This window comes from Vibrio kyushuensis, from assembly GCF_050337325.1.
Classification (GTDB): domain Bacteria; phylum Pseudomonadota; class Gammaproteobacteria; order Enterobacterales; family Vibrionaceae; genus Vibrio; species Vibrio kyushuensis.
The window spans coordinates 115,343-173,013 of sequence record NZ_JAKJSV010000003.1; the positions used below are offsets into that span (position 1 = coordinate 115,343).

At 42.5% G+C, this 57,671-nt stretch carries 53 protein-coding genes and 2 tRNA genes (1 of these 55 cut by a window edge); 19 read left to right on the forward strand and 36 right to left on the reverse strand.

Going from position 1 to position 57,671, the window contains the following annotated elements:
• Positions 1-256: 256 nt before the first annotated feature.
• Positions 257-1,084, reverse strand: coding sequence for a protein-glutamate O-methyltransferase (locus tag L4D20_RS07045; RefSeq protein WP_428800876.1), 828 nt, complete (start codon positions 1,082-1,084; stop codon positions 257-259).
• An 11-nt stretch (positions 1,085-1,095) separates the two neighbouring features.
• The gene (locus L4D20_RS07050; protein WP_428800877.1) at positions 1,096-2,022 is read right to left on the reverse strand and encodes a chemotaxis protein CheV; all 927 of its coding nucleotides are present in this window, start codon (positions 2,020-2,022) and stop codon (positions 1,096-1,098) included.
• A gap of 76 nt (positions 2,023-2,098) precedes the next feature.
• Here L4D20_RS07050 and flgA point away from each other — a divergent pair, with 76 nt between their 5' ends.
• The 3 genes from flgA (at position 2,099) to L4D20_RS07065 (ending at position 3,774) form a co-directional block, all read left to right on the forward strand.
• Positions 2,099-2,845: a flagellar basal body P-ring formation chaperone FlgA gene (gene flgA, locus L4D20_RS07055; protein ID WP_428800878.1), complete on the forward strand. Its 747-nt coding sequence runs from the start codon at positions 2,099-2,101 to the stop codon at positions 2,843-2,845.
• A gap of 105 nt (positions 2,846-2,950) precedes the next feature.
• Positions 2,951-3,268: a flagellar biosynthesis anti-sigma factor FlgM gene (gene flgM / locus L4D20_RS07060; protein WP_428800879.1), complete on the forward strand. Its 318-nt coding sequence runs from the start codon at positions 2,951-2,953 to the stop codon at positions 3,266-3,268.
• A gap of 80 nt (positions 3,269-3,348) precedes the next feature.
• Positions 3,349-3,774 (forward strand): flagella synthesis protein FlgN, encoded by a 426-nt coding sequence (locus L4D20_RS07065; protein ID WP_428800880.1) that lies wholly within the window; start codon positions 3,349-3,351, stop codon positions 3,772-3,774.
• Positions 3,775-3,998: 224 nt separating this feature from the next.
• Here L4D20_RS07065 and flgP read toward each other — a convergent pair whose 3' ends face one another.
• The gene (gene flgP / locus L4D20_RS07070; protein WP_428800881.1) at positions 3,999-4,430 is read right to left on the reverse strand and encodes a flagellar assembly lipoprotein FlgP; all 432 of its coding nucleotides are present in this window, start codon (positions 4,428-4,430) and stop codon (positions 3,999-4,001) included.
• A 9-nt stretch (positions 4,431-4,439) separates the two neighbouring features.
• Positions 4,440-5,075 (reverse strand): FlgO family outer membrane protein, encoded by a 636-nt coding sequence (locus L4D20_RS07075; RefSeq protein ID WP_428800882.1) that lies wholly within the window; start codon positions 5,073-5,075, stop codon positions 4,440-4,442.
• Between the two features lie 197 nt (positions 5,076-5,272).
• Between L4D20_RS07075 and L4D20_RS07080 the strand changes: the two genes are divergently transcribed.
• The 3 genes from L4D20_RS07080 (at position 5,273) to L4D20_RS07090 (ending at position 7,193) form a co-directional block, all read left to right on the forward strand.
• A complete protein-coding gene (locus L4D20_RS07080) occupies positions 5,273-6,406 on the forward strand; it encodes a flagellar assembly protein FlgT (RefSeq protein WP_428800883.1) in 1,134 nt (377 codons plus the stop codon).
• Positions 6,407-6,444: 38 nt separating this feature from the next.
• Positions 6,445-6,521: transfer RNA gene (locus tag L4D20_RS07085), tRNA-Arg, on the forward strand.
• A gap of 165 nt (positions 6,522-6,686) precedes the next feature.
• Positions 6,687-7,193, forward strand: a complete 507-nt coding sequence (locus tag L4D20_RS07090) for a Fe3+-citrate ABC transporter substrate-binding protein (protein WP_428800884.1) — start codon at positions 6,687-6,689, stop codon at positions 7,191-7,193.
• 75 nt (positions 7,194-7,268) lie between these two features.
• On the opposite strand, the gene gltX is transcribed toward L4D20_RS07090, so the two are convergent.
• From gltX to L4D20_RS07105, 3 genes are all read right to left on the reverse strand, one after another.
• Positions 7,269-8,699 carry a glutamate--tRNA ligase gene (gene gltX / locus L4D20_RS07095; protein ID WP_428800885.1) on the reverse strand — a complete coding sequence of 477 codons (1,431 nt, stop codon included), beginning with the start codon at positions 8,697-8,699 and terminating at the stop codon, positions 7,269-7,271.
• Between the two features lie 104 nt (positions 8,700-8,803).
• Positions 8,804-9,169 carry a DUF2799 domain-containing protein gene (locus L4D20_RS07100; protein WP_428800886.1) on the reverse strand — a complete coding sequence of 122 codons (366 nt, stop codon included), beginning with the start codon at positions 9,167-9,169 and terminating at the stop codon, positions 8,804-8,806.
• A 56-nt stretch (positions 9,170-9,225) separates the two neighbouring features.
• Positions 9,226-10,638, reverse strand: a complete 1,413-nt coding sequence (locus L4D20_RS07105; RefSeq protein WP_428800887.1) for a multidrug transporter — start codon at positions 10,636-10,638, stop codon at positions 9,226-9,228.
• Positions 10,639-11,165: 527 nt separating this feature from the next.
• On the opposite strand from L4D20_RS07105, the gene L4D20_RS07110 reads away from it, so the two are divergent.
• Complete coding sequence (locus L4D20_RS07110; RefSeq protein ID WP_428800888.1) at positions 11,166-13,913, forward strand: heavy metal translocating P-type ATPase; 2,748 nt, start codon at positions 11,166-11,168, stop codon at positions 13,911-13,913.
• 8 nt (positions 13,914-13,921) lie between these two features.
• Positions 13,922-14,362: a DUF411 domain-containing protein gene (locus L4D20_RS07115; protein WP_428800889.1), complete on the forward strand. Its 441-nt coding sequence runs from the start codon at positions 13,922-13,924 to the stop codon at positions 14,360-14,362.
• A gap of 101 nt (positions 14,363-14,463) precedes the next feature.
• Here the strand turns inward: L4D20_RS07115 and L4D20_RS07120 are convergent, their stop codons facing one another.
• Positions 14,464-15,195, reverse strand: a complete 732-nt coding sequence (locus L4D20_RS07120) for an oligogalacturonate-specific porin KdgM family protein (RefSeq protein WP_428800890.1) — start codon at positions 15,193-15,195, stop codon at positions 14,464-14,466.
• Positions 15,196-15,698: 503 nt separating this feature from the next.
• Here L4D20_RS07120 and L4D20_RS07125 point away from each other — a divergent pair.
• A complete protein-coding gene (locus tag L4D20_RS07125; RefSeq protein WP_428800891.1) occupies positions 15,699-16,565 on the forward strand; it encodes a TraB/GumN family protein in 867 nt (288 codons plus the stop codon).
• 86 nt (positions 16,566-16,651) lie between these two features.
• Here L4D20_RS07125 and L4D20_RS07130 read toward each other — a convergent pair whose 3' ends face one another.
• Positions 16,652-19,303 (reverse strand): beta-N-acetylhexosaminidase, encoded by a 2,652-nt coding sequence (locus tag L4D20_RS07130; protein ID WP_428800892.1) that lies wholly within the window; start codon positions 19,301-19,303, stop codon positions 16,652-16,654.
• A gap of 731 nt (positions 19,304-20,034) precedes the next feature.
• Positions 20,035-20,111 (reverse strand) — tRNA-Pro (locus tag L4D20_RS07135).
• Between the two features lie 273 nt (positions 20,112-20,384).
• Between L4D20_RS07135 and L4D20_RS07140 the strand changes: the two genes are divergently transcribed.
• From L4D20_RS07140 to rluF, 3 genes are all read left to right on the forward strand, one after another.
• Complete coding sequence (locus L4D20_RS07140; RefSeq protein ID WP_428800893.1) at positions 20,385-20,525, forward strand: DUF3149 domain-containing protein; 141 nt, start codon at positions 20,385-20,387, stop codon at positions 20,523-20,525.
• A 180-nt stretch (positions 20,526-20,705) separates the two neighbouring features.
• Complete coding sequence (gene smrA, locus L4D20_RS07145) at positions 20,706-21,287, forward strand: DNA endonuclease SmrA (RefSeq protein ID WP_428800894.1); 582 nt, start codon at positions 20,706-20,708, stop codon at positions 21,285-21,287.
• 192 nt (positions 21,288-21,479) lie between these two features.
• Positions 21,480-22,466, forward strand: a complete 987-nt coding sequence (gene rluF, locus L4D20_RS07150; protein WP_428801271.1) for a 23S rRNA pseudouridine(2604) synthase RluF — start codon at positions 21,480-21,482, stop codon at positions 22,464-22,466.
• Between the two features lie 91 nt (positions 22,467-22,557).
• On the opposite strand, the gene upp is transcribed toward rluF, so the two are convergent.
• The gene (gene upp, locus L4D20_RS07155; RefSeq protein WP_428800895.1) at positions 22,558-23,184 is read right to left on the reverse strand and encodes a uracil phosphoribosyltransferase; all 627 of its coding nucleotides are present in this window, start codon (positions 23,182-23,184) and stop codon (positions 22,558-22,560) included.
• A gap of 177 nt (positions 23,185-23,361) precedes the next feature.
• Here upp and purM point away from each other — a divergent pair, with 177 nt between their 5' ends.
• On the forward strand, positions 23,362-24,402 hold the full coding sequence (gene purM, locus L4D20_RS07160; RefSeq protein WP_428800896.1) for a phosphoribosylformylglycinamidine cyclo-ligase: 1,041 nt from the start codon (positions 23,362-23,364) through the stop codon (positions 24,400-24,402).
• A 2-nt stretch (positions 24,403-24,404) separates the two neighbouring features.
• The gene (gene purN / locus L4D20_RS07165) at positions 24,405-25,043 is read left to right on the forward strand and encodes a phosphoribosylglycinamide formyltransferase (RefSeq protein WP_428800897.1); all 639 of its coding nucleotides are present in this window, start codon (positions 24,405-24,407) and stop codon (positions 25,041-25,043) included.
• A gap of 100 nt (positions 25,044-25,143) precedes the next feature.
• On the opposite strand, the gene L4D20_RS07170 is transcribed toward purN, so the two are convergent.
• Entirely contained in the window at positions 25,144-25,986 is an 843-nt protein-coding gene (locus L4D20_RS07170) for a class II glutamine amidotransferase (protein WP_428800898.1), read from the reverse strand.
• Between the two features lie 37 nt (positions 25,987-26,023).
• Complete coding sequence (gene lpcA, locus L4D20_RS07175) at positions 26,024-26,599, reverse strand: D-sedoheptulose 7-phosphate isomerase (RefSeq protein ID WP_428800899.1); 576 nt, start codon at positions 26,597-26,599, stop codon at positions 26,024-26,026.
• Positions 26,600-26,897: 298 nt separating this feature from the next.
• On the opposite strand from lpcA, the gene fadE reads away from it, so the two are divergent.
• The gene (gene fadE / locus L4D20_RS07180; RefSeq protein ID WP_428800900.1) at positions 26,898-29,345 is read left to right on the forward strand and encodes an acyl-CoA dehydrogenase FadE; all 2,448 of its coding nucleotides are present in this window, start codon (positions 26,898-26,900) and stop codon (positions 29,343-29,345) included.
• A gap of 105 nt (positions 29,346-29,450) precedes the next feature.
• Here the strand turns inward: fadE and L4D20_RS07185 are convergent, their stop codons facing one another.
• Both L4D20_RS07185 and dnaQ read right to left on the reverse strand, forming a co-directional pair.
• Positions 29,451-30,704 carry a TIGR03503 family protein gene (locus L4D20_RS07185; protein WP_428800901.1) on the reverse strand — a complete coding sequence of 418 codons (1,254 nt, stop codon included), beginning with the start codon at positions 30,702-30,704 and terminating at the stop codon, positions 29,451-29,453.
• 79 nt (positions 30,705-30,783) lie between these two features.
• A complete protein-coding gene (gene dnaQ / locus L4D20_RS07190; protein WP_428800902.1) occupies positions 30,784-31,521 on the reverse strand; it encodes a DNA polymerase III subunit epsilon in 738 nt (245 codons plus the stop codon).
• Positions 31,522-31,577: 56 nt separating this feature from the next.
• Here dnaQ and rnhA point away from each other — a divergent pair, with 56 nt between their 5' ends.
• Positions 31,578-32,042 carry a ribonuclease HI gene (rnhA, locus tag L4D20_RS07195; protein WP_428800903.1) on the forward strand — a complete coding sequence of 155 codons (465 nt, stop codon included), beginning with the start codon at positions 31,578-31,580 and terminating at the stop codon, positions 32,040-32,042.
• A gap of 67 nt (positions 32,043-32,109) precedes the next feature.
• Here the strand turns inward: rnhA and L4D20_RS07200 are convergent, their stop codons facing one another.
• Positions 32,110-32,874, reverse strand: a complete 765-nt coding sequence (locus L4D20_RS07200) for a class I SAM-dependent methyltransferase (protein ID WP_428800904.1) — start codon at positions 32,872-32,874, stop codon at positions 32,110-32,112.
• A gap of 39 nt (positions 32,875-32,913) precedes the next feature.
• Between L4D20_RS07200 and gloB the strand changes: the two genes are divergently transcribed.
• The 3 genes from gloB (at position 32,914) to L4D20_RS07215 (ending at position 36,018) form a co-directional block, all read left to right on the forward strand.
• Positions 32,914-33,672, forward strand: coding sequence for a hydroxyacylglutathione hydrolase (gene gloB, locus L4D20_RS07205; protein WP_428800905.1), 759 nt, complete (start codon positions 32,914-32,916; stop codon positions 33,670-33,672).
• A gap of 70 nt (positions 33,673-33,742) precedes the next feature.
• Positions 33,743-35,335: a LysM peptidoglycan-binding domain-containing protein gene (locus L4D20_RS07210; protein ID WP_428800906.1), complete on the forward strand. Its 1,593-nt coding sequence runs from the start codon at positions 33,743-33,745 to the stop codon at positions 35,333-35,335.
• On the forward strand, positions 35,332-36,018 hold the full coding sequence (locus L4D20_RS07215) for a YIP1 family protein (RefSeq protein ID WP_428800907.1): 687 nt from the start codon (positions 35,332-35,334) through the stop codon (positions 36,016-36,018). Before L4D20_RS07210 ends, L4D20_RS07215 begins: the two co-directional genes overlap by 4 nt.
• A gap of 42 nt (positions 36,019-36,060) precedes the next feature.
• Here L4D20_RS07215 and L4D20_RS07220 read toward each other — a convergent pair whose 3' ends face one another.
• From L4D20_RS07220 to tsf, 20 genes are all read right to left on the reverse strand, one after another.
• Complete coding sequence (locus tag L4D20_RS07220) at positions 36,061-36,921, reverse strand: endonuclease/exonuclease/phosphatase family protein (RefSeq protein ID WP_428800908.1); 861 nt, start codon at positions 36,919-36,921, stop codon at positions 36,061-36,063.
• Positions 36,922-36,989: 68 nt separating this feature from the next.
• Entirely contained in the window at positions 36,990-37,328 is a 339-nt protein-coding gene (glnB, locus tag L4D20_RS07225; protein ID WP_428800909.1) for a nitrogen regulatory protein P-II, read from the reverse strand.
• Positions 37,329-37,451: 123 nt separating this feature from the next.
• Positions 37,452-37,763 (reverse strand): c-type cytochrome, encoded by a 312-nt coding sequence (locus tag L4D20_RS07230; protein ID WP_428800910.1) that lies wholly within the window; start codon positions 37,761-37,763, stop codon positions 37,452-37,454.
• A gap of 59 nt (positions 37,764-37,822) precedes the next feature.
• Positions 37,823-39,178: a tRNA lysidine(34) synthetase TilS gene (gene tilS, locus L4D20_RS07235; protein ID WP_428800911.1), complete on the reverse strand. Its 1,356-nt coding sequence runs from the start codon at positions 39,176-39,178 to the stop codon at positions 37,823-37,825.
• A gap of 131 nt (positions 39,179-39,309) precedes the next feature.
• A complete protein-coding gene (gene accA, locus L4D20_RS07240) occupies positions 39,310-40,272 on the reverse strand; it encodes an acetyl-CoA carboxylase carboxyl transferase subunit alpha (RefSeq protein WP_428800912.1) in 963 nt (320 codons plus the stop codon).
• 44 nt (positions 40,273-40,316) lie between these two features.
• Positions 40,317-43,796 carry a DNA polymerase III subunit alpha gene (gene dnaE, locus L4D20_RS07245; protein ID WP_428800913.1) on the reverse strand — a complete coding sequence of 1,160 codons (3,480 nt, stop codon included), beginning with the start codon at positions 43,794-43,796 and terminating at the stop codon, positions 40,317-40,319.
• A gap of 171 nt (positions 43,797-43,967) precedes the next feature.
• Positions 43,968-44,588: a ribonuclease HII gene (gene rnhB / locus L4D20_RS07250; protein ID WP_428800914.1), complete on the reverse strand. Its 621-nt coding sequence runs from the start codon at positions 44,586-44,588 to the stop codon at positions 43,968-43,970.
• A gap of 1 nt (position 44,589) precedes the next feature.
• A complete protein-coding gene (gene lpxB, locus L4D20_RS07255) occupies positions 44,590-45,738 on the reverse strand; it encodes a lipid-A-disaccharide synthase (RefSeq protein WP_428800915.1) in 1,149 nt (382 codons plus the stop codon).
• Positions 45,739-45,849: 111 nt separating this feature from the next.
• Complete coding sequence (gene lpxA, locus L4D20_RS07260; RefSeq protein WP_428800916.1) at positions 45,850-46,638, reverse strand: acyl-ACP--UDP-N-acetylglucosamine O-acyltransferase; 789 nt, start codon at positions 46,636-46,638, stop codon at positions 45,850-45,852.
• 1 nt (position 46,639) lies between these two features.
• Positions 46,640-47,092 carry a 3-hydroxyacyl-ACP dehydratase FabZ gene (gene fabZ, locus L4D20_RS07265; protein ID WP_428801272.1) on the reverse strand — a complete coding sequence of 151 codons (453 nt, stop codon included), beginning with the start codon at positions 47,090-47,092 and terminating at the stop codon, positions 46,640-46,642.
• 127 nt (positions 47,093-47,219) lie between these two features.
• Positions 47,220-48,251 carry a UDP-3-O-(3-hydroxymyristoyl)glucosamine N-acyltransferase gene (gene lpxD, locus L4D20_RS07270; protein WP_428800917.1) on the reverse strand — a complete coding sequence of 344 codons (1,032 nt, stop codon included), beginning with the start codon at positions 48,249-48,251 and terminating at the stop codon, positions 47,220-47,222.
• Positions 48,252-48,256: 5 nt separating this feature from the next.
• Positions 48,257-48,757 (reverse strand): OmpH/Skp family outer membrane protein, encoded by a 501-nt coding sequence (locus L4D20_RS07275; protein WP_428801273.1) that lies wholly within the window; start codon positions 48,755-48,757, stop codon positions 48,257-48,259.
• A 23-nt stretch (positions 48,758-48,780) separates the two neighbouring features.
• Entirely contained in the window at positions 48,781-51,195 is a 2,415-nt protein-coding gene (bamA, locus tag L4D20_RS07280) for an outer membrane protein assembly factor BamA (RefSeq protein WP_428800918.1), read from the reverse strand.
• A 45-nt stretch (positions 51,196-51,240) separates the two neighbouring features.
• Positions 51,241-52,599, reverse strand: a complete 1,359-nt coding sequence (gene rseP, locus L4D20_RS07285; protein WP_428800919.1) for a sigma E protease regulator RseP — start codon at positions 52,597-52,599, stop codon at positions 51,241-51,243.
• Positions 52,596-53,816, reverse strand: a complete 1,221-nt coding sequence (gene ispC / locus L4D20_RS07290; RefSeq protein ID WP_428800920.1) for a 1-deoxy-D-xylulose-5-phosphate reductoisomerase — start codon at positions 53,814-53,816, stop codon at positions 52,596-52,598. Before ispC ends, rseP begins: the two co-directional genes overlap by 4 nt.
• Before the next feature lie 135 nt (positions 53,817-53,951).
• Positions 53,952-54,794: a phosphatidate cytidylyltransferase gene (locus L4D20_RS07295; RefSeq protein ID WP_428800921.1), complete on the reverse strand. Its 843-nt coding sequence runs from the start codon at positions 54,792-54,794 to the stop codon at positions 53,952-53,954.
• Positions 54,795-54,807: 13 nt separating this feature from the next.
• A complete protein-coding gene (gene uppS / locus L4D20_RS07300; RefSeq protein WP_428800922.1) occupies positions 54,808-55,563 on the reverse strand; it encodes an undecaprenyl pyrophosphate synthase in 756 nt (251 codons plus the stop codon).
• Positions 55,564-55,652: 89 nt separating this feature from the next.
• Positions 55,653-56,210: a ribosome recycling factor gene (gene frr / locus L4D20_RS07305; RefSeq protein ID WP_428800923.1), complete on the reverse strand. Its 558-nt coding sequence runs from the start codon at positions 56,208-56,210 to the stop codon at positions 55,653-55,655.
• Between the two features lie 112 nt (positions 56,211-56,322).
• Positions 56,323-57,054 (reverse strand): UMP kinase, encoded by a 732-nt coding sequence (pyrH, locus tag L4D20_RS07310; RefSeq protein WP_428800924.1) that lies wholly within the window; start codon positions 57,052-57,054, stop codon positions 56,323-56,325.
• A 164-nt stretch (positions 57,055-57,218) separates the two neighbouring features.
• On the reverse strand, positions 57,219-57,671 hold the 3' portion of the coding sequence (gene tsf, locus L4D20_RS07315) for a translation elongation factor Ts (RefSeq protein ID WP_428800925.1). It continues 393 nt past the right edge of the window; the window shows 453 of its 846 coding nt (coding positions 394-846); its start codon lies off the right edge, out of view; the stop codon is at positions 57,219-57,221.

Sequence of the window (57,671 nt, forward strand, 5' to 3'; positions counted from 1 at the left end):
ACCTTTGGTGCAAAAACCGTTTGTAAGAAAGGCTTTGCAATTAACAGACCGCATAATGTGTATCAGCATTAGTTGGTCCGAATAAGATTTGGAATGTCTCACTTAAAATATAACACATCAGGAAAATAGGAAGTAGAAACGAAGTGGAGAGAAGATAAACAAAAGAGGTAAAGTAAAGTTCAAAGTTAGATAAAAGATAAGGCTCGATATAAGAAAGCCCAGTTAAAAAACTGGGCTTCGTAGTAAATAGTCAACACTACTTCAACTTATAAATGATGCCCGGATTACAACGCACCATTTCAAAACGGTCAGTTAAGCCAGTCAGTGACTCAGAGGCACCTAACAACAAGTAGCCTCCTGGGTTTAAGCTATTCGCCATCTGATTAAGTACTTGTGATTTCATATCCGGTGAAAAGTAAATTAATACATTTCGGCAAAATATGATGTCAAACTTACCAATGAGCGCGTAGCTTTCCATTAAGTTTTGCGGGCGAAAATTTACCAATCGCTTTACGTTATCTTTTACTTTCATGCGACCATCACCAGCGTCTTCAAAGAAAGTACGGCGACGCTCTGGTGATAGGCCTCGACCAAGTGCCAAGTTGTCGTAGACACCAGCACGACACATATCGAGCATAGTCGCTGAAATATCCGTTGCGGTAATGGCAACATTTGGCAGCATGCCAGGCTTACGTTGCTGAGTTTCCAAAATGGTCATTGCCATAGAATAAGGTTCTTGCCCAGATGAACTAGCCGCTGACCAAATTTTAATCGGCCTCTTATTAGCGGCAACTTCCGGCAACAATTTTTCAGACAACACAGCGAACGGATAAGTATCACGAAACCATAGGGTTTCGTTTGTCGTCATCGCATCAACAGCGGCAACACGCAAATCTCGATTTCGCCCAGTAACGACATCACGTAATAGGTCAGACAGTGAGCCAACACTAAACTTAGTCACTAAAGGGCTAAGACGGCTTCTCACTAGGTATTGCTTGCTATCGCCTAAAACGATACCACACTGAGATTCCAAAAAGCGGCTGAAATCACGATACTCTTGATCGCTTATTGTTATCGCTGTCATTAATATCTCTTTTATTTTGTTAGTGCAGTTTTAACCGCATTACCCAATTCATCTGGGTTAAACTTAGCGATAAATGCATTAGCACCCACCCGCTCAACCATCGCTTGGTTAAAGACACCACTTAACGATGAGTGTAAAATCACATACAGATCTTTAAGGTCAGGGTTACGGCGAACTTCGGCCGTTAGGGTGTAACCATCCATCTCTGGCATTTCGATATCTGAAATAACCAAGGAAATTTGATCATAAATACTTCCCTCAGCGGCCATTTCTACAAGCTTATCATACGCTTCTTTACCATCTTTAACAGATACAGCTTCAAAACCTATTGAAACAATAGCCCTTTCAACCTGCTTACGTGCAACAGTTGAATCATCGGCAATGAGAATTCTACGTACAATCTCTTTTTCTGCTTCAGCTTCGGCAATATCTTGACCAATGGATTCATCCATTTGCTCATCAACTGGCGCGATTTCTGCAAGAATTTTCTCAACATCAAGGATCTCAACAAGTTCATTGTCGATATTGGTAACGGCAGTTAAGTAGTTTGCCTTACCCGCACCATCTGGTGGCGGTAAAATCGACTCCCAGTGCATATTAATAATGCGCTCGACTGAGCTAACAAGGAAGCCTTGAATAGTACGATTAAATTCAGAAATAACAACGAAGCACTTATCGATATCCGTCGTTGGTCTTCCACCAATAGCGAGACTTAAGTCGATAACAGAAATGGTTTGACCACGGATATGAGCAACCCCCTTAACCAGAGGGTGTAAATTTGGCATTGAAGTAAGTTTCGGACACTGAAGGACCTCTTTTACTTTGAATACGTTAATACCATAACGTTGACGTCCCATTAGTCTGAACGTCAGTAGTTCCAATCGGTTTTGACCGACAAGTTGTGTACGCTGATTCACTGAATCAAGAATACCGGTCATAAGCTCATCTCCATATCAAACTTTTATCCCAAAAAGTGTTAGTCTACTGCAGGCTATGTAAAACCAGAGAAACAGAATGATATATTCTAAATCACATTGGTATTTAGTTACCATAACTAAGTGTAGAGCTTTCTATACATTTTATTGCAAGTCTATCTGCTTTTTATTGGTTTTATTTAGTTTTTTTGCTCAATCAGCGACAAATGAACAAATTGGGGCCATACAACAAAGTGCCGAAAATTATATACTTAATCATATAGAACGACCTGCTGGAGGCGAATTACAAGTATCTGCAGCAAATATTGACTCTCGAGTTTTTGCCACTGATTGCCCTACCCCTTTGCAGACTTCCTCTTCTACACTCAACAGCCAATCTAGCAACATCACCGTTTTAGTCGAGTGCCAAGAAGATAACTGGAGGCTCTACGTTCCCGTCAGGCTGACGACACTTGGCCCACAAGTCACGCTAGCTTCGCCACTAAACCGAGGCCAAATTATCACCGCTAATGATGTAACTATTAGTATGGTAGACCTACACCGTTTTCGTCGGCAAGGTTTTTCCTCTGTAAATATGGTCGTTGGGGCAAAAGTAAAAAGAAACCTTAATGTTGGCAGTGTTATTCAAGATCGGGATATTTGTGTCGTTTGTAGAAATGAAACAGTCATGATAAAGGCAAATAAAGGCGGGATGACGATCACAACCAGAGGTACCGCTCTATCAGATGGCGCAGCTGGGGAGCAGATTAGGGTGAAAAATACCAAATCCAACCGTATAATTGAAGGAAGAGTAACCGGAATCGGTGAGGTTACGGTTCAATTCTAGTCACGTTTAAATGTTTTTCCCTTTTAAAGGTGTAAAAGTACTAAAGTAATTGTGATGATAGTCGATAGTGACTGTACAGGTTCTTATTTAAAAAAAGGCTAACATATGGCAGGTATAGATAACATACGAAGCGGGCATACGATGACATCGTCAACGCGCAACGCTAATCGTACTGAATCTAATGCATCGAGCAGGACAGAATCTACCGATAAATCGAGTGGTTCTAAACAAGACGCAGTTTCTCTTAGTAAGCAAGGTAAAGAGATCGGTGAGATGCACAATCAAATGGCAACACAGCCCAGTTTTGACTCAGCAAAAGTAGCTGCAATTAAAGAAGCGATTGCGAATGGCTCATATACCGTTGATTCAGAAAAACTGGCAGACAATATGATCAAGTTTGAAAAAGAGCTTGGCGGTTTTTAATGAATAGTATTTTATAAACCCTGTTCAAACTAATCGTTTAAAATTTGGTTTATAGAGTTATTGGCAAGAGACACTAGAATATGGCAGCACTCGCGAGTTTGGTCGAATTCCAACTAAAAAATGCAAATGACCTGTCAGCGCTACTTTCACTAGAAAAAGTGGCTATTACTCAACGCGTCTCAACCGATATAGAACAATTAGCAAAAGAGAAAGTCACCTTAATAAATCAATTGCAGCAAACGGATCAACGTATAAGTACTCATCCAGATGTTTCTAGCCTTACAGAAGATGAGCACTTAAAACAGATCGTTAGTCAAATTCGCTCCATTATTCATGACTGTCAAGAAGCTAACCTAGTTAATGGCGAGGCACTGCAACGTGCTCAACTAAGCTATAACAAACTTAATAACATGATGCAGCAAAGTCACGGTAAAATAGGCATGACCTATAATGCAGGCGGCCAAACCCACACCCTTTCAACATTAGGCACGAATATTAAGGCTTAATAGCTATTTGCCCACTAAGTAGCTATCTGCTCACTAAGTGGCTATTTGCTCACCTAGTTGCCTATTTCGTTGATTAGCGACTTAGCTTGCCTCTAAACGTCAGACACAAAAAAACGGCAATTAACATTGCCGTTTTTTAATGCCATCAATAGACTCATATTTGATCAAAGCTATAGCGCTTCATGTCTGGAGAACAATCTAACAATAAATAGTACTTTAATACTTTAGAAAAGAGTCTGCTGTCTTTTTTCTGGCACTTGCTGGACATCACCGTAGCTTCTAAGCTGATCCATTTTTTCAATATCAAGCCTTAACTCAGTCACGTAACTATCACCGACTTTATAGCTTCTCACGACTTCCGCACCACGGATAACACCATCTACAGCACCAGATGTGCGCTCTGTGCCTAAACGCTGATCTTTAAGATCGGCTCGTCCACTAACTCGCATACCATAGACCTGTTCAGCTAGCTCTCTATAAGCATCAATTTTCGATGCTCGCATGGCACGGACTTGCTTCTCTTCGGCATTCGTCCCTTTTTGCTCACCAATACTGGCATAACCGACTGCTGTTAACCAATGGTCATCGCGCATGCTCTGTAGGGGCTGACAACCAACCATCATCAATGCCGTAAGCATTATTATCCATTTACTCATGATCAGCTCCTAAGGGCGTAATATCACAGTATGTGATGACGTCATCGTTGGGTCAGAACGAATCAGCACACCGTCTTCTGTTCGCATTGAATTCAACGTATCAAGATCTCGACCAATACGATCCGCAGGTAAGAAGCCTTGCGCAGTGGCAACAACCACTCGTGACTGCATACCAACGACTCTGGCATTGACTAGAACTCCGCCCTCTTGTCTCAACATAGTGCCAGTGAGGATGTATTGAATCTCCTGCTCTTGAGCGAGATCTTTCCAATCTCGACTAAATGCAAAGTCACCTTGCTGTGTCACTTGGATTGATCCTGTTGTTTTGAAATCAACAACTTTAAACCCGCGACGTTGGAACTGATGAATAAATCCTTCGGAAACCGAATTACCTAACCAGTTCGTTGTGTCCATATTCTGTAAATCGACAAACGATGTCACCGCAATAGGGGTTCGTGCCGATACACTAGTATTTGATATAACGAGGTCATCAGTCATACTCTCAACGAAAAAGTCCATCGTATGACGTGGGCTTTCCATCAACATAAACTGAGAACCAGAATAGGGTTCTTTACCATTATAAATTGGGCCGTAGGCACAGGCGGTCAAAAATACCACAGGTGCTAGCAATAACCATTTTTTCATTATCTTAATCTCCAGATATACTAAGGCCTTGAAATGTTCGCTATTCAGAACTCAATGAACTTCTTCATTAATACATTCTGCAATTCATAAAAAGTGGAACATTCCTTGCTTTTCTAACTCTGCTACGAAAAAGAAAGGCAACACCTAAATCAGCTAGTAAATAAAGTGCAATATTTATACCCAAACGGCGAATTACAATGAAAAAAAACATTATTCTTATATTTTCAATGCTTTACTCGTTGATGCTTCCAGCAACAGTACATGCAGCATGGTATGAAGTGACCGGGGTATCTACCGTTGTCTCATCGGAAGAGGTGGCGAGAGTTCATGCGCTAGAAGACGCCATTTTTAAGGCGGTAAGCTTTTCAGGGGCAGATATAGGCAGTATTAGTAATCTAAGGCCCTTTTTAGAAAGCAGTAAGAAAGAGTATCAATTCACAAACCATGAAGTACGTTACGTTTTAGTTGAAGAGCAACGAGTTAGAAAAAATGTCATGTTTGTTCGTGCCCGGATTGATATATACCCATCGGCAACAGGTTGCCATGTTAGCCAATATAAGAAGACATTTTTAGTCGGCAACATTGATCTTGCCGCTCCCCAACAAGCGGTCATGGGGCAAATATATCGTGTTGGTGATGATTTTGCCCATGTCATTAATCGTCAGCTTGATCAAGAGTCTTCAAGCTTCGTTTCTGTTGGTACAACCGACTATGAGATCAGCAAACGCTTCCCAGAACGTTTGAAAATGATCGCTCAAGACACCGGTGCTCAATACATTCTTGGTGGTGTAATCACAGATCTAACAGCAACGGTTGAGAAAAACTTAATACGGGACGATGTAATAAACCGTCAGTTTGCACTAGAAATGCAAATATTCGATGGAAAAACAGGTCATGAAGTTTATAACCGAAATTATCGAGAAGTGGCTAAGTGGCCTTTCGCGAAAACAAGTCAAATAGATACCAAGAGTGCTCGTTTTTGGGCCTCTACCTATGGTGAGATGATGCTTCGTGTAAGCCGTAATATCATGCTGGATTTAGAGTCTGAAGTGTCATGCAAAATCAGTTTACCTGAAGTTGTTGCTCGCTTTGGTAATTTAGTCACCATCGATTTGGGCCGTTTACATGGTGTGCAAGAGGGAGATCAATTGCAACTTTGGCACACTGGGTCCTTCATTGACCAAAATGGCTTACCTAGAAATAAGGTCTCACAAAGCGATATTACTTTGACGGTATCACGAGTCTATGAGCACGAAGCTGAGCTGAAAATTGATCAACAAGAGTTAGCTGGCAGTATTCAAATTGGTGATGTTATGCACAAAATATTATAAGACTGTGTTGTCTACACCATAAACCAACCCTAGAACATGCTCTCTTGGCACAGCCGGATAGCGCAGCCCCCTCCTAAGGGGCAGGTCGTAGGTTCAAATCCTACAGAGAGCGCCAAATAAAACAATGCCTTAGTAGCTTATGTTACTGAGGCATTTTTATTCCTTATAAAATCCTCACACTGCTCTGATTTTAGCAACTATGATTGAAGTAGACTGTTTAACAATTCGCTAAGGTATTTACTGTACAGCAGCCACCAACATTACAACTAATCATAAGATAATGAAGAAAAGCAATCTAATTACGAATACTGGCCACCGCTTTATCTCAAAAGCCAAGACAGCGTATAAAATTCATATCCACGCCCCCGACGATTCTGTTCTACATCGCTCTGTTGGGTATGTTCGCATTGGTGAGAAGAAAGGCCTGAAGAAAGCGATTAAGCTTCGCAATGAACTCGGCAGTGAGATGTGGGGGAAGTTTTGGCGTCGCTTGCTTAAAGACCCCTACTTAATGACTCGCTTACCACACTCCGTAGAGCCTAAGATTATTTTCAAGCCTCGCCCGACACGAGATGAACCAAATAAAAAAGATGAGTGTTATATTGCCGCTTGGCGCACTTATGACAGTGATGGGAAGTTAGTTTATCGAAGTGTTGTCTGCTCTATCAGTAAGCATGGCCGCTTAGGCGCTTACAGCAAGACCAAAAAAGCTCTGCTCGAGGCTAATAAAGGTAATCTTGAGATATTGGAGTTTATGGGACGCTTAAACAGTATCGACTTAAAGTAATCAGTGTTGTTTTCTTCCATAAACAAAAAACCGCAATCTTTTCAGACTGCGGTTCTATTATTCAATAAGACAGACTTATTGAGCGTTAGCTTCACGCTCGGCAATGAACGCTAGCGCCATCTTGATGCGAGCAATTACACGCTCTTTACCGATAAGCTCGATAACAGCATCAACCGATGGAGATTGTCCACCGCCAGTTACTGCGACACGAAGTGGCATGCCGATTTTACCCATGCCGATCTCTAGCTCTTCACATACCGCAGCAATCACACCTTCTTTGATGTTCACTGTTGTAAACTCTTCAAGTGCTTCAACTTTAGCTAGTGCTAACTCTAGTGGACCTTTAGCAACACCACGTAGATGCTTCTTCGCTGCGCCAGCTTCAAACTGAGAGAAGTCTTCGTAGAAATAACGTGATTGTTCTGCAAGTTCTATAAGCGTATTACAACGCTCACCAACTAGCTTGATAACTTCTGTAATAGCAGGACCATTTGAGATGTCAATTTTCTGCTCATCTAAATGCCACTGCAGATATTCTGCAACGTATTCAGGCTCAGAAGTCTTAATGTAGTGATTGTTCAACCAAAGAAGCTTTTCAGTGTTGAATGCTGATGCCGACTTGCTGATTGCATCTAGCGTAAACAAGTTAATCATCTCTTCTTGAGAGAAAATCTCTTGGTCACCGTGAGACCAACCTAAGCGAACTAGGTAGTTATTAAGTGCATTTGGAAGGTAACCTTCATCACGGTATTGCATTACCGAAACAGCGCCGTGACGCTTAGAAAGCTTCGCGCCATCGTCACCAAGGATCATTGCACAGTGAGCAAACGTTGGAACAGGTGCGCCTAGTGCTTCGTAGATGTTAATTTGACGAGGAGTGTTGTTAATGTGGTCTTCACCACGAACAACGTGTGTGATACCCATATCCCAGTCATCAACAACAACAACGAAGTTATAAGTCGGTGCACCATCGGTACGACGAATGATCAAATCATCCAGTTGGCTGTTAGCGATTTCAATACGGCCACGAATTTGATCTTCAAATACGACACTGCCTTCTTTCGGGTTACGGAAGCGGATAACACAAGCATCGTCTTCGCTTGCTGCTTCATTCGCCGCAATCACTTTCGGGTGACTAGCATCGTAGCGAGCCATCTCTTTATTCGCTTCTTGCTCAGCACGGATTTCATCTAACAACTCTTTCGATGCGTAACACTTGTACGCTTTGTCATTAGCAAGAAGTGTATCAACCATTTCGTTGTAACGGTCAAAGCGCTTTGATTGGTAGTAAGGGCCTTCATTCCACTCTAAACCCATCCACGTCATGCCTTCCAAGATCGCATCAACTGCTTCTTGAGAGTTACGCTCTAAGTCAGTGTCTTCAATACGCAGTACGAATTCACCGCCCTGGTTTTTAGCGAAAAGCCAAGAGTAAAGTGCAGTACGAGCACCACCAACATGAAGATAGCCTGTAGGGCTAGGAGCAAAACGCGTTTTAACCGTCATTTAAAATACCTTTATTAAAGACTCAAGCTGAATCATTCAGCGTGAGCTAAATTTTGTGCGTATTCTATCACTCCAATATCAGTAACTACAATGATGCTTATACATCAATGTCGGCTTTTATCCTCAGGGCTAATGAAGCGATTGAAACCACGCTCAACTTCATAGCGGAATTGTGGTTCAGTCTGATACCCCGAACACTGTTCTTGGTATCGGTTTCCTTTTAAGCCCCATTGAAAGGCATTATTTACATCACAGAAGCTATCCTTTCCAACCTTATACCCTATTTTATATTCAGCATACTGTTGCTCAGTTAAACCCTTATTGCCTTCAAACTCAGTTAACTCATCAAATGTAAGCTGAAGCTCTCCTCTATTTGCTGTTCTTTCACCAATATTTGTATAACTCAATGAACCAGTCGACGAACAACCACTAAGAACAGAAACCAATACTAATATTTTTAGTAACTTCATTTTATCTCCAAAAAGAAGAAAAGCCCCAGATTAGTGGGGCTTTGCATTACGGTAAATTATTTAATTGATAGAGGAATAACCAGAGTAACTTTCAGGTCATTCTCATCTTGGAATGCATTTGAGTAGCCAGTCCAGTTTGGAGCATCTGAATCATTCACGTACTTAGTGAAGTACATGCCTAGGTTAGCACCCTGAAGCGCACCACTTTGAATAGCGTAGTTCGCAAAGACACTTCCTGAGTATTCTACTAGCTCGTCATAACCAGCTGCTTTTGCACCAAATGCATAAACTCCGTTGAAACCAGCGCTGAAGCCTTGAGCACCAATATCAGAGAAGTCGCGGCTTAACTGACCAAAGAAGCCGATTTCACCATCGTGGTTAAAGTCAGAACGGTTATTCCACCAAATATCGTACGCACCGTTTGAACCACCGTATGCTTCAGTCAAGCGGTAAGCAAAGTTTCCAGTGTGCCCGCGAGTATCAGATGAATCAGCAGAGGTATACGTACCTTCCATACGGAAGTTATATTGGCCTACAGATTTAGAAGATAGGAACGCGAACTGATATGCAGTGCTATCATACTGGTCTTCATCATCCATAATGTAAACTTGTGGAGATAGATACCAACCGCCGGCTGTATTATGCTTTAATTTAACGTGAGCATTTTTACGGTCACCATCAGTAAGTCCTGCATAAGCAACATCTAACATGGTACCGTTGGCAATAGTGTAGTGCGCACCAATAGAGTATGCATCACCCGCATCTTTATTCTGTCCATCACGGAACTCGTAGCTATCTTTGAACCATGGCGCACGGTATTCATTCGCATAAACAACACCTAGAGCAAGATCACCGAACGTCGCTCCAATTTCACCACCCGTGTAAGTACCAGCAGCAAATGACCAGTTCACACCCATAGCAGTAGGAACGCTAGGTTGGAAGTAACCAGCTTTCGCAGTTACAGAATCACCAAACTTAAACTTTAAAGCTGCTGTTTGAATTGCTGCACCATTATCAGTACAACCTGAATCCCACATATTCCCCTCGCCTTCAATTGACGAACAACCACTGCTACCTGTAGGGGTCATATCATATGGGTTATTTACACCCCAGAAGTTCATTTCATGATCTGGAGATGCATTGTTATATAGGTCAAATGTCGAGTAGACATTAAGATCTAGACCGACAGTATCGGCCACATAACCAGAGTTAAAACCTAAAGATAGATACATTGAACCATGATCTAAATTAGGTGTTTTGCCAGTACTATTGCCGTTTTCATCAACGTCACCACGCGTACGGTCTCGCATCCAAAATGCGACTGTACCAGATACTGTTGAGTCATCGAAAAATTCATTTGATAGTGAAGCGTACTCAGGGCCAACTGGGTCTGCTGCAAAAGCCGCTCCGCTTAACATTATGGTTGATACCGCTGCGCCTACTAGAGACTTCTTAAATATAGTTTTCATTGCTATTAACCCTTTCCCAATAAATAGGAGTTTTATTTATAATTTTGTTTTCAATGGTCGGAACTACTGGACTAGATAGTTGCCTAACATTGCGCTGCTTTTCATGGACAGGGCAAATATTGCAAACTTTTTTTCCTATAAAAAATAAAGCAATTTTTTATTCGACACACTTCAAATCAAAATTACACAAAAAAACATAAACCGCTTACTATCAATTAGTTACAAGGAAATATAAAACCATTAATTTGCCTTTACAATGAGCTACAGCACGCAAGATCACACAAAATTACCAAAATACGACTCGTCAACCGATCTAAATCACATCGTTTTTTGTTATTTATTTAGCGTTTTATATTCACCGAGTTGAAACGTTGACCTTGATCTCATATCAATAATTCACGCCCTGACAGTAAGATGACATTTCAGTGGTGATAGCATGATGCAAGTTTTAAACATCTTGCCACTTGACCTTCCCCTTAAGTTAAGGTTTATGCTTATTTTCAGTGATAGAAAGTGAGGATGTTGGGATGAATCGGTATCAAATACCCTTAATCGGTTTAAACTGTCTCGGTTGCGCTCGAAAAGTTGAGCAAGCTATAGCGGAAGAGCACCAAATTATTACCCATGAACTGACAAAGGACCTGATCACTCTTGAATCAGAAGCGTCATACCGTCAACTCGAAGCTATTATTCAAACTCTAGGTTATCAAGCGGGACAACAGCTGTATTATAAGTTGTCAGGTCTAAGCTGTGGACGTTGTGTAGGAAAACTCAATCAACTGCTTGAACGGCAAAATACCATCGCTGAATTCTCAGTCACCAAAGATCAACTCACTGTTAATTCGATTACAAAGAGCAGTGAGGTACAATCGCTAGTTTCTTCACTTGGATTCAGTGCTCAACAGATAGAGAATGCGGTACAAGCTAACGAAACCAGCGTGGGAAAAAGCAGCGGAGAGGCTCACTCTGGCGAAGATATAAATAAGCCTTCAAATAAAACGGTACCGGAAGCAATCAAACAAGCCTCTACACACCACTTCGATTCTATTCATCTCTCCCTTACCGGAATGACCTGTGCAAGTTGTGTATCCTCTGTTGAAAAATCGCTCCACTCAGTAAGCTTCGTTGAACAAGTACAGGTTAATCTTGCAGAGCAAAGCGCCATTATCGAAGTGTCAGACTCTTCTAATTCCACTCAAAAAGCCATTATTCTTGCTATTAAACAAGCTGGATACGACGCTGAAGTTATTGATGACCCACTCTCAGCTCAAGAGAAACAGAAACTTCACCTAGAGCAATCAAAGCAAATCCATAAAAACGCATCCTTCTATGCTCTGTTAATTGGTGGGCCTTTAATGATTTGGGGCATGCTTGGTGGGAATATGATGATTCGCTCAGTTGGCGATCAGATTGTTTGGGGAGCAATTGGCCTTTTATGCCTGCTCTTAATGGCGACTTCTGGCCGTTCTTTCTATGTTAATGCTTATAAAGCCCTCACTCACCGTCGTGCAACCATGGACAGTTTGGTCTCTTTAGGTACAGGTGCTGCTTGGCTTTATTCAATGCTGATGGTGTTGGTGCCGTTTTGGTTTCCTGAAAATGCTCGGCACGTCTATTTCGAAGCGACTGCGATGATTCTTGGTTTAATCTCTCTAGGTCACTATATAGAAGCAAAGGCAAAAGCCAAAACCACACAATCTCTGCAAGCATTGATTAACCTTCAGCCACAAACCGCCACACTGATAACCGAAAAAGGTGATGAGAGTATTGTAGTGGAAGCGATTCAAAAAGGCATGGTATTAAGGATTCGCCCCGGTGAAAAAATACCGGTTGATGGCATCGTGCTTAGTGGTGAGTCCTATTTAGATGAAGCAATGTTAACTGGCGAGTCGATTCCGGTATTAAAACAGATTAACGATAATGTATCGGCCGGCACTTTGAACCAAGATGGTAGTTTAACCATATCGGCAACAGGTGTTGGCTCAGACACTATGCTTGCTCGAATCATTCAACTGGTTCGCCGAGCACAAAGCAGTAAGCCAGAAATCGCCAAACTTGCCGATCAAATCTCCTCGATTTTCGTACCGGTTGTCATCGCCATTGCATTAGTTGCAGTCTCTATGTGGTACTTTTTGGGCCCTGAACCAAAACTAAGCTACATGCTCATTGTCGCGACGACTGTCCTTATTATTGCTTGCCCTTGTGCACTTGGGCTTGCAACGCCACTGTCCGTGACCGTTGGAGTTGGAAAAGCAGCCGAAATGGGAATATTAATTCGAGATGCTGATGTTCTTCAAACCGCAAGCAAAATTACCACAGTAGTATTTGATAAAACGGGAACGTTGACACAAGGTACTCCGGAGGTTCAAAAACTGTTTGCCTTTGGTGTGACAGAACGTGAACTGCTTCAAAACGCCTACAGTGCAGAACGACACTCTGAACATCCACTGGCAAAATCCATCAGTAAACGAGCAACTGTTCTAAATATAACCGCTTTTGAGATTGAAAATTTCCAGAATCTAAAAGGAGAAGGGGTAACCGCCAAACTAAACAACCAATCACTGATTGTGGGTTCACTCTCTTATATAGAGTCACAGCAGATAAACATTGATGAGGCTAAAAGTGCTATCAAACAGTGCCAAGAGAGCGCTTGGACGCCAATAGCTGTTAGCCTAAATGATAAGCTCATTGGCGTTATCGCCCTTTCTGACTCTATTAAAGAAGATGCGAAAGCCGCGATTTCAGCACTAAAACAACAGCAGATAAAAACAGTAATGCTAACTGGTGATAACCAAGCTGTTGCTCGAGCGATTGCAACCGAACTGGGCATTGATAGTGTTATCTCACAAGTCCTGCCTGATGAAAAAGCGTTGCATATTACTCACCTTCAGGCAGATGGCAGTAAAGTGGCGATGGTTGGAGATGGTGTTAATGACGCACCAGCTCTTGCACAAGCTGATATGGGAATTGCAATGGGAAGTGGCAGTGATGTAGCGATTGAGAGCGCTCAAATGACACTTTTAAACTCCTCTCCCCTTGCTGTTGTTAATGCTATTGATCTATCTAAGGCGACCGTTCGCAATATCAAACAGAATCTTTTTGGTGCGTTTATTTATAACTCACTTGGTATCCCAATTGCCGCAGGTGTACTCTTCCCTGCCTTTGGGTTTTTATTGAGTCCCGTTGTTGCTGGCGCGGCAATGGCGCTTTCCTCAATTACCGTTGTTAGTAATGCAAATCGCTTACGACTATTTAAACCTAATTTCAAATCATAGAGGTCATTATGAAATTACAAACACTCACACTAGCACTTATCACAACTTTCTCTGCTAATGTCCTCGCTGCGGATGTTATTAATCATAAGTCGCCTTACTGTGGCTGCTGTGGTGACTGGACAACGCATATGGAAGAAGCCGGCTTTACTGTAAAAGAAGAGCTGCACGAGAATATGAACCCAATTAAAGAGAAGTTTGGTATTACGCCAAAGCTCGCTTCTTGTCATACCGCTAAGATTGATGGCTATGTATTTGAAGGGCATATACCGGCTGAAGATATCCATTCATTTTTAGAAAACCCACCGAAGAATGCCAAAGGTTTGGCGGTTCCGGGCATGCCAATGGGGTCTCCAGGTATGGAGTATGGCGATAAGCAAGACGCCTATTCTGTTTACGCGTTCAATGAACAAGGCCAAGTGTTTGAGTACCGTCACTACGAGGGCAAGTAATACTCTCTAATTTAAAATTCCATATAAACAAAAAGAGCCTAGCAATTGCTGGGCTCTTTTATTAGGACTTTAGTTTGGACAAACTAAACTTTAAAGCTTGATTAGAAGCCGTAAGCTGCACCAATTACGAATGCGTGGTTATCGATCTTAGAGCCAGTAGCGTCTTTAATACCGTTAGCTTGGCTGCGGTACTCTGCGTATGGTTGAACGCCTTTACGAGTCCAAGTTGCGCGAAGCTCGTGATCCATGCCGTCTTGCTTTTTAAAGCTAGAGCCATCCCAAGATTCATTGTTCGCAATTACATAAACGTTGTTGTAGCTTACTGCTACATCTTCGTTGATTGTGTAAGCAATGCGGTTATCCATGCGGTAATCAGTTTTAGCATCGCCTTCGTCAATGTGAGCACGAGTACGGTTGCTAATAGAGATACCGTTATCGAAGTTGTAACCGATTTTAACTAGTGGGCGGTACTGAACTGTATCACCTTCATGAATAAGGTGTTGGTAACCAGCAGCAACCCAAAGGTTGTCGTTGATTGAGAAAGATTGCTCACCACCAACAGTAACGTAAGGGTTAGAAGAAGAACCGTTTGAGTTAGCAACTGTACGTTCAGTTGTTAGTTCGCCAAGTTGAATGCCATCAAACTCTGTGTAAACAGTAAGGCCGCCAAACTGGTTATCAAATGTGTGGCCAGCTTCTAGTGTAGAAGTTGCTTTTGAACCGTGTAGGTCATCGCTGTGGAATTGCACGTTACCAGTAACGTAAGAAGAACCAGCGAATGCGCTTGAAGCGAAAGCAAGAGAAAGAGCGCTTAGAGCGATAATTTTTTTCATAATTAACTGCCTTTTTAAAATTGGGTTACGACTTTATTCTTGGTAAATCACTCACCATCAAGTCGTTAATTGGGGTTGCCTTCCTGGCTTGAGACAGATAGTGCATGATTTAATTCGCATTGAAAAATAAATTGTATTGATACGGTGATCCAGCTCACCATCTTGATGTGCGTCGCAAATTAAGACTAAGGAATCAATAAGTTACTAAGTTAAAAAAAGATATAAAAAAAAATGATGTGATATTGATCGTTAAATTGATGAGATAAATGACAGAAACAGCCTATTCGATCACACTCATTTTATCTGCTTTGACTGTTCTGAGAGTCTTTAATCACAATTACACTGCATTGATCACACTTTTAATGAGATCGCCTGTTTCTGATGGCTGTATCAATCCATACCCTTTCAATCATCAACTGTGTGATTATGTTCATTCCTTGGAATCTCATGCTTCTATCGTTATTCTTTCATCAGTCATAAAATTTCATTATTGGTGCCATATCATGCGTTTATTTTCTGCTGTTCTCTTACTTCTGTTGTTTAGTTCATTTGCAATCAGCGAGCCTCTTTACTGGTTAGCTAAGAAGGGAAATAAAGAGCTAATGATTTTAGGCTCAATTCATGTTGGAAACGAAAGCATGTACCCACTACCAGCAGCGGTTACTCAGTTTTTAGAAAGTAGTGAAGGGCTAATATTAGAAACCGATACACGAAAAACTAATGACATTGTCTACCCTACCAATAAATACCAAGTAAACGATCTTGTTAATGACGCTCAGCTGTTTCAATTAAAAATTATAAGTGAGGAGCTTGGGATCGCTGAATCGACCTTGCTCTCCCTCCCACCATGGAGCGCTGCTCTCGCTATCCAAATGGGCAAACTTAACCTACTAGGTTATGAACCAAGCCAAGGGGTTGATCATAAGCTGATGTACAAAGCTGTCTTGCAGGAAACGCCAATCATTGGCCTAGAACCAATGCAATTTCAAATCGATCTCATCGCGAACTTACCAAATGATGGAGAAGACCTCTTATTCGCTGCGTTAGATGAATATCATCAAAACGAGAAAATGACAGCTTGTCTTATAGATAGCTGGAAAGCTGGTGATACAGATAACTTGTTAGAATTTTCGACCACCAGTGAAATTTCCGATGACTTTATAAGAGTCTTTGTTACTGAACGAAATGAAGACTGGGCAAACAAGCTCGACAGCAGTGATTTCCTCGATGAAAACTCAGATCGATTCCTAGTTGTGGTGGGTGCGTTACATCTTGTTGGTGAAGGAAACTTAATCGACAAGCTACAAAACCGTGGATTTTCTATTAAGAAACTTTCCCATAGCCAACGCGTCGATTGTAACTTCACTTAGAGTCAACGAGCCTCCATGTACAGCCTAATCCTATAAATGTAGAGAAAGCCTCCTTTAATGGAGGCTTTTATGCCGACTACTACGCTTTACTTAACTGACGTAACTCGACTAGCACGCTCGCCTGATGCTGAGATTGAACGAATAAAGACTTCGCCTTCAACACTCGGTTGTTGCTTACCTAAATAAGCCAACCAGTTCTCTCCATCTAACGAGTACTGTAATTCGACTCCTGGAAATGGTGAGTTCATTGAGAGTTTGCCATCAGTAATCAATGCCCCAGGAACAGGCAAACGATAGTCGATACCTGATTTTTCCAATTTAGCTAGTTCACGCTGACCAAGAAGGTTAGCAAAGCGAGCCCAATCATCATGCAGTGCTTTTTGATCAACTAGGTTTGTCTCTAGAGAATATTCAACTCCAACTTTGTAATCATTTTCCCACTCAGCACGGTGCCAAGCACGCTCTGCTGCCGCTAAGACACGAGGAAATACCATGTATTCGTATTGCTCATCGGTACGAACTGTTTCTGACCAAAGCTGAGCTGATAGTCCATAGAATGGTTTTGCTTCAATTTCACCTTTACCAACAAAGCCATCACCATCGCGATCTACCGACGTTTCTGCATTTTGAGGCATATTCTCGGGAGCAAAAGCAAACATCTTACGTGTATCGGTTGCCCGTGTTGCCCAGTAGTATCCGCGCTCTTTTGCATCTACTTCGTATGGGAAGTCCATATAAAGGTAGTCTGGGTTAGAAACAACTACGTCATAACCTTTTAAAGCTTCTTCATACACTGACGCACTGCCGCCCCAATACAGAGGGTCCCAGAAATTGACGCGAGTATTTTCAGTTGCAAAAACCTCTGCACCTTCACTGTATTTCAGGCCATCTTGCCAAGCTTGGAAGTTTGGAATGCCATTTTCTGCCACCATTTTCGATACTTCTTCGGCAAAGTAGCTTGGTAAGTGCCCGAAATCACTCACTGTGCCTTTATCTATTAGGTTTTGGCATTGTGGTGATCTAGCAAATGGCTTGTCTTGTTTACTTAGGTCAATACTGCCCTGCCAGTCCGTCTTGTTCTCAGCATTGATGTCTTGAAAACCCGCACCTAATTTAATATTTTTTGCTTCATCACCACCAAAGTGCCATGTTGTTAGTGGAGTTCCCACCTCTTCATGCATAGCAGCAACTTCAGTAATGATCTTATCGACAAAGCGAGTCGAAGATTCTAGGCAAGGGTTAATGAAGCTCTTCTTGTCATAGAACTGAACCGTTGTAACATTCGAGGTATCCTCTGGATCCATCAACCTGTATTCATTTGCCGCTTCAATATCCCCCTCACTCATGAATCGCTCATAACGTGCTTCCATTGAAACCACTGCAGCACGGGCGTGTGCTGGCATGTCAAGTTCGGGAATAACTTCGACATTACGTGCTTTCGCATAGGTTAAAATTTCGATGTAATCTTCGCGAGTGAAGTGACCAGTTCCGAAGTTGTCTGTTGTTGGACCTGAACCTAGCTGAGGAAGCAGACAAGTTTTTTCGTCTAAGTCAAAGCAACGTTTAGCGCCAATCTCTGTCAATTCAGGTAGGCCAGGGATTTCCAACCTCCAACCTTCATCGTCGGTTAGGTGAAGATGAAGTTTATTCATCTTATACGCGGCCATTTGATCCAGTGTTGCAAGAATAGCCTCTTTGGTATGGAAGTTACGCGCAACATCGACCATGATGCCGCGGTAATCAAAGCGTGGCGCATCTTGGATTTCAACCGTTGGTAAAGATTCAACGTTATCGCTATCCACCAAGCCGAAGATCGATTGAACGGCATAAAATGCACCTGCTTTATCAAACGCCGTTATTTCGATACCTGCTTCAGTAATCGTTAAGTTATAAGCGCCTGAAACGGCTAAGTCATCTTCAAATTCTGCAGGAGAAAGCTCTACGCTAACTGGTGACTCGCCCTTGATATTTAACCCAATAACATTAGAACGAGCCTCAAGAGCCCCGTATTGATCTGCTTCAAACGCTAATTTTGGAAGAGCAATGCCATTCGCGATCGTTAAGTTTCCTTCTCCTGCTTCAATGTGCATTGGAGATGGTAATAACGTGCTTTCTACATTCTGGGCCTCTACATCAGAGTTCTTCTCAAAGCGAGAAATAGCAGTAGCAATCACGTTATTATCGTTTGGTGTACGTTTAAGGTTATTACCCTCTAAGCCTGCAACAAATGATGCGGTATCTTCAGTATTTAAAGAGGCAATCAGCTTTGGTTCTGTGTTTGGCGCTGAAACAAATGCGCCTGGCATAAAGTCCGTTTCAAACAACGCCCAGAATTCACCAATGAGAGGAATCGTGACTTCTTCTCCAGCGTCAAACCCTTGGAATTGTTTTGTCGGTTCAAGTTTATGCAAATCACCTGTAATGCGAGTGACTTTAAATTGGTCATTCTCTACATCGAGGATTAAGCGAATGCTGTGGAAATAAATAGCCCAATCGGCTGAATCAATGGCTTTGCCGTCATTATGCAAAGTCATATTTACTTTGTTACATGAAGCAAATTCAGCACCTAGGTCTTGGCAGGCTAAACCATCCACAGCCCCGTGGTTCGTCAGTACACGGTATTGAATATCTAAATTATCAGCTAATGAATTTACAACTTGCTGCTCTGACGGCTCAAAAGAAGAACAGCCTGACAGCGTCGCGAGAACTGATGCCGCAATAAGAGAATGTTTTAACATCTTACCTACCCTAAAAAATAGTTTGAAATGGGAGCCCAAATAGAATCCCGAAAAGTCGCCGTCAAATTAACAGAACTTATTTCTAGCGGTAAAATAATCAAATCACCAAAAGGATATCGATCACATTTCATAGATTTTGATAAATAAATTATCGTTAAATATCAATTGATTACCATCTACGTCAAAAGCGACAATTCATTATTAACGTTTATATCAGTGACAGTATTCACAAAAAAACAATCAAAGTACTTAATCAGGTTTGATCAACTTCACGACAAATAAATATTAAAAACATCAACAAACAACCCTTTACGACCAAAACAAGATAAAGATCACATATTCCAGCTCGTCAAAAGACGTTAAATAGTTTTGCTTTAACAATTTTGCCGAAGGTAATTTAACTCAAACTAAAAATTTAATGGCTCTTATATACGTAAAAAACCGCAACATTACTATTGCGCCTTTTTTAAGATGGTCGGTGAAGAGGCTTTCATTTAAACCACTGGAACCCTCGATCCTCTTTTCACAAACAGGTACCCCATAATTTCTATCAAGCTAAAACGCAAAAATCCGCAACATTTCTGTTGCGGATTTTTTAATGTGGTCGGTGAAGAGGCTTTCGTTTAAACCAAAGGGAACCCCCGATCCTCTTTTCACAAACAGGTACTCAATAATTTCTATCAAGCTTAAACGTAAAAAGCCGCAACATTTCTGTTGCGGCTTTTTTAATGTGGTCGGTGAAGAGGGATTCGAACCCCCGACCCTCTGGTCCCAAACCAGATGCGCTACCAAGCTGCGCTATTCACCGAGATGTTGTTCAGCTTCTCGCTGTCAACGGATGCGTATATTACTGATTATCTAAGTTAACGCAAGCCATTTGAGCCTTTTTTTTGAAAAATAAAACCGTTCGATTAATTACTATCCAACTTTTATCAATCACCCAATTAATCAACTTAAATGTGACCAAAAACACAACACCTAAATCATTCATTCATCACCTGTATAGGTATTGATCTAGATCAGTAAGCATTCGTTAACCTCTACGTAACATTGATGCATGTTTATCTATAAGGAATAGATTATGGACTTTTGGCTACAGCTCTTATTTGGCAACGCAGTTGGCTTATCATCAATGATAGTCATCTTTATCACCATAAGCCTTATGCTTTTCTACACGGGTTATTTCATTTACAAGATCTATAAAGACGAAGAGCCTAGCTAGAGAGATAGAGAACGAACTGAAATAAATTAGGGTGCATTGATAGCACCAGCAAAGAAATTCTATTTATTGAGCGGAAGTAGGCACCTCACCTACTCCGTTTTTTATTGCTCAAAATTCCCTAGACACCTTACTCCATCCAAATTAATCTTCTCAATATTATTGATTATTGGGGATTCACTTATGTCTCATGATGACGATTTTTCACTTTTCCAAGAAATGATGGGGGATGTAAAGCCCATTACTCACGACACTGCAGAGCTAAAGAAGAAACACAGTGTCTCTGTTGGCCAGCAAATAAAACAGCAAGCGGCAATCTGGTTAACCGAAGATGATCCTGAATACCTTTCTATTGATTACGCGCCGCTAATTAAACCTGAAGATATCATTGAATATAAGCAAGATGGTATTCAGCACGGCGTGTACAAAAAGCTCCGCCTTGGAAAATACCCGATTCAAGCCAAATTAGATCTGCATAAAAAAACACTCAAAGAAGCGCGAGAAGAAGTGGTTAAGTTTCTCAAACAGTGCTTGCGCTGGGATATTCGCACTGTCCTCATTGTGCATGGAAAAGGCGCACAGTCGAACCCACCAGCGTTAATGAAAAGCCACATCGCGAGTTGGATGACACAAATAAAAGACGTTCAGTGTGCGCATAGTGCGCAGCAACTACACGGTGGGTCTGGTGCTATCTATGTCATGCTTAGAAAAAGTGATGATAAAAAAACCGAGAATCGAGAGCGTCATCAAAAACGAATGGGATAACTTTCAACTAAATGATACACTCCGCCCAATAAATAAGCAGCGTATCGCATTGCTTAACATTAATCCGTTGTGAAACGTAACGAGGTCACTATGTCTACATTTAAAAAAGAATCGTCTGCATTCAAAAAAGATTCATCTGCTCATCAAAGCAACTCCCAAGCTCAAGCTGATGGGAAACGCCTAAACAAATTTATCAGCGAAACAGGTTTTTGCTCACGCAGAGAAGCCGACAGACTGATTGAGCAAGGTCGAGTCACTATCAACGGTAAAATTCCAGAAATGGGAACTAAAGTTCTCTCTGGTGATGATGTTTGTATCGATCACAAACCCGTTCGTTCAAAAGAAAAGCCTATCTATATCGCGCTAAACAAACCGACAGGGATCACCTGTACGACTGAGCGTGATATTCCGGGTAATATTGTCGACTTTATCGGCCACCACAAACGCATCTTCCCTATTGGTCGCCTAGATAAACCTTCTGATGGTCTTATCTTTCTAACTAACGATGGTGACATTGTTAATAAGATCTTACGTGCAGGCAATAATCATGAAAAAGAGTATGTGGTTCGTGTCGATAAACCGATTACCGATGCCTTCTTAACGCACATGGCTGCGGGTGTTCATATTCTCGATACCGTTACGCTACCTTGTAAAGTAACTAAAGAGACCAAGTTCTCTTTCCGTATAGTGCTGACACAAGGTCTTAACCGTCAAATTCGCCGTATGTGTGAAGAGCTAGGCTATGAAGTCTTTAAACTTCGCCGCGTACGCATCATGAACATTTCGATTGACGATATTCCAAACGGTAAGTGGCGCTACCTAAGCGATGCTGAAGTAAATGAAATTCATGCAATGTGTGAAGATTCAAGCGGAACAGAAGATGCGTCTAAGAATGATGCTAAAGGTGTACGTATTCGTCGTGCAACTGACGCTAAGCTGTTTGATAGTCGTGAAGAGAATCAAATAAGCACAGCGAGACGTAATCAAAAAACTCGCACCTTTAGAGGCAACAATGCCGATGAATTTCGCCATGCGCCAAATTCAAATAAAGGTAAGAAAAACTTCCACGGCAAAGCTCCAGTAAGACCGGAGCGTGGGGCAAGCAGTGAACGCTCTCAAAGCAGCAGCGGCTCAGCGACTCACCAACGTAAATCTGGAACATTGAGTTTAAAAAAATAGAGTCTCAGTAAAACCTGAACAATAAAAAAGGGAGCATCAGCTCCCTTTTCTCTGTTAAGTAACTCTAACTTAAGCTAGATTACCTTAACGATTACTTAGTACCAAAGATTTTGTCACCAGCATCACCTAAACCAGGAACGATGTAACCTTTATCATTTAGTTTTTCATCAATTGCAGCTGTGTAAAGTTCAACATCTGGGTGCGCTTTCTCAAGAGCTTCAATCCCTTCTGGTGCCGCAACTAATACCAACACTTTAAATTGAGTACAACCTTGCTCTTTTAATAGATCAATCGTTGCAATCATAGAACCGCCAGTAGCAAGCATTGGATCAACAACTAGAGCAATACGCTCATCGATGTTTGATGCAAGCTTATTAAAGTATGGTACAGGCTCTAGTGTTTCTTCATCACGGTAAACACCAACAACACTGATACGGGCGCTTGGCATATGCTCAAGTACGCCATCCATCATGCCTAGACCAGCACGTAGAATAGGTACTACTGTTACTTTTTTACCTTTTAACTGATCAATTTCTACAGGGCCATTCCAGCCTTCAATAGTAACTTTCTCTGTTTCAAAGTCAGCAGTTGCTTCATAAGTAAGTAAGCTGCCAACTTCTGTAGCTAGCTCACGAAAACGTTTCGTGCTGATGTCACCTTCTCGCATTAGACCAATCTTATGTTTCACAAGAGGGTGCTTAACTTCAACCACTTTCATTTTCTTCTCCGACAATTTAGGTACTTTTAAACAAACCCTCAGATTATACATGATAACGAATTAGAATTCAGGTGTGAGAGATCAATAAAAAAACCTGCGCAAACGTTTGCTCTTTATGATTAAGCACTGGTAGAATAGCGCCGTTTTCATATCCAACTAAAAACCGAGGACTTCCCTGTGAGCGCTAATAACTCTTCTCTTAGCTACAAAGACGCTGGTGTTGATATTGATGCAGGCAATGCGCTTGTTGATCGAATTAAAGGTGCTGTAAAACGCACTCGTCGCCCTGAAGTGATGGGTGGTATTGGTGGATTCGGTGCTCTATGTGAGCTGCCAACGAACTACAAACAACCTGTTTTAGTATCAGGTACAGATGGCGTAGGTACTAAACTTCGCCTTGCTTTGGATATGAACAAGCACGATACCATTGGTATCGACTTAGTCGCAATGTGTGTAAACGACCTGATTGTTCAAGGTGGCGAGCCACTATTCTTCCTAGACTACTACGCAACAGGCAAGCTAGATGTTGATACTGCTGCTGATGTTGTAACTGGCATTGCTGAAGGTTGTATCCAAGCTGGTTGTTCACTTATTGGTGGTGAAACTGCTGAAATGCCGGGAATGTATGAAGGCGAAGACTACGACGTTGCTGGCTTCTGTGTTGGTGTTGTAGAAAAAGAAGACATTATCGACGGCACTAAAGTTGCCGCGGGTGATGCTCTAATCGCAGTAGGATCTAGCGGTCCTCACTCAAACGGTTACTCTCTTGTTCGTAAGATCCTTGAAGTATCTGGCGCAGACAAGAACGAGCAACTAAAAGGTCGCACTATTGGTGAGCACCTACTAGAGCCAACGAAAATTTACATCAAATCAGCACTTAAGATGATAGCAGAGCACGATATCCATGCGATCTCTCACATCACCGGTGGTGGTTTCTGGGAAAATATCCCTCGCGTACTTCCAGAAGGTACGAAAGCAGTGGTTGATGGTTCAAGCTGGGAATGGCCTGCTATCTTCAACTGGCTACAAGAGAAAGGCAACGTAACGACTCACGAAATGTACCGTACATTTAACTGTGGTGTTGGTCTTGTTGTTGCTCTACCTAAAGACCAAGCTGAAGCGGCTGTAGCACTTCTTCAACAAGAAGGTGAAAACGCTTGGGTTATTGGTGAAATCGCTAATGCAGATGCTGGCGAAGAACAAGTAGAGATCAAGTAAATATGAAGAGCATTGTTGTTTTAGTTTCAGGGAATGGTTCAAACTTGCAAGCGATTATCGATGCGTGTGAAGCCAGTATTGATAGCGGCAAGGTAACAGCTGTTTTTTCAAACAAAGCCGATGCTTATGCTCTTGAGCGAGCAAAAAAGGCAGGGGCGGCAGGTATCTTTTTAGATCCTAAAGCCTTTGATACCCGCGACGCATTTGACAGGGAATTGATGCGTCAAATGGACGAGTATCAACCTGACTTGATTATTTTAGCAGGCTACATGCGTATCCTGAGTGGAGAGTTCGTTCGCCACTTCTTAGGGCGAATGATCAATATCCACCCTTCTCTGCTACCAAAGTATCCGGGTCTGAACACGTATCAGCGCGCCATTCACGCAGGTGATGAAGAACACGGTACTAGTGTTCACTTTGTGACAGAGCAGCTTGATGGCGGTCCAGTTATCTTACAAGCGAAGGTGCCAATCTTTGATGAAGATAACGTGGAAGTGTTGACTGAGCGAGTTCAAACTCAAGAGCATAAGATCTATCCTCTTGTAGCTCAGTGGTTTGTTGAAGGTCGTTTAAAAATGGAAGGCGGCAAAGCTTTTCTAGATGACAATAAACTCGGTATTCACGGCTACGCTGAAAAATAATCACTTTCAAGTTCGAGAGATTTGAAACTAAAAAGGGTTGATGTACATACATCAACCCTTTTCTATTTTATCTATCTGCTATCAAGGCTTTATCTAGAAGCTATAAAGGCTCTTTTGGCGCCTGACACGCTGGTTTTGCCGCAGCAAACGCAACATCTTCTAATTGACTAGCATTACCATCAATTAACTCACCAAAGTGAAAAATCCCAAACTCTCCAGGCTTCATTCGATGCCAAACCTCGTTGTCCGTCAATGGTTGAGTTGCCACCACAGTCACGACATCATTCGGTGTTGTCTCTTCCAGAAAGTTTATCGTCACGTCTTCATCAATCAGACTTGCCTTACCAAATGGCGCTCTACGCGTAATCCAATATAAGTGGTTAGTACAGTAAGACATGACGTACTCGCCATCGGATAAAAGCATATTAAACACACCCTTGTCTTTTAGTTTATTGCAGCAACTGGCAATAAATCGAAAAGCACCGACCATATCTTGAGGTGGCTCAGGGTAGCGTTCTTCTAACTGCTTTAGTAGCCAGCAAAACGTCAACTCGCTGTCTGTCTCACCAACAGGCCTAAAACGACCTGACACAAGGTCGTCATAGTCACTAAGCTGTCCATTATGAGCGAATGTCCAGTAGCGCCCCCATAACTCACGAGTAAACGGGTGCGTATTTTCCAAATTTACCGAGCCGCGATTTGCCTGCCTAATATGGCTAACAACCGCACGACTCTTAATCGGATAGTTTTGTACCAGTTCCGCAATCTTTGAATCACAGCTTGGTTGAGGATCTTTAAAGGTTCGAAAGCCTTTACCTTCATAAAAGGTAATCCCCCACCCATCACGATGTGGACCTGTATTACCGCCTCGCTGGATTAACCCAGTAAAGCTAAAGCAGATGTCTGTTGGCACATTGGCGCTCATTCCGAGCAATTCACACATGGTTTTATTTAATCCTTTAAGCTAAAACAAGCACTATCTACGCCATCTCTTTTTCAATAAGTTGGATAACGATATGGATGATCTTGATGTGGATCTCTTGGATGCGGTCAGCGTAACCAAAATGTGGCACACGAATCTCAATATCCGCGAGACCCGCCATTTTTCCACCATCTTTTCCGGTTAACGCAATCGTCTTCATGCCCTTTGCTTTGGCTGCATCAATCGCTTTTAAAATGTTGCCCGAATTACCTGATGTCGATAGACCAAATAGAACATCACCCGATGAACCTACCGCTTCTACATAACGTGAAAATACTGACTCATAACCAAAATCATTACTTACACACGAAATGTGGCTAGGATCTGATATGGCAATACCAGGGTAACCAGGACGGTTTTCACGATAACGCCCTGTTAACTCTTCTGCAAAATGCATGGCATCACAATGTGAACCACCATTACCACAAGAAAGCACTTTGCCACCTTGCTTAAATGAGTCCGCGATCAGCTTTGCGGCAGCTTCAATTTGCGTTAAATTTTTTTCATCGCCTAAAAACGTATTCAGTACTTCTGCAGCTTCTGTTAATTCGCTTTTAATTAGATCCTGATACATAGCTATAATCTCTTATTAGTATTGGCGTAAATGTAAGCACTGTTACAACGCTTTTATATACCCGAGTTTACTTAAACATTTCCTAGTGTCGATAGTTTGGCGGCAAGAATTCTATTTTTGATATCGAATACTGAACATAAATCGCTACTCACCGCTCATTATTAGAACTTTCACTCTACTTGGATCACTTTTTAACCACATTGGTATTTTACATTTTATTAATATATTGATTACACTTAACTGGTTAGACCTCTTACAAGATTACAGCGCGATAATCGTGCTAGAAAAGGAAAACAACATGGAAATCTTGCTCTCTATACTCAGTTTCGCTGCCGTACTCGCACTATGTCTTTACCACCGAAGCTCTTTAATACTGTCACTGGCGGCACTTAGTACTGCTATGATTGCTCTTTCAATATGGGGAAGTGCAGGACACATTAGCTGGGCACTCTACTTAGCCTCTATTGGTTTGTTTGCACTGCCATCGGTGAGACAATCGGTTATCAGCGAAAAAGCACTGGTTCTTTTTAAGAAAGTTCTTCCCGCTATGTCTCAAACAGAAAAAGAAGCTCTAGAAGCCGGGACTGTTTGGTGGGAAGCAGAATTATTTAAGGGCAAGCCAGATTGGAAAAATCTACACAATATCGCAGCACCTAAACTGTCAAAAGAAGAGAAAGATTTTCTCGATGGCCCAGTGAATGAAGTGTGCGCAATGGTCAACGACTACCAAGTCACTCACGAACTGGCTGACCTTCCACCTGAAATTTGGCAATTCCTAAAAGATCATAAATTCTTTGCCATGATTATTAAGAAGCAGTACGGTGGGTTGGAGTTCTCAGCCTATGCGCAATCTCTGGTTCTACAAAAACTAACAGGTGTGTCGAGTGTATTGTCCTCTACCGTTGGTGTACCTAACTCTCTTGGTCCTGGTGAACTACTTCAACATTACGGAACGAAAGAGCAAAAAGATCATTACCTACCTCGACTAGCCACGGGTATTGAAATTCCATGTTTCGCATTAACCAGCCCAGAAGCGGGTTCGGATGCTGGCTCTATTCCAGATTACGGCATCGTTTGTAAGGGTAAATGGAAAGGTAAACAAGTACTTGGCATGCGCCTAACTTGGAACAAACGCTATATTACTCTAGCCCCTGTTGCGACAGTGCTTGGTTTGGCATTTAAACTGCGAGATCCCAATGGCCTGCTAGGTGACAAAGAAGAGCTGGGCATTACATGTGCACTTATTCCAACCGATCTTAAAGGTATTGAGATTGGAAATCGCCACTTCCCGCTTAATGTTCCATTCCAAAATGGCCCCACTCAAGGCAACGACATTTTTGTTCCGATTGATTTCATCATTGGTGGTGAAAAAATGGCAGGACAAGGCTGGCGCATGTTGGTTGAATGTTTATCGGTAGGACGCGGTATTACTCTGCCTTCAAACTCAACGGGTGGTATCAAATCAGCTGCTCTAGCAACTGGCGCTTACGCTCGTATCCGCCGTCAATTCAAACAGCCTATTGGCCAAATGGAAGGTGTTGAAGAGCCGTTAGCTCGCCTTGCTGGTAATGCTTATGTTATGGATGCAGCAAGTAGCTTAACTGTTGCTGGTATCGACCTTGGGCAAAAGCCTTCTGTCATCTCAGCGATTGTTAAGTATCATTGTACTCACCGTGGGCAGCGTAGCATTATCGATGCAATGGATATCGTCGGCGGTAAAGGCATCTGCTTAGGTCCATCAAACTTCTTAGCTCGTGGCTACCAAGGCTCTCCGATTGCAGTAACGGTTGAAGGGGCTAATATCCTAACTCGTTCTTTAATCATCTACGGTCAAGGCGCGATTCGTTGTCACCCTTATGTTCTTGATGAGATGAATGCCGCGTACTCTACCAAAGAGAGTGCGCTAAGTGATTTTGATAAAGCACTGGCAGGTCATGTAACCTTCACAATGAGTAACCTTATCCGAAGCATCTGGCTTGGTTTAAGTGATGGTTTTGGTTCTGAAGCACCGACCAAAGATTTCACCAAACGTTACTATCAGCAACTAAACCGCTACAGTGCAAACATGGCGTTATTATCAGATATTTCAATGGTTGTTTTAGGTGGCTCACTTAAACGTAAAGAACGCATGTCTGCACGTTTAGGGGATATCCTAAGTCAGCTTTATTTAAGCTCTGCAACGCTAAAGCGCTTTGATGAAGATGGACGACCACAAGATGATAAAGCAATGGTTGACTGGGGTTTACAAGATAGCTTGCAACAAACGGAAGTTGCGATTGATGAGTTTTTAGCAAACTTCCCGAACCGAATTATCGCATCGGCGCTTAGAGTCCTTATTCTTCCATTTGGTCGAGTTCGTAGAGCACCTAGCGATAAGCTTGATAGCAAGGTGGCAAAAATCATTCAAACACCAAGTGCAACACGTTCACGCATTGGTCGAAATCAATATCTAGAGGATTCTCCATTTAATCCTGTAGGACGCATCGAAAAAGCACTTGAGACAATCCTTCAAGCTGAGCCAATATTTGATAAAGTCTGTAAAGGTGTATCACAGCGCAGAGCATTCGTTGCACTAGATAAGATTGCTGAGCTTGGGTTGGAACATAAGCTTATCAATGAATCAGAAGCGGCTTTACTTGTTCAAGCAGAAGAAGAGCGTTTATACGTAATAAACGTCGATGACTTTACTTCAGAGGAGCTTTCTGCGGTAAAGCCCCAATTTCCAAACATAGATAACGTCGCATAATGTTTGGTTAGTAAGATACAAACATCATCTAAAAAGGCGGTAAACCTAACTCGGTTTACCGCCTTTTCTTTTCAAAGATAATGTCTACTCTAATCATTCACAACGTTATTTCTTTGGCATCTCTAACTGCATTTCTGGCAGTGCAACTTTCGCAGCGTTCAATTTTCGCCTTACAAACCACACACCTAAGCCAATAAGAATAGCGACTATATTCCCCACAGCGATAATGATAAGACTTCGCATACGCGCTGCTTCTTGTTCTTCTTTCAGCATTTGTTCTTCTAGAAGCTTCTGCTGTAAGCGTTGCTGCTCTTCTTGAATCAAGCGCGTCTGTTCAAAATCAATGTCATCTAGAACACTGTAGGTCTGCTCATTCAGCATAAATCTAAGTGGTCGATTGGTTGCCATATCGGTAGCAAAAACTTTTCCGCTCCATCGGTAATTCCCGACTTGTTCATTGGCAGGAATAGTAACATCTAGCTTATCCGCCTCGTCGCTGGCACTACCGGAGACTGATATCAGTTCATCCTGAGCATTCCAATGTTCTATATGCGCCGCTAATGAGCCTGGTTTTATCATGCCCTGCTCACCTGAAAGTATAATTTGATGTGGTGTCTCTACTTCTCTAGACTGAATAAACGTGTGCTGCACAGGTGTAGGGTAGACAAGTACTTCTTGCTCTTGAGCGCGCAAGAAAATGCCATTACCCGATGTAATTCTTACTCGATACTTACCCGGTTGCGAAGAAATAGGTATTGCTGCAGTAAAAACCCCATCACCCGGTACTTCATCCAAGCCTGTACCATCGTCTGCGAAGACACCAATCACCTCGGCTATCGGTTTAGCCTCTTTAATTAAATCATCTTCATTTTCAACAAACTTAGTAAATGTGATTTTCAAGTTGACTCGATCGAGAAAATCTCTAAGTACCAAAGGTTCGCCATTTGAGGTTAGTTTGGCGGTGAATTTAATCTCTTCCCCTTGGTAAAGCCTAGCGGGAAACCGATCGCTCTCGAGCGCTAGATGAGAGATCAGAAGAATCTGGTTTTTCGGCGTTACTTTACCCACGGCTTGCCAAGGCCCGGGCATTGGGTCTTCAATAGAAATAATATCCATTGCAGATTCTTGATACCACTGGACATTATCTGGGCTTCGCCAAGAGTAATACTTCTTTCCATCCGGCCGAACTAAAACAACAGGTTGAGAAGGCTGCTCTCGATAGATAACAAAGGTTATTTGTTTGATGGTCGGATCGACTCTGAAACGATTATCAAGCAAAGACATTGAGGATGCTTCACTAGCAAAGCTATGACTGACACACATGAATAAGCTCACGAATGTGAATAGTATCCTCAACATTGTTTCCCCTTTCCCTAGAGAGCGTTGTTATTAACGCCGGTTCTTGTGATTATTGGCAATTTGATTATTGATGCCTTAATTATTGACGCCAAAGACAGCTGCCGCTTTTCTCTACAATATCAAGTCGTTCTTGATGTGCTTCTACTTCATCGGCTGTTGCGTGTAAAACCTTTAGCGATTTTCGACCTTCGGCAATACGTTTTATTGCAACACCGCTAATGCCACCCGCTTCTGAACTAAACTGAAGAGAGGTTTGTCCCCCCGTCATTGCTAAATAGACGTCAGCTAGGATCTCGGCATCGAGCAATGCGCCGTGGAGAATACGGGCAGAGGTGTCAATGGTGTAGTGCCTTGCCAATGAGTCGAGGTTCTTCCTAGCGGGCATATTCGGCATGCGCTTCGCCATTGCTAGGGTATCGGTTACCTCACAGTAATCGGTAGTTTGACCGGCATTGCCACCGAACATTCTAAATTCATGATCCATAAAGCCCACATCGAAGGGCGCGTTATGTGCCACCAACTCTGAGTCTTTTATGAAATCGACAAACTCTTGATGAACATCGCGATACGACGGCTTATCTTTTAAAAATTCATCGGTAATACCGTGGACTTCGATTGCATCAGGTTGAATCTCACGATCAGGCTTAATATAGACATGAAAATGTCGCCCCGTAAGTTTGCGATCAATAATCTCTACCGCACCAATTTCAATAATGCGGTGCCCTTGATACGTAGGCCCACCTTCTCTATTCATACCGGTCGTTTCGGTATCGAGTACGATGATGCGTTTCGGTTCTAAATTGTTACTAGTATTCATATTTAATTGTGTGTCAGACTATGTGAATAATGTGCTTAACCCAATAGTATCAAATCATGACGAAACAAGTGGAAATTTTCACTGACGGCTCTTGCCTAGGTAATCCAGGACCCGGCGGTTATGGCGTGGTATTACGCTATAAAAACACCGAGAAAACACTCGCTAAGGGCTATACATTAACCACCAACAATCGAATGGAAATGTTGGCTGCGGTCGTTGCGCTTCAAACCCTCAAAGAGTCATGCGAAGTAGTACTTACTACTGATAGCCAGTATGTAAGACAAGGTATTACTCAGTGGATCCATAACTGGAAAAAACGTGGTTGGAAAACATCCGCTAAGAAACCCGTAAAAAATGCCGATTTATGGCAAGCACTGGATAAAGAAACGGCACGTCACACAGTTGACTGGCGTTGGGTAAAAGGACACGCAGGGCACCGTGAAAATGAAATGTGTGATGACTTAGCACGTGCTGCGGCCGAGAATCCAACCGAAGAAGATACCGGTTACGAACCAAGCTAACACTAATTAGCTGACATGTATGAGCTGATATCGTAGCTCATACTAGGTATGACCAACGAACAATCCGCTAATCTTTACTGACGACTCGAAACGGGTCTTTATTTACAACTCGGTTCACTCGATAATTAACACTCACTGGAGATAGTCTGCGCTTTAATCGCCAGTGGGGTTTGATTGGTTTTAAAGGGTATGTTCGCTTACGAGCAACGATAAAATATAAACTGCCTAATGGGCTTATCCAATCACCTAGACTATTTTCACACCATGTCCAGACAGGTTGATATTTTTGCATCGGAAACAACGCAAAAGTGTCACTCTCAATGACTTGATAATTAAGCAACCCAAGCCAATCTTTGATTCGGTGAGGAGTAAACATTCGACCACTCCAAGGAAGGTTGTTTTTCCTCCATGGAAAGAAGCTTGATAAACCGGTAAGGCTAATTGGGTTAAAACCAGTAATAATGATGTAACCATCATCTATCATCACTCGGTCAACTTCTCTTAACATTCTGTGTGGATCATTGCAGTAATCTAGCTGATGAGCCATCACAACCGCATCGAAGCTTTTTTCCAGAAATGGAAGATCATAACCATCGGCAATAACATTATGTAGAGGGTTTTGAATATCTAGGTTAACTTGATGCTGAATGTTACTGTGTTGACTGGCAAGCTCACAACTTAATCCACCAAGCTTAAGCATATGATAGCCAAATAACTTTGGACACCACTCATCTAGGCGTGTTTGAATAGCACCATTCACCCACTCGCCATTTTTAAGCTGAGACCAGGAGTGCGGCTTTTCAAGCTTTTTTTCATTGCGTGCTGGATTCATTATTAACCTGCTTCAACCTAAATGACGGGAAACTCAACAATGTTACTTATCAAAAGCATACCTGCATTTAACGACAATTACATCTGGGTGATTGAAAATAGCGACGGCCGTTGTGCTGTGGTCGATCCTGGTGATGCAAAACCTGTTCTGCAGTACCTTAAGCAGCATAAGTTAACTCTAGATGCGATACTCATTACTCACCACCACCACGATCATATTGGTGGCGTATCCGAGTTGGTTCGTCAATATCCGACTATCAATGTGGTCGGCCCTGAAAAAGAGCCAATCCCTACCCTAACCCATGGTGTTAATGGTGGCCAACAGATAGAACTGTTCGGTGAAACTTTTTCAGTCATCGATTTGGAAGGCCATACACTTGGGCATATTGGGTATGTTGGTGACGGGCACTTATTCTGTGGCGACACGCTTTTCTCAGCAGGGTGTGGCCGAGTGTTTGAAGGAACAAACGAACAGATGTATCAATCGCTAAACAAGCTACTAGCTCTACCAGAAGAGACAAAAGTATATTGCGCGCATGAATACACGGCGAGTAACGTCGCATTTGCACTCGCGATTGAACCTGAAAATGATCACTTGCGTCAGTATCGTGATGAGGTAAATAGAAAGCGAGCTCAAAAGCTATCGACCCTGCCTAGCACGATTTCACAAGAGAAACTGATTAACCCATTTCTACGTTGTGAGCAGCCCGATGTCATCAAATCCGTGACAAATCGAACAGAAAACATTGATCCACTATCAATATTTTCTGCATTACGTGAGTGGAAGAACGAATTTTAACATATTCTAACTTGTCACTTACGGGGGCAGACCAGTATCATCAGCAGCTGATTTTTAAAAGGGCTGTTACATGCGAGTACAATATAGCTGGGTTTTAGCACTGTTACTAACGGGCTGCCAACTAACCCAGCCACCACAATCAACTCTACCTGTTGATGAGTCAGACACATCTCACCCAACTGAAGACATTACAGACACTCCTTCATCAGAAGAGGGTGATCACAATGCACTTACACCAACAGTGCCTGACGTCGAGCCAATCCCTGAGATCACGCCACAGACACAAGACGATGTCTGGAAACGCATTGGCATGCAGATGCAGATGGAAATTCCTGATCATGAAGCTGTTGATTACTACCGTACTTGGTATCTCAAGCACCCTAGCCATTTAAGAACGGTATCTAAGCGTGCTGAACCGTTTTTATATCTCATTGTTGATGAGATTGAAAAAAGAGGCCTACCACTTGAGTTGGCCTTACTGCCAATCGTCGAAAGCTCATTTGATGCCTTTGCCTATTCACACGGTAGCGCCGCAGGTCTTTGGCAATTCGTGCCAGCCACAGGTGAGTACTTTGGGCTAGAACAAAACTTCTGGTATGACGGTCGTCGAGATGTATCTGCTGCAACCGATGCCGCATTAACTTATTTAGATCGATTAAATAAACGATTTGATGGCGACTGGAACAACGCAATTGCCGCTTATAACAGTGGTGGTGGTCGAGTAAATAGCGCCATTCGCAAAAATAGAAACCTTGGAAAACCAACCGACTTCTTTTCACTCGATCTTCCAAAAGAGACAAGCGGCTATGTTCCAAAGCTTCTCGCTCTAGCAGATGTAATTGCAAACCAGGAAGAGTATGGCATCTCAATTCCACCAATCGCTAACGTACCAGTTGTCGAGCGTGTGAATCCCAACGAGCAACTCGATCTTGCGATAGCTGCCGACTACGCCAATATCACAGTCAAAGAGCTTCAAAGCTTAAACCCAGCTTACAATCAATGGGCAACAGCGCCTGATAAACATCAACAACTGCTACTGCCAATCGATTCTGTTGATGCATTTATGCTAAAAGTGGAAGAGAACCGCGGTAAAGGCATGCGCTTAGTTCGCTATCAAGTACAGCCTGGTGACTCTTTAAGTGTTCTTGCACAAAAATACAACACCACGACTCGTGTCATTCAAACAGCGAACAACCTACCCAATAACAACATTCGTGTTGGTAAGTACCTAATGATCCCAACATCGACTCAAGATGAGAAGGCTTACGCACTTAGCTCAGCGAATCGCTTGGCGCAGACTCAGTCTAGAGCCAGAGGTCAGTATCAACTGACGCATACTGTGAAAAGTGGTGATAGTTTATGGACTATCGCTCGAGCAAACAAAGTTTCTCATCAGTCGTTAGCGAAATGGAACGGTATGGGCCCACGCGACACACTTCGCATTGGCCAAAAACTGGTTATTTGGAAAAACAGCTCTGATGGCGCGATCATTCGAACCGTTTTTTATAAAGTTCGCTCAGGTGACACCATCAGTGGTATCGCGAACAAGTTTAAAGTAAAAAGTAACGATATCGTAAAGTGGAATGAACTCCACAAGAGTAAGTACCTACAGCCCGGACAGAAGTTAAAACTGTACGTTGATGTAACTAAGGTGAGCGTATGATCCCATCTAGCAACCCTTTGATGATGCTGGTCGACATTTTTCGCTCTCCATCATCGGCGTTTATTACACTTCACAAACATGCGGTGTGGGGCTGGCAGCCTTTCTTATTTCTGATTTTAAGTCCCTTTCTATTTTGGGGGGCTTATTTCGACCTTGTAAACGTCGATTGGCTCTTTGCCGAACTTACCACTCAGCTAGCACAAACGAATCCAGAACAGCTTGAACTGCTTGATGCCAATACGTTAATGGCGAGTGAGATCATTACTGATATCTTAGGCCGAAGCACGACTATATTTATGTTGGCATTTTGGTTTAATCTTGCCACTAAGACGAGCCAGCAACCACAAGGCTTCTGGCGATGGTTTGCAGCAAGCTCTGTGATTATGTTTCCTGCTGTTCTTGGCGATTTTGCCAGTTATGCCAGTGTGTTACTAAAACATGGTCAGGTAATGACATATGCTGCGGACCTGAATAGTCTTAATGGTTTGATTAAATTACCACTAACACACGATTGGTCTCAATTTGCCAGCTCAGTACCACTGCTGCTTCCTTGGTATATTGTGCTAGGTTACGCTGCAGTATTGACATGGACAGAGTTTGAACGCGGTCAAGCCATCGTAATTTCATCACTGCCTTGGCTTGGTTACTTTGTTATTTGGGCAATATATATACTTGCTAGTTAGGATATTATTTAGTTAATCCATACGCTAGGTAACTGTATAGGATTACTGTAAAGAAAAGCTCACTAATAACGGATTATGATCAGAAGCATCGCTTAGCGGTGCTTCTGCCGTTTTTAAGCTAAGGCCACGGTAAAACACGTGGTCCAGAGCGAGTCCATTAACAAATTGCTTTCGGTGATCGGGAGAAAAGGTCGCAGCCTCTAACCCCAAGAACTCCACGACTTGATTCAATTCAGCCACTCTTTCTTCATTCCAGCTATTAAAATCCCCAGCCAGAATAATCGGACCTTCATGTTGAGTAAGCTCTTTAGCTAATACTTCTAATTGATGGTGGTACTCACCCACACCGTAAGTGAAATTAACAGCATGTATATTAACTACCGCTAACATTTCACCATTAGAGAGTTGATATAAAGAGTACAAGGCCGATTTGGGTAGCCGCAACCATGGCTCGAGCTCTAAGTACGCACACGCCAATGCAGGGGAACTTGCTGCAATCGTTAGCACACCTGAAGATACATCAAATGCCTTAAAAGCCTCCACTTGATTACCCTGCCAACCTTTATCTAGTACCCAACCTTTTAATGACTCTGTCATACTGGCTTCTTGTAGTAAGATTAGCTGAGCCGATTGCGAAAAAGCGGTTAACGCTTCGTGCCAATTTAAACGATTTTGCTTATAAATATTCCATACTAAAACATCGAGCTGGCCATTGTTATCAATCGCGGTAACAGAGGTTTCTTGGTGGCATTGAAGTTTGAGAGTACTCTCAGAGGAAAGGTTGGTAACACTCGGGGTTTCTGAAACATTAAATATTGAGTAACTGGCTATTGTGCCAATTAAACTAAATGTACCTAATAAACCGAGTATTAACGTTAGATATAATAGGTACTTTTGTTTCATATTAACTTCGCTAAACACTAGGTGTATAAGTAAACTTGATCTAAAAAAATAAAGGAGCCAAATGGCCCCTAGATTGCGTCTTCATCTTCTTCGCCAGTACGAATACGTACCACACGTTCAATATCAGTGATGAAAATCTTACCGTCACCAATCTTGCCAGTTTGAGCTGTTTCAATGATTGAATCTACACATTGGTCAGCAACATCATCAGTTACGACGATTTCCAATTTTACTTTAGGAAGAAAATCGACCATGTACTCTGCACCACGATATAACTCTGTGTGCCCTTTTTGACGACCAAATCCTTTCACTTCAGAAACAGTCATGCCAGTAATACCAACTTCCGCCAGTGCTTCACGAACATCATCCAACTTAAATGGTTTAATAATGGCTTCAATTTTTTTCATCTTCATCCCTTAAAGGTCAACAGTTTATCTATTATTGACTAGCTAAAACCAACAATCAATACGTTGAATATTAGCTAACAAAAAGCCCAAGCAAAAAGCTTGGGCTTAAAATATAAAACTTACCTACTTCAAACTTGAGTAGTAAGCAGCCAGGTTAGCGATATCGTCATCACTTAACATGCTAGCTTGTGGTTGCATAACTAAAGCATTGCCACCGTTACGCTCTTTGTTTTTATAGGCTTTTAGTGAAGAGATAAGATACTGTTCATTTTGGCCTTTAAGGTGCGGGTAACCCGGAATCATCGCCATACCATCTGCTCCGTGACAAGCAGCACAAATTGCAGCTTTAGCTTTACCAGCTGCAGCGTCTCCAGCTAGAGCATTGCCACTTAATAGTCCCAAACCCAAAATCAAACCAATTGCTACATTTTTCATTGCTTTTCCCTGTTCTTATTTTAATACGACTTTTTGTTTTGCTAATTGTACACAAAATCCTAACTTTTGCTCCAGATTACTTCACAGTCTTGCCCTTGATAAAGCTTGTCTACAAAAAGTCCCATCACCGCTACAACTTTATTTTCATTTAGTATGATAGGTGTTCTACGTCTCAGCCAGCTCGGAATATTATATTCTTGAAACAGCTTTTTGAGTTTACGACTGTGGCTTCTGGATTCAGGGTGAGCAGATAACCCCTGAGGTTCAAAAATAACCTCTAACTCACCTTTGTAGTCCCCACGTATGAAAATAGACACCGATTTGCGATCCTGACTTTTCGAAGTCAGAGGCTTCGTAGACGATTTCATCGAAGATAAGCTTATCTCACCCAGCCCGTCAGGAAGCTGTAACGGGGTATTTAGAACCAAATCTCCAGTCCAGCCGCTTACATCTTCCATTTGATTTACTAGGTATAAGCATTGGTTAAAACGCCTTACCTGACCATTAACAACTTGAAGTTGTGGGTTTGCATCCGCTTGAGCACCGATGACTTGGTCGATAATAAGATCTAAATGTTGGCGACTTGGCATGAGAAAACCACAATGCTCAAACCACATCCTGATGAGACGCTGCTGCGCAAGTAGGCTTTGAGTGGTTAGCAATGGCAAGCTCAAGCCATTATCTGGTTCAATCATGTTATCTAAAGCTGGCTGTAGTAGCTCATCCAGTAGCCTCTCTTGTTCCGCACATAAAGCGGCACTTCTTTGCACTGATTGATGAAAAGAGGGCCAGCGTTCAATCAGCGAAGGAGTGATCGAGTGACGAATGAAATTTCTATCAAAGCGTATATCTTGATTACTTTCATCTTCGACCCACTCTAATTTTTTCTGATGAGCATACTGTTCGATTTCTTGTCGTGTTGCACCAAGAAGCGGTCTAATCTGGAAGCCGTTTTGAAAAGGCATACACTCAGCCATTGAGGATAACCCCTTGGGGCCGCTTCCTCTTTTTAGTGCGAGCAAAAAGGTTTCAACTTGATCATCACTATGCTGTCCGGTGAGCAGCAGGCCCCCTGAGTCTATATGTTTAGCAAGTGCCATATAACGTGCATCTCGCGCAAGCTTTTCAATACTTTGGCCTTTGCCTACATTCAAAGTGACTCGTTCGATGAATAAGGGGATGGTTAATTCATCACACCACTTCTGGCATTGACTTGCCCACATGTCAGCGTTTGTACTTAAGCCATGATGGACATAAACCGCTAAACATTCGTTATCTGTTTGAGTGTTATATTGGGCCAATAGCTCTAGCAATACTCGCGAGTCAACACCACCACTTAAGCCAAGCACTAAGCGAGAGTTTGCTTGCACATGGCGTGCAATGACTTGAGAAAAGAGTGAATAAAGGTGACTCATGAATATACTCGAGTGATCGATAGAGCAGCCTATTTTACTTGAAGCTGATACAACCGCCAAATGACAGGCATAAAAAAAGAGCTAACAAGGTTAACTCTTTTCTCTAATTACCCTGAAATCAGGACAAAGACTTAGCTACAGTAACCATAGCTCATCAAACGCTGGTAGCGACGCTCAAGTAGTGACTCGTGGTCAAACTGCTCGAGTTCAGCTAACTGTTTAACCAGTGTTGCTTTGATGTTCTGTGATACTTCAGCGTAGTTACGGTGTGCGCCACCTAATGGCTCTTCGATAATCTCATCAATTAGCTCAAGCTCTTTCAAGCGAGGTGCAATAAGACCCATTGCTTCAGCTGCTTGTGGTGCTTTGTCTGAATCACGCCATAATATAGAAGCACAGCCTTCAGGTGAAATCACTGAGTAGGTTGAATATTGAAGCATGTTAACGTAATCACCAACACCGATAGCCAATGCACCACCTGAACCGCCTTCACCAACTACGTTACAGATAACAGGCACTTTCAAGCCCGCCATCACTTTTAGGTTTTTAGCGATCGCTTCCGATTGTCCACGCTCTTCGGCACCAACACCTGGGTATGCACCCGCTGTATCGATAAAGGTAATAATCGGCATTTTGAAACGTTCTGCCATTTCCATAAGGCGCAGTGCCTTACGGTAACCTTCTGGCTTAGGCATACCAAAGTTACGTTTCACTTTCTCTTTCGTTTCACGACCTTTTTGATGACCGATGACCATCACTGGGCGACCGTCTAAACGGGCAATACCACCAACTATCGCTTTATCATCAGCAAAAGCTCGATCGCCAGCCAACTCTTCAAACTCTGTGAATACGCTTTCTACGTAGTTAAGTGTGTAAGGACGTAATGGGTGGCGAGCCACCTGAGCTGTTTCCCATGCACTTAAATCACTAAAAACTTTCTTCTTAAGTTCTAAACTTTTCTTTTCAAGCTGCTGAATTTCTTTATCTAAATCAACGGCAGTATCACCGCCATGGCGAGATACGTCACGTAAAGCTTCAATTTTTGCTTCTAGTTCAGCAATTGGCTTTTCAAATTCAAGAAAGTTGAGGCTCATCTATTGATCCTTTATCTACTTAGCGTCTTATTTGAGGCTAAATTTTAGTTAAATTCCAGTTCTACTTGGTTACGTCCAAGTAGCTGTTTCAATTCGTCCAGTAATATATCACTTGGCGTTACTCGCCATTCTGTACCGAGCGTTAATCTAGCCCGTGCATCTAGTCGTTGGTAATATATATTGACAGGGACAGTCCCTGCTCGGTGAGGCTCTAGAATTTGGCTAAAGCGCTCAAAAAATTGGTTGTTTATTTGAGATTCATTGATTGAAACCGATAGACCTCGAGCGTATTTTTCTCGGGCAGTTCCTAAATCCAACAATTCGCGCGCTGACATTTTAAGACCACCATTGAAATCATCAAAGCTGACCTGTCCCGAAATGACCAAAATTTTATCTTTTTCTAGCAATTCTGCATAGCGATCGAGCATATCTGAGTACAACATCACTTCCATGCGTCCAGATCGATCGTCAATCGTCATCAAACCAATTCGAGTTCCACGTTTGGTTGTCATCACTCTAGCCGCGATCACTAACCCTGCGATTGTAACCGATTGATCTCGTCTTGTCGGCGTTGCATCTTTTAATCGGCAACTGGTGTACTTTGTCAGCTCTTTCAAATAAGCGTTGATCGGGTGACCAGTTAGGTAAAGACCAAGTGTATCTCGCTCTCCTTCTAACCATACCTTTTCAGGCCAAGGTTCAACTTTGGTGTACTTATGTTCAATAACGTCAGCTTCTTCAGTCAAAACACCAAACATATCACTTTGGCCAAACGCCTCAGCTTGGTGATGTTGACTCGCCCCTTTTACTGCATCTTTTAAAGATGCCATCAAAGCTGCACGATGTGGACCAAGCCTATCAAGCGCACCTGCGTATATTAGCTTTTCAATTACACGCTTATTGACCTTTTTAAGATCGATACGAGCACAGAAATCAAACAGGTCCTTAAAGTAGCCACCACGATCACGAGCTTCCAAAATTGCTTCAATAGGGCCTTCACCTACCCCTTTAATCGCCCCGATACCATAAACAATCGCACCAGTTTCATCGACATTGAAACGGTATAGGCCGGCGTTGATGTCAGGTGGAAGCAATTTTAGCTTCATTCGAATACATTCATCCACCAAACCAATGACTTTTTCGGTGTTATCCATATCCGCAGTCATTACTGCTGCCATAAACTCAGCTGGATAGTGCGTTTTGAGCCATAGTGTCTGGTAAGAGACTAATGCGTAAGCGGCAGAGTGAGATTTGTTAAAACCATAACCGGCGAACTTCTCAACCAAGTCGAAGATCTTCATCGACAACTCGCCATCAACACCGTTAGCAATCGCACCTTCTTTAAAGGTACCACGCTGTTTCGCCATCTCTTCTGGTTTTTTCTTACCCATCGCACGACGGAGCATATCAGCACCGCCAAGCGTATAACCCGCTAAGATCTGAGCGATTTGCATAACTTGTTCTTGGTACAAGATGATGCCATAGGTCGGCTCAAGGGTTTCCTTTAGCGACTCATGTTGCCATGTTTCATCAGGGTACGATACAGCTTCTCTTCCATGCTTACGGTCGATAAAGTTATCAACCATGCCTGATTGCAAAGGTCCGGGTCTAAACAGGGCTACTAATGCGATAATATCTTCGAAACTATCCGGCTGAAGACGTTTAATCAGGTCTTTCATTCCGCGTGATTCAAGCTGGAAGACGGCCGTTGTTTCTGAGTTTTGTAACAGGTTAAACGACGCTTGGTCGTCAAGTGGAATAGATTCAATGCGTATTGGGTCTTTGCCTTCCTTCGCAAGACGAGGGTTGACTAACCCAAGTGCCCAGTCGATGATCGTTAATGTACGCAAGCCCAAGAAGTCGAATTTAACCAAACCCGCTGTTTCGACGTCGTTTTTGTCGAATTGGGTTACTGGGAAATTACCCTCTGCATCGGCGTAGATAGGTGCAAAATCGGTAATTGTCGTTGGTGAGATAACAACACCACCCGCGTGCTTACCAGCGTTTCGAGTACACCCTTCGAGGATACGACACTTATCAATCAGTTCTTTAACTTCATCATCGTTGTTATAAAGCTCTGGCAATGCCGGCTCAGCTTCAAACGCCTTACTTAGTGTCATTCCCGGATCAGGCGGAATCAGCTTAGAAAGTCGGTCAACAAATCCGAAGGGGTGACCAAGAACTCGACCTACATCTCGAATAACCGCTTTTGCCGCCATCGTACCGAAAGTGATGATTTGAGATACCGCATCACGACCATACATTTCAGCAACGTGGTCGATAACCAAATCACGCTTATCCATGCAGAAATCGATATCAAAATCGGGCATTGATACACGTTCTGGGTTTAAGAAACGTTCGAACAGTAAGTCGTATTCCAACGGATCGAGATCTGTAATATCCAACGCATAAGCAACCAAAGAGCCAGCACCAGAACCACGACCAGGGCCAACAGGGACATCGTTATCTTTTGACCACTGGATGAACTCCATTACGATCAAGAAATAACCCGGAAAACCCATGTTATTAACTACTTCTAACTCAATCGCTAGGCGTTCATCGTACTCAGGGCGTCTTTGTGCTCGAACCTCTTCATCAGGAAATAAGAACGCCAAGCGTCGTTCTAGACCTTCTTGAGACTTCTTAATCAAAAAGTCTTCTATCTTCAACCCTTCGGTTGGGAAGTTAGGCAGAAAGTACTCACCAAGTCGCACAGTAACATTACAACGCTTTGCGATTTCAACACTGTTTTGCAGCGCTTCAGGGATATCGGCAAATAGCTCACACATCTCTTCTTCGCTGCGAAGGTATTGCTGCGCACTGTAGTTTTTTGGGCGTCTTGGATCTTCAATTGTGAAACCATCATGAATGGCAACACGAATTTCATGTGCTTCGAATAAATCATCCGTTAAAAATACCACTTCATTAGTCGCAACCACGGGAAGATCGCGCTGTTCAGCCAATTCAACAGCAAAATGAAGATAGGTCTCTTCATCAACACGCCCAGTACGAGTGAGTTCTAAATAAAATCGGTCCGCAAAATGGGTTTTATAAAAGGCAACACACTCTTCAACGAGTTCGTTATTGCCTTTCAACAACGCTTTACCGATATCGCCACTCTTACCACCAGAGAGAACAATTAGCCCTTCTGATAGCTCAATCAGCCACTCTTTATCAATAACGGTTTGATGCAGCACTTGTCCGCGTAGGTAAGCTTTAGATATTAAAAGGGTTAAATTTTTATAACCTACATTATTGAAAGCTAATATGGTTAGCTTAGAAAATTCATCACCTAACTCTTTGGATTTAACCAAAAAATCAGCACCAATAATCGGTTTAACACCACAATTATGCGCTGTTCCATAGAACTTAACTAAGCCACATAAATTGGTAAAGTCTGTCAGTGCCATTGCAGGCATGCCCATCTCAGCCACTTTTTTCACCAATGGCGGGACTTTTGACAAGCCGTCGACCATGGAAAAGTCACTGTGAACACGAAGGTGTATAAACTTTGGATCTGACATGAATGTTTTCCTAAGCGGCATCGCTGTTTATTTGATGCCGTTAATATCATATTGAGTAGAAGCTAACGCTATTTTACGTTATTAGCTAAAGGAATAAAGAGGCTGACTGATTTAATCGAGCACTGAGTGGCACTATTCCTGGTGAAACAAAATCAGGTTTTCAATACCGAGCTATTCAATACCAAGAACGCGTTTTACTGGTTTGAAGCTTTTACGGTACCCTTTGATGACACCAAACTCTTCAATCGCTGCTAGGTGTGCTTTAGTAGGGTAGCCTTTGTGTTTGGCAAACCCAAATTGAGGATGAAGTTTATCTAACTCTTCCATCTCTTGGTCACGAACCACTTTAGCAATGATAGAAGCGGCACTTATCTCTGCTACTCGCAAATCCCCTTTAACAACGGCTTGTGCGTCCATCTCGAGCTTAGGGACTTTGTTGCCATCAATCAATGTCAAATCAGGCTTGGTAGAAAGGCCAGAAACCGCTCTTTGCATCGCTACCATTGTCGCTTGTAAGATATTGATCTCATCAATTTCTTCGGGAGAGCAGCGCCCTACAGACCAAGCAAGTGCTTTCTCTTTTATTTCGGGAAGCAGCGCTAGGCGTTTCTTTTCCGATAGTTTTTTAGAATCGTTAAGCCCTTCAATCGGGTTATTAGGATCTAAGATAACGGCTGCAGTCACCACATCACCAACAAGTGGCCCGCGCCCTACTTCGTCCACGCCAGCAATTAACTGGTAACCTTGGGGGTACTCAAATGGAGGAAGCTCTTTTTTAGGTGCGATTGCCATGCTATTTCTCTATTAGTTTTAGTACTGCAGTTGCAGCTTGTTGATCCGCATTTTTTTGGATCCATTGATGCATTTCTGTAAATTTCTCAATCAATTCAGAATTATCACTTTCCAATACCCTCTCCATTGCAGGATAAAGGAAATCGGGGTGACACTCCTCTTGGATAAACTCTTTTACTAATTCTTTGCCCGCTAAGACATTTGGTAACGAGACAAATTCGGTTATCGATAGCTTTTGTGCAATCCAACCGGTCAGTTTATTCACCTGATAACCAACAACCATTGGACGCTTAACTAACATGCATTCAAGAGCGACTGTACCAGAGGCAAGTAGTACAGCATCAGAGGCAGTCATCACGTTACGAGCCGTATCTTCAATAGTGACAAACTCAAGCTCAGGTGCAGTCTCTTTCCAAATCGCTTCAAACTGTTCGCGGCGCTTTTTATTGACCGCTGCAACCACAAATCCCATATTAGGGTACTTTGTATGAATGCGTTGGCAGGTTTCAATAAATGGCTTTGCAATTAGACCGACTTCACCACCACGACTCCCCGGCAGTACCGCCAACCACTTACGATCTTGCTCTAAGCCTAGTAATTCACGGGCTTGAAACTGATCGCTAACCAAAGGAATCGCATCAGCTAATGTATGCCCAATGAACTCACAGGCGACATTATATTTATCGTAAAACGCTTTTTCGAATGGCAAGAAAGCTAAAACTAGGTCTGTTGCAGCGTCGATTTTAAAGATGCGCTTTGGTCGCCAAGCCCAAACAGAAGGACTAACATAATGGACGGTTTTAATACCTTTGTCCTTGAGCGTTTTCTCTAATCTAAGATTAAAGTCAGGAGCATCTATTCCAACGAAAACATCAACAGGATTTTGAACGAAATACTGTACCAACTGTTTTTTCACACTAAGCAAGCGTGTTAAACGGCCAAGAACTTCAACCAAACCCATGACCGCAAGCTCTTCCATATCAAATAGGGACTCACAGCCTTGAGCGATCATTTTTGGACCACCTATACCAACAAACTCAGCATCCGGATATTTCGCCTTAACCGAGCGAATAAAGCCTTCACCTAAAGTATCACCTGATAACTCACCAGCAACAATGCCAATTCGTAGTGGTCTATCTGTTTTCATCATATCGTCCTATACAATATTTTCGCGTGGTATGAACACTCAATTTCATTGCTACCTAAAACAAAAAAGATCGCCGGAGAGCAGCGATCTTTTAGTGGCACTCGTCGATAATTATTATCGAATAATGCCACGTTCCGAATTTTCAAGCATGTCTAGCATCGGTTTAATAGAAGAGAACTCTTCAGCCATTTCAATTAATGTTGGCTTCGCTTCTTCTAGAGTCTTACCAGTTCGGTAGATCTCTTTATACGCTTTTTGTAGTGCTCGGATTTCCGTTCTTTCAAAACCGTTACGCTTCAAACCAACTAAGTTCAACCCAAATGGTGTTGCGTGGTTACCTTGCGCTAACACATACGGTAGCACGTCTTGGACAACCGCAGAGCAGCCGCCAATATATGCGTAAGCACCAATTGAACAGAAAGGGTGAATCGCAGACAGCGCCATAACACCAGCGTAATCGCCTACCGTCACATGGCCACCTAAAATAGCGTTATTACCGATGTGAGTTTGATTACCAACAATAACATCGTGTGCAATGTGAGCATTCACACAAAGCAAGTTATCGTCACCAATCACAGTGGTCGCTTTATCTTGCGTAGTTCCACGATGGATCTGAACACTTTCTCTGATGACGTTACGATCGCCAACCACGACAGTCGTCTCTTCGCCACCGTATTTCTTATCTTGGTTCTCTTCACCAATAATCGCGTACGGGAAGATGCGATTATCTTTACCAATAGTCGTATTGCCTTTAATGACAATATGCGACATAACTTCGGTATTCTCACCAATAAACACTTTGCCTGAAATGTAAGTAAACGGGCCAACAATAACGTTAGCTTCGATTGTCACATCACCTTCAATGACTGCTGATGGGTGAATTTTAGCGGATTCATGAATCATATTAGAACTCTCGACGAGCACATTTTAGCTCGGCAGAACAAACAACTTCGCCGTCAACCGTTGCAACACCAGTAAAGGCAGCAATACCACGGCGCTCTTTAATAAACTCTACTTTAATAATCATTTGGTCGCCAGGCACTACAGGCTTGCGGAATTTTGCTTTATCAACGCTTGCGAAGTAGTAAAGCTCATTATCGGCGGGTGCGCCAAAAGATTTAAAACCAAGTAAGCCTGTAGCTTGCGCCATTGCTTCTAAGATTAGCACGCCAGGGAAGACTGGCATTTGAGGAAAATGACCGGTGAACTGTGGTTCGTTTACTGATACATTTTTAATCGCCGTTAAGTGCTTTTCTTCTTGATAATCGGTTACACGGTCGATCAACAAAAATGGGTAGCGATGAGGAAGTAACTCCTGAATTTCAGTAATGTTCATCGTTTTATTTTCACTAGTCAAAGTCATATTCCTATCTTGTAAAACTAAAAGCCGTAAAGCTTAAAAAATTATGGGTCCATCTATTATTGGTCAATATGATAGACGAAAAAGACTCGCTTTTCGCGAGCCTTTTGCAAGAAAACTGGAATTAGGATTCCGCTTTCGGTGCTATTTTTTTCTCAACAGCCTTCAAACGCTTATTCATCTCGTCAATTCGATGAACACGAGTTGCCGTTTTTCGCCACTCTCTGTTTGGTTGCAAAGGAATACCTGATGAGTACATACCCTTTTCAGAGATGCCTCGCATTACCATTCCCATGCCAGTAATTGTCACACCATCAACAATTTCGATATGGCCGTTAATTACCGTACCGCCACCAATAATGCAATACTTACCAATAGTCGTGCTGCCAGCGATAATAGTACCACCCGCAATCGCTGTACCATATCCGATCTGAACGTTATGGGCGATTTGGATTTGGTTATCGAGAATCACATTGTCTTCGATGATCGTATTGTCTAATGCGCCACGGTCAATCGTCGTACATGCTCCGATCTCAACTCGGTTACCAACACTAACCGTGCCTAGCTGAGGGATTTTAATCCACTCACCTTTTTCATTAGCATAACCAAAGCCATCTGAACCAATCACGGTATTAGACTGGATTAGGCAGTCACTACCAATATTGACACCGTGATAGATAGAAACGTTAGCCCAAAGCTGAGTCTTTGCCCCTATTGATGCATTCTTACCAATAAAACAGCCTGCACCAATAACTACGTTATCACCAAGTGTCACACCAGACTCAATTGTTGCATTCGCACCGATTGAAACATTAGCACCAATGGTTGCATCTTCAGCTATCACAGCCGATGGAGCAATCCCGTTAGCTGCCTTTGGCGTGGTATCGAGTGCTTGAGCAACTTTAGCGAAAGCCACATACGGATCATCAACGACTAACACATTACCGTGAAAGTGTTCACGCTGCGCTTCTTTGAGCATGACCACTGTCGCATGACAATCAGCTAGGTGCTTCGCGTATTTAACGTTAGATAGGAAGGTAACGCTACCTTCCCCAGCTTTGTCCATAGGAGCGACAGACGAAACGACTGCATTAGCGTCTCCATGTAGCTCACCACCGGTTACGGTTGCCAGTTCGGCTAAGGTTAATTTCAGCATATTATCTATTTTAGTGATTCAATAACTTTTTCAGAGATATTGAACTCAGGCTTCGCGTATTGCAGAGCTTGAGCTTCAATGATGATGTCATAGCCTTCTTTCTCAGCTACTTTTTCTACTGCGCCTTGGATCAGCTGAAACAATTTTTGTTTCTCTTCAGCTTCACGGCGAGCAGACGCTTTTTCGAGCGCTTTGCCTTTGATCTTAAAGTTGCTGTCTAGCTGGCTGATTTCAATACGTAGTTTTTCTACTTCATCAGGACCTAAAAGCTCACCATCACGGTTTAGCTTTTCAATCTTTGTCTGTGCTTCAGCTTGAATAGCTTGCAGCTCAGCCGCTCTGTCTTTGAACTCTTCTTGCATTTTTTGCAGCACAACTTCACGTTGAGGAAGTGCTTGGAAAATTTGAGCTGAGTTAACATAACCTACTTTTTGAGCCGCTTCTGCTGCGTGTGCAAACATAGAAGAACTTAATACAACAAGGCTAACACCAGCCGCTTTCATGATATTTTTCAAAATAGTTTCCTTTATTAGAAGGTTCTGCCAATAGTGAAGGTAAATGTTTCTTTGTCATCGCCTTCGTAACTCTTAATTGGAGATGCCAATGAGAAGACCAGAGGGCCCATCGGTGACATCCACTGTAATGCTACGCCATAAGACGCACGGTAATTGGTTGGATCAGAGTAATCGTAATAGTACTGGCTACCATAATCAGCGCCAGAGTCACGATAATCAAATTCGGTATCCCAAACACTTGCTGCATCGACAAAGAAGCTCGTACGGATTTGACTACGTACTTCATCAGAGGCAAATGGCGTTGGTACAATCAACTCTAAACTTGCCAGAGCAATCGCGTTACCACCAACTGAGTCATCGGTTGCGGTATCATTACCATTGTTTGAGCCTGAGTAATCACGATAAACCGCTTTCGGGCCTGCCGAGTTTGAGCCAAAACCACGCAAGGTTGTAAAGCCACCCGCATAGTAGTTTTCATAGAATGGGAACAAGTTATCTTGTCCATCCGTTTGACCATAACCATTACCGTAACCTAAACGACCACGCATCAATAATGTAAAATCACCTTTCTGAGTCAGCTCAAAGTACTGTCTGATATCGTACTGAACTTTAAAGTACTGTACGTCAGAACCAGGTACGGTCATTTTATAAAATGCACGTTGGTGATTACCCGCTGTTGGGAAATAACCACGGTTCAAGTTATTACGAGTCCAAGAGATGTTGATATCAAAGTCGTTGGTATTCAGTGCACCATCGCTATCGATATTGCTCTCTTGAGACGCTAAGAACTGCTCAACTTGTAGATATGGAGACAAGTTACCAATCTTGTTGTGCGTATAACCTGAGCCAAGTTCGAAGAAGTTAAGCTCATTTGCCCAACTACCTAGCGTCATACTTACGCCATAACTTTCGTTGGTATAATCGACAATACCCGCTTCAGATGCTTCAAATTCGTTATAGAAGACTTTACCACCAAGACTCACACCATCAAGCGTCCAGTATGGGTCTCGATAATCTAAGCTAATGTTCTTTTGGTAATCGTTCATCATTGCGTTGATACCAACACGGTTACCTGAACCAATGAAGTTATCTTGCTGAAGACCAACTTGGAAGCTCACACCAGATTCGGTACCGTAACCAACACCAAAGTTAATACTTCCGGAGTTCGCTTCTTTTACGTTATAGACAAGATCAACCTGATCTTCACTACCAGGAACACGAACGGTTTGTACATCAACAGTCTCGAAGAAACCTAGACGATTCAAACGTGTTTTACCGGTTTCAATCGATTTAGAGTTGAGCCAGCTTCCTTCCATTTGACGCATTTCACGACGCATAACTTCATCACGTGTCGAATTATTACCAATAAAACGAATATCTCGAACGTAGATTCGGTTACCTGCTTCGACATTAATGATCAAAGAAACTTCGTTCGTTTCATCATTAAACTCAGGCATGGTTCTTACTTGGGGATACGCATAACCCGCTTCACCAAGAACACGCTTAATCTCTTCTTCAAGCTGCGTTACTGAGGAGCCGTTATAAACGGAGCCATCTTCAAATGGCACCATCTCTTCAAATTCAGACTTTTTACCAATTAGTTCACCGCGGAAATCCACACCACTAATGGTGTAAGCATCACCTTCATCAACGCCAAGTGTAATGTATACACCTTTCTTATCTGGCGAGATTGCAACTTGCGTCGAGTCTACTTGAAATTTCAAGTAGCCACGATCTAGGTAAAATGAACGTAGCGCTTCGATATCGCCCGCAAGCACTTGCTTTTGGTACTTATCATCCGCGAGGAAATTCCACCACGCGACATCAACGTTTAGATTAAAACGTCCTACAAGCTCTTTATCCTCAAAAACTTCGTTTCCGATAAAGTTAATCTGTTTTATCTTAGCTGATACACCTTCAGTAAAAACAAATTTTAGATCAGAACGGTTACGTGGCAATGGTGTAACAACAGCTTGAACCGTTGCGTTGTATTTACCTACGCTGTAATAGAAGTCTTCAAGACCTTTTTCTATATTCGATAGTGTTGTGCGATCAAGCGCTTCACCTTGTCGGATACCAGAAGCATCAAGGTTTTGCTGTAGCTGCTCTTCTTTAATCGCTTTGTTACCAGAAAAAGAGATGCTCGCAATCGTCGGGCGCTCTTTAACCTGAATAACCAAGACGTCGTTATCACGAAGGACTTGTACATCCTCAAAGTTGCCTGACGCATAAAGAGATTTAATGATCTCAGCAACGTTCTGGCTGTCGATGTCATCTCCGATTCGAACTGGCATCTGTAACAGCGCGGCACCAAGTGCAACACGTTGTAAACCTTCAATTTGTATGTCTTGAACAACAAAGTTCTCTGCGCCATTTGCTGAAACACTTGTCGCTAACAAGGTTGCAAATAGAATCTTTTTAATCGCCATATTTTTTTAAGTTATTCCTTTACTGCACTACAACCTGAGCCCTGCTTACAGGCGAGAAAAATCATTAAATATTGCAATTGCCATAACTGACAAAATAATTACACCACCAATTCGGAAACCCATCTCTTGTACCTTCTCTGGTACTGGGCGACGAATGATTGCTTCGATAGCAAAAAATAGTAGGTGGCCACCATCAAGCATTGGCAACGGCACTAGGTTAATAATGCCCAAATTAATACTAATTAACGCTAAAAATCCTAAAAAGTACACCAAGCCATAATCAGCGGTAGTACCAGCACCTTTAGCAATTGAAATAGGACCGCTTAAATTATTCAAGCCAATATCACCAACAACAAGCTTTTTCAGCATCGTTGCGGTCAATCCAATGACTTGACCTGTTTTTTCAATCGACTTGCCGATAGATTCAAATACACCATATTGCAGCTCAAATCGATATTTTTCCGGCCATTCTGAGACTTCCGAACCAATTCCAGCAAAACCTATCGTTTTTCCTTGGCGGTCATCGCGCCTATCTGGCGTTAGAGTCATCAACAAAGATTCACCATCTCTATCAATCTTCAGCTCGACGGCTTTCTCTGGATTCCCCTGAATCGACTCAACAAGTTGCTTCCAGTTTTCTAATTCAACACCATTTACCGCAACCAAAGTATCGCCAACTAAAAGCCCAGCTCGTTCTCCTGCACTATTGTCAGAGACATTTGCTAGCGTCATCGATACCTCTGGCGTATAAGGACGAAAACCTAATGTCCCCATAGCAGACTCTGTTTCTGGATCAAAGTTCCATTCGGTTAAATCAAGTGTCTTAATTTTAGCCACACCAATGCCGTTTTCATCAGAAACTGTGAAAGTAAGCTTATCGTCACCAATATGCGCAATAATGCCCATATTGACGGATTCCCAATCTACAGTTTTGACGCCAGATACTGCAGTAAGCTCCATACCCGGTTCTAAACCTGCATTTGCAGCAATTGAGTATGGTGTCACTTCTCCTACAACAGGCTTAACCGCTGGCACACCAATCAGAAAAACTAACCAATATGCGAAAATAGCAAAGGCAAAGTTGAACAAAGGACCTGCAGCCACTACCGCTGTTCGTTGTAGTAAAGGCTTCTTATCAAACGCAATATGGTATTGTTCTGGCGATATATCATCGACACGGGTGTCGACCATTTTCACATAACCACCGAGCGGAATCATCGAAAGGCTATATTCAGTACCATCTTTTGCGACTTTTTTCCAAATCGACTTACCAAAGCCAATGGAGAACTTTTCAACCTTGATGCCACAACGGCGGGCAACCCAAAAGTGGCCGAATTCATGTACGGCTACGAGTATGCTCAGCGCAATGACAAACGAGGCAAAGTTCCATAATATTCCAGTCATGCTGTACGCTCTCGTAATATCTGATTTGTCATATGTCGCGCCATTTTATCTACCTCAAGTAAGGTTTCCAAGTCTAAAGGCTCTAAATAAGAGTCAGTTGCACATACTTTGGACATTACCATTTCATTAATACGGGCTATGTCAGTAAAACCGAGTCTACCTTGTAAAAATGCGTCCACATTAATCTCATTTGCAGCATTAAGAGCTGTGGTTAAATGCTGGCCTTCAAAGCAAGCATCGATAGCCAATTTTAAACAAGGATAGCGAGAATAGTCAGGCTCTAGAAAAGTAAGTTCACCTAAACGAGTAAAATCTAAAGCTGAAACACTAGAAGGGACTCTTGCCGGATACGCCATGGCTGAAGCGATTGGTGTCGCCATATCAGGCGCGCCCATTTGCGCAATCACAGAACCATCAAGGTACTGAACCATAGAGTGAATAACAGATTGAGGATGAATAATAACTTTTAATTCAGGTTCAGTGGCATTAAATAGCCATTTGGCTTCAATGTATTCAAGCCCCTTATTCATCATTGTCGCAGAATCAACTGAGATCTTTGGACCCATTGACCAATTAGGGTGAGCGATAGCTTGTTCTGGGGTCACCTGCGCTAATGAAGCGACATCACTATAACGGAAAGGGCCACCGGAACCTGTAAGTAAAATATGTGAAATGCCATGCTGCTTTAGATCGCAGTGTCCAAGGTTGGTTTGTATTTCATTAGGTAGGCATTGAAAGATAGCATTGTGCTCGCTATCGACTGGCAATAACTCTGCGCCATGCACTTTGACTGCATCAACAAAAAGTTGCCCAGACATCACTAGCGCTTCTTTGTTAGCAAGTAGTACTCGTTTGCCTGCCTTAATAGCCGCCATGGTCGGGAGTAGACCAGCAGCACCAACAATGGCTGCCATCACGGTGTCAACTTCACCAAATTCAGCGACGTGACAAGTAGCCTCTTCTCCGGCTAACACTTCAATCAGAGGGTGAGTTGACGCTAACTGTGCTTTCAGCCTTTGAGCGGCATCCATATCGGCCATAACAGCGTATTTGGGTTGCCACTTGCGGCAAAGCTCTAGCATTTTCTCAACATTTCGACTCGCGGCAAGAGCCACGATAGAAAACTGTTCCGGATTCTGCTCGACAACTTTTAAAGTACTTGCGCCAATGGATCCTGTGGCACCTAAAATTGTTAGCTTACGCGTAGTTGAAACCATAAATAGTTGAAACCGTAATAGTTGTGACTATAGATTGTGTAGTACAAAAGTCAGACAATAGGTATACAAAGATACCCATTGGTTTAAAAATTACTTTCTTTCAGAAAGACTGATCTTTTATTAAAGTCAGTGCTTCTAAAAAATAAAGTAAAGAAGAGCAAAAACAGGGAAAGCAGCCGTTAAGCTATCAATTCGGTCTAATACACCACCGTGACCCGGTATAATATTACTACTGTCTTTAATGCCCGACACGCGCTTAAACATACTTTCAACAAGATCGCCAAGAACTGAAATAATCACCGTAACCAAGGTAATAATGATCATCACTGCGGGGCTAGAGAACTCTAAACCAAACCACTTTGCAGTAAACCACGCAACAACGAGAGCTGTAATAATTCCGCCAATCAGCCCTTCGACCGTTTTGTTCGGGCTTACCGATGGTGCCATTTTACGCTTACCAAAAGCGCGTCCAGCAAAGTATGCTCCGCTATCAGCAGCCCATACGATCAAGCAAACAAATAGAACCAACTTTGCGCCATAGTGGGCATCAGCCTCAATACCTTGGGCTCTAAGTAAAATAGCGCTCCATAAAAATGGGAGTAACGTCAACACACCAAAGGCATGCCTTAAAATATTAGAGTGTTCCCACGTTTTACTAGAACGCGGATAAGTAATCGCAAGTGCACTTGAGTAAAGCCACCAAGCGCCACCAATACCTAAAATGAAGTAGTGAATAGGTTGAATGGTATTAAGACTAGTCGCATCAGAAGCGATCAATACAAAGCTGATCAGCGTTACGATTACTGAAGGAATGAGTGCTCGTTGGCGAGATTTATGTTCAACAAATTGAGTCCACTCCCAGAAACCTATCCCAGTCACTGCTGCGATGGTTAAAATAAACAAATACAACGGAAGCTCGAAAATCCCGAGGATAACAAGAGGAGCTAAAATAAGTGCGGTTATAATTCGTTGCTTCAAACTAATGAATCCTTTATTGATTTTCCATCAGTGCTTTAATTTGATTACCGGTACAACCAAAACGTCGTTCACGGTTAACAAACCAAGTCACAGCTTCAATTAAGCTATCCTCACTAAACTCAGGCCAATAGACCGGAGTAAAGTACAGCTCAGCGTAAGCTAGTTGCCATAACATAAAGTTACTTATTCGACATTCACCACCAGTGCGAATTAAAAGATCAACCTCAGGAATGTCTGACATTGTAAGGTGGGAAGTAATAAGATCTTCATTGATTGAATCAGCGTTAAGTGTGCCCTGTTCAACCTCTAAAGCCATTTTCTTCATCGCTTGGGTAATGTCCCATTTACCGCCATAATTGGCAGCAATGTTAACCACCATGCCAGTATTGGCTGCGGTTTTCTCTTCCGCTTGAGCGATTTTTTTCTGCAAGCGTTCACTGAAGCGACTTTTGTCACCAATGATACGTAAGCGAAGATTATTCTTGTGTAGCTTCTTTATCTCTGTCGATAAAACAGTGATAAACAACTCCATTAATACGCCAACTTCTTCTTCAGGACGTCGCCAATTCTCACTGCTAAACGCAAAAAGAGTAACAGCTTCAATGCCCAGACGAGCAGCGCTACTGATGGTTTTTCTTACTGCAGCAACCCCATTTTTATGCCCAAAAACTCGAGGCTTTCCTTGAGCTTCAGCCCAGCGCCCGTTGCCATCCATAATAACGGCAATATGTTTAGGTAACGCTTCGGTAGATAACTGAGTATTTGACATAGAAGGCTGTTCGGTGGTTTAGAAATGATTGGAATAAAAAAAGCGCTATGCCATTTACATAGCGCTTTATAGATAAAGAGGCGAAGTATTTATACTTCCATCAACTCTTTTTCTTTTGAAGCTAGCGTATCATCTACTTTCTTGATCGCTGCATCAGTTAGCTTTTGAATTTCGTCTTGTGCTTTACGATCTTCATCTTCAGAGATCTCTTTATCTTTTAGAAGACCTTTAAGATCACCGTTAGCGTCACGACGAATATTACGAATAGCTACACGACCGCCTTCAGCTTCACCACGAACAATTTTAACTAGGTCTTTACGACGCTCTTCCGTTAGTGGAGGAAGTGGTACACGAATTACCGTACCTGCTGACATTGGGTTTAGACCCAAATCAGACGTTAAGATTGCTTTTTCAACTTTAGGAGCAAGCTCACGGTCAAAAACTGTAATAGCTAAAGTACGAGCATCTTCAGCCACAACGTTTGCTACTTGATTTAGCGGTGTTGGTGCTCCGTAGTACTCTACAGAAAGACCAGAAAGCAAACTTGGGTGTGCACGACCAGTACGAATCTTGATAAGGTTATTTTTCAGTGCTTCGACACTTTTTTCCATGCGCTCTTGCGCGTCTGTTTTAATCTCGTTGATCACAATATCACCTTGACTTATGTTCTTGGTATAAGTTTGTTCTTAGTAGTAAGAAAGTAATTTGGGCTTAAATAAGATATGCCATCACAGCTGGTTTGCAATGTTGGCATGCACATTATTCAGTATCGCTGATTAATGTACCTTCTGTTTCACCCATAACCACGCGACGTAGTGCGCCTGGCTTATTCATATTGAAAACACGGATTGGCATTTTATGATCACGCGCTAACGTGAATGCCGCCAAATCCATCACTTTAAGCTCTTTCTCAAGAATAGTGTTATAAGAAAGAGTATCATACAACTCTGCATCAGGGTTAGCTACTGGGTCAGCAGTGTATACACCGTCTACTTTCGTTGCTTTAAGAACCACATCAGCTTCAATTTCAATACCACGTAAACACGCTGCTGAATCTGTTGTAAAGAATGGGTTACCTGTACCTGCTGAGAAAATCACAACGCGGCCATGACGTAGTTGGCTGATTGCATCCGCCCAGTTGTAATCGTCACAAACACCTTTAAGTGGGATTGCAGACATAACACGAGCATTCACATATGCACGGTGTAGTGCATCACGCATTGCTAGGCCATTCATTACTGTTGCAAGCATACCCATGTGGTCGCCAACAACACGGTTCATACCAGCTTCAGCAAGGCCAGCACCTCTAAAGAGGTTACCACCACCAATTACTACACCAACTTGAACACCAAGTTCAACCAATTCTTTTACTTCTTGAGCCATGCGATCAAGGATTGCAGGGTCAATACCAAAACCTTCTTCGCCTTGTAGCGCTTCGCCACTCAGTTTTAACAGGATACGTTGATACGCTGGTTTAGGGTTTGTAGTCATGGAGCTTACCTTCCAAAAAGTGATAGTTTTGATTAACGGTCATGGATAAACATTCTAGGTAGTTTAGAACATGAATATTTATTGATCACAGCAAATCATCAAACGCTTGTCGTAAAAAGACCGCAGCCTTGGCTACGGTCTAATATTTAAGCATGCAAAAGGGATTAACCTTTTTGAACCGCTGCTACTTCGTCAGCAAAGCTCATTTCAGCTACTTTCTCGATACCTTCACCAACTTCTAGACGTACAAAGCTAGTTACTGTCGCGTTTCTTTCTTTAAGAATATCGCCAACAGTTTTCTTAGGTTCCATGATGAAAGCTTGACCTGTTAGAGAGATTTCGCCCGTGAATTTCTTCATACGGCCGATAACCATTTTCTCAGCGATTTCTTGAGGCTTGCCTTCGTTCATAGCGATTTCAACTTGAACAGCTTTCTCTTTAGCAACTACATCAGCAGGTACGTCAGATGGGTTCAAGAAGTCAGGCTTAGAAGCAGCAACGTGCATAGCAACGTGCTTAAGTGTTTCAGCTTCGCCTTCACCAGCAGCAACTACACCGATTTTCTCGCCGTGACGGTAAGAAGCTAGTGCAACACCTTCAACGAATTCTACGCGACG

Bases quoted from the DNA above. Each gene is read 5' to 3' on its own strand.
- L4D20_RS07045 (WP_428800876.1), bottom strand. From the start codon at position 1,084: ATGACAGCGATAACAATAAGCGATCAAGAGTATCGTGATTTCAGCCGC.
- L4D20_RS07050 (WP_428800877.1), bottom strand. From the start codon at position 2,022: ATGACCGGTATTCTTGATTCAGTGAATCAGCGTACACAACTTGTCGGT.
- flgA (WP_428800878.1), top strand. From the start codon at position 2,099: ATGATATATTCTAAATCACATTGGTATTTAGTTACCATAACTAAGTGT.
- flgM (WP_428800879.1), top strand. From the start codon at position 2,951: ATGGCAGGTATAGATAACATACGAAGCGGGCATACGATGACATCGTCA.
- L4D20_RS07065 (WP_428800880.1), top strand. From the start codon at position 3,349: ATGGCAGCACTCGCGAGTTTGGTCGAATTCCAACTAAAAAATGCAAAT.
- flgP (WP_428800881.1), bottom strand. From the start codon at position 4,430: ATGAGTAAATGGATAATAATGCTTACGGCATTGATGATGGTTGGTTGT.
- L4D20_RS07075 (WP_428800882.1), bottom strand. From the start codon at position 5,075: ATGAAAAAATGGTTATTGCTAGCACCTGTGGTATTTTTGACCGCCTGT.
- L4D20_RS07080 (WP_428800883.1), top strand. From the start codon at position 5,273: ATGAAAAAAAACATTATTCTTATATTTTCAATGCTTTACTCGTTGATG.
- L4D20_RS07090 (WP_428800884.1), top strand. From the start codon at position 6,687: ATGAAGAAAAGCAATCTAATTACGAATACTGGCCACCGCTTTATCTCA.
- gltX (WP_428800885.1), bottom strand. From the start codon at position 8,699: ATGACGGTTAAAACGCGTTTTGCTCCTAGCCCTACAGGCTATCTTCAT.
- L4D20_RS07100 (WP_428800886.1), bottom strand. From the start codon at position 9,169: ATGAAGTTACTAAAAATATTAGTATTGGTTTCTGTTCTTAGTGGTTGT.
- L4D20_RS07105 (WP_428800887.1), bottom strand. From the start codon at position 10,638: ATGAAAACTATATTTAAGAAGTCTCTAGTAGGCGCAGCGGTATCAACC.
- L4D20_RS07110 (WP_428800888.1), top strand. From the start codon at position 11,166: ATGAATCGGTATCAAATACCCTTAATCGGTTTAAACTGTCTCGGTTGC.
- L4D20_RS07115 (WP_428800889.1), top strand. From the start codon at position 13,922: ATGAAATTACAAACACTCACACTAGCACTTATCACAACTTTCTCTGCT.
- L4D20_RS07120 (WP_428800890.1), bottom strand. From the start codon at position 15,195: ATGAAAAAAATTATCGCTCTAAGCGCTCTTTCTCTTGCTTTCGCTTCA.
- L4D20_RS07125 (WP_428800891.1), top strand. From the start codon at position 15,699: ATGCGTTTATTTTCTGCTGTTCTCTTACTTCTGTTGTTTAGTTCATTT.
- L4D20_RS07130 (WP_428800892.1), bottom strand. From the start codon at position 19,303: ATGTTAAAACATTCTCTTATTGCGGCATCAGTTCTCGCGACGCTGTCA.
- L4D20_RS07140 (WP_428800893.1), top strand. From the start codon at position 20,385: ATGGACTTTTGGCTACAGCTCTTATTTGGCAACGCAGTTGGCTTATCA.
- smrA (WP_428800894.1), top strand. From the start codon at position 20,706: ATGTCTCATGATGACGATTTTTCACTTTTCCAAGAAATGATGGGGGAT.
- upp (WP_428800895.1), bottom strand. From the start codon at position 23,184: ATGAAAGTGGTTGAAGTTAAGCACCCTCTTGTGAAACATAAGATTGGT.
- purN (WP_428800897.1), top strand. From the start codon at position 24,405: ATGAAGAGCATTGTTGTTTTAGTTTCAGGGAATGGTTCAAACTTGCAA.
- L4D20_RS07170 (WP_428800898.1), bottom strand. From the start codon at position 25,986: ATGTGTGAATTGCTCGGAATGAGCGCCAATGTGCCAACAGACATCTGC.
- lpcA (WP_428800899.1), bottom strand. From the start codon at position 26,599: ATGTATCAGGATCTAATTAAAAGCGAATTAACAGAAGCTGCAGAAGTA.
- fadE (WP_428800900.1), top strand. From the start codon at position 26,898: ATGGAAATCTTGCTCTCTATACTCAGTTTCGCTGCCGTACTCGCACTA.
- L4D20_RS07185 (WP_428800901.1), bottom strand. From the start codon at position 30,704: ATGTTGAGGATACTATTCACATTCGTGAGCTTATTCATGTGTGTCAGT.
- dnaQ (WP_428800902.1), bottom strand. From the start codon at position 31,521: ATGAATACTAGTAACAATTTAGAACCGAAACGCATCATCGTACTCGAT.
- rnhA (WP_428800903.1), top strand. From the start codon at position 31,578: ATGACGAAACAAGTGGAAATTTTCACTGACGGCTCTTGCCTAGGTAAT.
- L4D20_RS07200 (WP_428800904.1), bottom strand. From the start codon at position 32,874: ATGAATCCAGCACGCAATGAAAAAAAGCTTGAAAAGCCGCACTCCTGG.
- gloB (WP_428800905.1), top strand. From the start codon at position 32,914: ATGTTACTTATCAAAAGCATACCTGCATTTAACGACAATTACATCTGG.
- L4D20_RS07210 (WP_428800906.1), top strand. From the start codon at position 33,743: ATGCGAGTACAATATAGCTGGGTTTTAGCACTGTTACTAACGGGCTGC.
- L4D20_RS07215 (WP_428800907.1), top strand. From the start codon at position 35,332: ATGATCCCATCTAGCAACCCTTTGATGATGCTGGTCGACATTTTTCGC.
- L4D20_RS07220 (WP_428800908.1), bottom strand. From the start codon at position 36,921: ATGAAACAAAAGTACCTATTATATCTAACGTTAATACTCGGTTTATTA.
- glnB (WP_428800909.1), bottom strand. From the start codon at position 37,328: ATGAAAAAAATTGAAGCCATTATTAAACCATTTAAGTTGGATGATGTT.
- L4D20_RS07230 (WP_428800910.1), bottom strand. From the start codon at position 37,763: ATGAAAAATGTAGCAATTGGTTTGATTTTGGGTTTGGGACTATTAAGT.
- tilS (WP_428800911.1), bottom strand. From the start codon at position 39,178: ATGAGTCACCTTTATTCACTCTTTTCTCAAGTCATTGCACGCCATGTG.
- accA (WP_428800912.1), bottom strand. From the start codon at position 40,272: ATGAGCCTCAACTTTCTTGAATTTGAAAAGCCAATTGCTGAACTAGAA.
- dnaE (WP_428800913.1), bottom strand. From the start codon at position 43,796: ATGTCAGATCCAAAGTTTATACACCTTCGTGTTCACAGTGACTTTTCC.
- rnhB (WP_428800914.1), bottom strand. From the start codon at position 44,588: ATGGCAATCGCACCTAAAAAAGAGCTTCCTCCATTTGAGTACCCCCAA.
- lpxB (WP_428800915.1), bottom strand. From the start codon at position 45,738: ATGATGAAAACAGATAGACCACTACGAATTGGCATTGTTGCTGGTGAG.
- lpxA (WP_428800916.1), bottom strand. From the start codon at position 46,638: ATGATTCATGAATCCGCTAAAATTCACCCATCAGCAGTCATTGAAGGT.
- lpxD (WP_428800917.1), bottom strand. From the start codon at position 48,251: ATGCTGAAATTAACCTTAGCCGAACTGGCAACCGTAACCGGTGGTGAG.
- bamA (WP_428800918.1), bottom strand. From the start codon at position 51,195: ATGGCGATTAAAAAGATTCTATTTGCAACCTTGTTAGCGACAAGTGTT.
- rseP (WP_428800919.1), bottom strand. From the start codon at position 52,599: ATGACTGGAATATTATGGAACTTTGCCTCGTTTGTCATTGCGCTGAGC.
- ispC (WP_428800920.1), bottom strand. From the start codon at position 53,816: ATGGTTTCAACTACGCGTAAGCTAACAATTTTAGGTGCCACAGGATCC.
- uppS (WP_428800922.1), bottom strand. From the start codon at position 55,563: ATGTCAAATACTCAGTTATCTACCGAAGCGTTACCTAAACATATTGCC.
- pyrH (WP_428800924.1), bottom strand. From the start codon at position 57,054: ATGACTACAAACCCTAAACCAGCGTATCAACGTATCCTGTTAAAACTG.